We start from the raw sequence: 57,671 nt of genomic DNA on the forward strand, positions 1-57,671 counted from the left end.
GGACCGTCCAGGTAGGCCGCGAGAGCATCCTCGTCACCCGTGCACGAGACCAGTCGGTTCGCGCCTTCTTCAACGTCTGCCGGCACCGCGGAGCAAGGCTCTGCACGGAGGAGAGCGGCGAGGTCAAGCGCGCCTTCCAATGCCCGTACCACGCCTGGACGTACGACCTCACGGGCAAACTCGTCGCGGCGCCCAACCTCACCAGGATGCCCGACGTCAGCCGCACCGAGTACGGCCTGGCAGCCGTGACGACGCGCGAATGGCTCGGCTACGTGTGGGTGTGCCTCGCCGACGATCCGCCCCCCTTCGACGAGGTCGTGCAGGACGTGGTCGCGCGTCTCGGCGACACGGAGTCGATCGAGCGCTACGGCATCGAGGACCTCGAGGTCGGCAGACGGATCGTCTACGACGTCAAGGCGAACTGGAAGCTCATCGTCGAGAACTTCATGGAGTGCTACCACTGCGCGACGATCCACCCCGAACTCACCGAGGTGCTCCCCGAGTTCGCCGACGGCTACGCCGCCCAGTACTACGTGGGACACGGGGCGGAGTTCGGCTCCGACGTCAAGGGCTTCACCGTCGACGGCTCAGAGGGCCTCGACCGCATTCCGGGTGTCACCGAGGGGCAGGACCGCCGCTACTACGCGATCACGGTGCGCCCGCAGGTGTTCATCAACCTCGTGCCCGACCATGTGATCTTCCACCGGATGTACCCGGTCGCCGCGGACCGCACCATCGTCGAGTGCGACTGGCTCTACCTCAAGCACGTCGTCGAGAGCGGCAAGGACGTCAGCCGGTCGGTGGAGCTCTTCGACCGGGTCAACCGGCAGGACTTCGACGCGTGCGAGCGCTGCCAGCCCGCGATGCGCTCGCGGCTGTACACCAAGGGAGGGGTCCTCGTGCCCAGCGAGCATCACATCGGCGAGTTCCACTCCTTCGTCCAGGAGCGTCTGGGCTCGGGGCGGCCGCAGTAGCGGCGGTTCCCGGCGTCCCCGGCCCTTGGTACGCGGGGCGGCCGGCGCAGGCGGCGCGGCGGGGTCAGCCCAGGTAGCCCATCCGATGGCTGATCTCGTCCGCGCCCTTGACCAGCACCGGAGCGAGGTCGTGCATACGGTCCTCGGTGAGCCGGTACGCCGGTCCGGAGGCGCTGATCGCCGCGATGACCTCTCCGTCCCGGTTGCGGATCGGGGCTGCCATGGCGTGCAGCCCCGCCTCGAACTCCTCCAGCGTCCAGGAGTAGCCGCGCTCCAGCGCCTCGGCGAGGTTCTTCTCCAGCTTCGTCTTCGCGGTCAGGGTGCGGGGCGTCATCTTCTTCAGGCCCGCGTCCGACAGCAGCGTGGCACGCTCCCTCGCCGGCATGTGGGCCAGCAGGATCTTGCCGCTCGAGGTGGCGTGCAGCGGCGTCAGCTGGCCGACCCAGTTGAACGCCGTGACGGCACCCGGACCGCGCACCTGGAACAGGTTGATCGCGTACTTCTCCTGCATCACGGCGAGGTTCACGGTCTCGCCGATCTCCTCGGCGAGACGCTCGCACACCGGGCGGGCCTGCTGCGTGATGTCGATGCGTCCGGTGACCGCACCGGCGAGACGGACGATGCCGAAACCGAGGCGGTACTTGCCGCGCTCGCCCGCCTGTTCCACCAGGCCGCGCACCTCCAGGGCGCCCAGCAGCCGGAACGCGGTGGACTTGTGGACGTCGATCTCGGCGGCTACCTCGCTGACGCCGGCCTCGCCGCGCTGGGCCAGGATCTCCAGCACGGTGATGGCCCGGTCGACCGACTGCACCCCACCGGTCGGCGCACTTGTCGTTTCGGTATCTGGATGGTAGTTGCTCACGACGCAACTATACGGGCGATTAACATAGCCGACAGCGTTGCAGGTCAGGGCCTTGGGCCAGAAAAACGGAAGTTGCGTTGTCCGCAACCTGGTGCGCATAGAGATACCGGTACTAGCATGCCGCGCATTCTCTACGGCGCGAGCGAGACGAGGCCTCATGGCTGACTTGCAGTACGACTTCGTCATCGTCGGTGGTGGATCGGCCGGCAGTGCACTGGCCAACCGGCTCTCCGCGGATCCCGACAACCGGGTGCTGGTCCTGGAGGCGGGCAGACCCGACTACCCGTGGGACGTCTTCATCCACATGCCCGCGGCACTGACCTACCCGATCGGCAGCCGCTTCTACGACTGGAAGTACGAGTCCGAACCCGAACCCCACATGGGCGGCCGGCGCGTCTACCACGCGCGCGGCAAGGTCCTGGGCGGTTCCAGCAGCATCAACGGCATGATCTTCCAGCGCGGCAACCCCATGGACTACGAGCGCTGGGCGGCCGACCCCGGGATGGCGAGCTGGGACTACGCGCACTGCCTGCCGTACTTCCGGCGGATGGAGAACTGCCTGGCCGCCGGCCCGGACGACGAGTTCCGCGGCCACGACGGCCCCCTCGTCCTCGAACGGGGTCCCGGGACCAACCCGCTCTTCGAGGCGTTCCTCAAGGCCACCGAGGAGGCAGGGCACCCTCCCACCAGCGACGTGAACGGCTATCGGCAGGAAGGTTTCGCCAGGTTCGACCGCAATGTCCACCGCGGGCGCCGGCTGTCGGCCGCGAAGGCGTACCTCAAGCCCGTGCGGAAGCGGCCCAACCTCACCGTCACCACGCGTGCCCTGGTCACGCGCGTCCTCTTCGAGGGCAAGCGGGCCGTCGGTGTCGAGTACCGGCGCGGCCGCGGCAGACCCCAGCGGGTGCGGGCCGGTGAGGTCATCCTCTGTGGAGGCGCGATCAACTCGCCGCAACTCCTTCAGCTTTCCGGTGTCGGCAACGCCAAGGAGCTGGCGGCGCTCGGCGTGGACGTCGTGCATGATCTGCCGGGCGTCGGCGAGAACCTCCAGGACCATCTGGAGGTGTACATCCAGTACGCCTGCAAGCAGCCCGTCTCGATGCAGCCCTATCTCGCGAAGTGGCGTGCCCCGTTCATCGGCCTGCAGTGGCTCTTCCGTACGGGTCCGGCCGCGACCAACCACTTCGAGGCGGGCGGCTTCGTCCGCGGCAACGACGACGTGGACTACCCCAACCTCATGTTCCACTTCCTGCCCATAGCGGTCCGCTACGACGGCTCCGTGCCGGCCGGGGGGCACGGCTACCAGGTGCACGTCGGACCCATGTACTCCGATGCCATCGGCTCGGTGAAGATCAGGAGCAAGGATCCCGCCGAGCACCCCGCGCTGCGCTTCAACTACCTCTCCACCGAGCAGGACCGCCGCGAGTGGGTCGAGGCCGTCAGGGTCGCGCGGAGGCTGCTCAACCAGCCCGCCATGACCCCGTACAACGCCGGCGAGGTCTCGCCCGGCCCGCCCGTGGAGACCGACGAGGAGATCCTCGCCTGGGTCGCAAAGGACGCCGAGACCGCTCTGCATCCGTCCTGCACCTGCAAGATGGGCACCGACGAGATGGCCGTCGTGGATCCGGCCAGCATGCGGGTGCACGGGGTGGAGGGGCTGCGTGTCGTTGACGCGTCGGTGATGCCGTACATTACCAACGGCAACATCTACGCACCGGTGATGATGATCGCGGAAAAGGCGGCCGACCTCATCCTCGGGAAGGATCCGCTGCCGCCGTCCGCCGCCGCCTATCACCGGCACCGCCCCCTGCCGTAACCAGCGCTTTTCAGACAGCCGACCGGCCCGGAGGCGAGGCGTCCCGGGCCTGCCGGTGCTGCGTCCTCGCGGTCGTCTCCTTGGCCAAACCGTCATCATCAACCCCTTGACGTGGGTTGCAGCCTTACCCAGAGTGTTCCACCACAAGCAATTCGATGCACGATGCGCAACGCGATTCGCTCGAAGGGCCCTCGACGTGGCAGACCTGTACGTGGACGGAAAATGGCGGGATCCCGTGGCCGGCGGCCACCGTGACATCCGCTGCCCCGCCGACGGCTCGCTCTCCGTGACGGTGTCCGAAGGTACCCGCCCCGACGCCGAGGCGGCCGTCGCAGCGGCCCGCCGGGCCTTCGACGAAGGGCCCTGGCCCCGCACCCCCGAGCGCGAGCGCGGCGCCCTCCTCCTGCGCACCGCGGACCTCCTCGAACGCGACGCCGACGCGTTCGCCCGCGCCGAATCGCTGGACACCGGCAAACGGCTCGTGGAGAGCGAGTACGACATCGCCGACGTCGTCTCCTGCCTCCGCTACTACGGAGGGCTCGGAGGCACCGACGCGGGCCGGGTGATCGACACCGGCCGCGACGACGCCGTCAGCCGCGTCGAGTACGGGCCGATCGGCGTGTGCGTACTGATCACCCCCTGGAACTACCCGCTGCTCCAGGCGAGTTGGAAGGTCGCGCCCGCGCTCCTCGCGGGCAATACGATCGTCCTCAAGCCCAGTGAGCTCACCCCCTCGACGTCCGTCCTGCTGATGAAGGCGCTGGCGGAGGCCGGGCTCCCGCCCGGTGCCGCCAACCTCGTCCTGGGGGCCGGGCCCGAGGTGGGCGCACCCCTCGCCGAGGACCCGGCCGTCGATCTGGTCTCCTTCACCGGCGGCCTGGACACCGGCAGGCGCATCATGGCCACCGCCGCGGCGACCGTGAAGAAGGTCGCGCTGGAACTCGGCGGCAAGAATCCCAATGTCGTCTTCGCCGACGCCGACTTCGAGACGGCCGTGGACTTCGCGCTCACGGCCGTCTTCCTGCATTCGGGCCAGGTGTGCTCGGCCGGCGCCCGGCTGATCGTCGAGGACTCGCTGCACGACCGGTTCGTCGACGAGGTGGTCCGCCGCGCCCGGCTGATCCGGCTCGGCGGTCCCTTCGACCCGCAGGCCGAGACCGGCCCGCTGATCTCCGCGCAGCACCTGGCGAAGGTCGAGGCGTACGTCGCGGCCGGCCTCGCGGAGGGCGCCGTCCTGCGCTGCGGCGGCGAACGCCCCGACGACCCGGCCCTGGCCGACGGCCACTACTACCCGCCCACCGTGCTCGACGAGTGCGGTCAACACATGCGGGTGGTGCATGAGGAGTCCTTCGGGCCCGTGCTCACCGTGGAACGCTTCACCGACGAGGACGACGCCGTACGTATCGCCAACGACACCGAGTACGGGCTCGCCGGCGCCGTCTGGACCCAGGACGCCGGCAAGGCCCAGCGGGTCGCCCGCCGACTGCGCCACGGCACGGTGTGGATCAACGACTACCACCCCTATGTGCCCCAGGCGGAATGGGGCGGCTTCGGGCACAGCGGCGTGGGCCGGGAGCTGGGCCCGACCGGCCTGGACGAGTACCGGGAGCCCAAACACATCTGGCAGAACATCCAACCCAGGCCGCAGCACTGGTTCCGCGGCTGAACGCCGAAAGAGGTCGAACATGACCCCAGCAACGACCGAGGTGCCGCAGCGGCGCGGCACACCCCAGGACGCGGCAGGCACGCCGGTCATCTCCGTACGCGAGCTGTGGAAGGTGTTCGGGCCGAAGGCGGCCCAGGTGCCCGGCTCCGAGGAACTGCGCGGGCTCACCCGCCGCGAACTGATGGACCGCACCGGATGCACGGCCGCCGTACGCGACGTGAACTTCGAGGTCGCACCCGGCGAGGTGTTCGTCGTGATGGGCCTGTCCGGCTCCGGCAAGTCCACCCTGGTGCGCTGTCTGACCCGGCTCATCGAACCCACCGCCGGCGAGATCCTCTTCGAGGGCGAGGACATCCGCGACGCGGACGCGAGCCGTCTGCGCGAGCTGCGCCGCAGCAAGTTCTCCATGGTCTTCCAGCACTTCGGGCTGCTGCCGCACCGCCGGGTCGTCGACAACGTGGCCTTCGGCCTGGAGATACGCGGCATGAGCAGAGCCGAGCGCACCAAGCGCGCGCTGGAGGTCGTCGAACTCGTCGGCCTCTCCGGGTACGAGAGCTCCTACCCCGACCAGCTCTCCGGCGGCATGCAGCAGCGCGTGGGTCTCGCCCGCGCCCTGGCCGGTGACCCCGAGGTCCTCCTCTTCGACGAGCCGTTCTCGGCACTCGACCCGCTGATCCGCCGGGACATGCAGAACGAGGTCGTCCGTCTGCACCACGAGGTCGGCAAGACGATGCTGTTCATCACCCACGATCTGTCCGAGGCGCTGCGCCTGGGCGACCGCATCCTCATCATGCGCGACGGCAGGATGGTCCAGTGCGGCACCGGCGACGAACTGGTCGGCGCCCCCGCGGACGACTACGTGCGCGACTTCGTCAGGGACGTGCCCCGCGGTGACGTGCTGACCCTGCGGTGGATCATGCGCCCGGTGGAGCCGGACGACCCCCTGGACGGTCCCGAGCTGGGCCCGGACGTCGTGGTGAAGGAGGCCACGCGGGCGGTGCTGGCGGCCGAGAAGCCGGTCAAGGTCGTCGAGAACGGCACCCTGCTCGGCATCGTCGGCGACGAGGAGATCCTCGCGGTGGTCGCCGGGCAGGAAGGCGACGCCTGATGACCGTCGCCGTGCAGAAGACACAGAGACCGCAGAGGACCGGGACCGAGGAGCCGCCCGCCACCGCCCGGCGCCCGCGCACGGTCAGCCGCCCGGTGATCGTGGCCGCGATCCTGGTCGTCTGGCTCGTCCTCTTCGCCGTGCTGCGCGGCAGGCAGACCCTGTCCCTCGGCGCGGCCGATCTGACCGACCTGCACCGGTGGTTCAACGACGTCAACGACTCCATAGGCGCGAACCGCAACTCCAACCCGCTCTTCCTCTACTTCTTCAACGAGATCCGTCTGGTCATCGACACCCTGGTGACCTTCGTCCAGGAGCTGATCTCCCAGCCGACCGCGGGCCGCCCGGTTCCGCAGATCGGCTGGCTCGGAGTCGTGGGCATCGTCGGCTACGTCTCCTGGGCCGTGGGCAACTGGCGGGTCGCGCTGCTGGCCGTCGCCGGCTTCACCTTCCTCGGCCTGCAGGGGCTCTGGCAGGAAAGCATGGACACGTTGGCGCTGACCCTCTCCGCGGTCTGCGTGGCGCTGCTGTTCGCGCTCCCGCTCGGTGTGTGGGCCGGGCTGTCCGACCGGGTCAGCCGGATCGTGACGCCGTTCCTGGACTTCATGCAGACGATGCCGACCTTCGTCTACCTGGCGCCCCTGACCCTGTTCTTCCTGATCGGCCCGGCCTCCGCGACCATCGCGACGGCGATCTACGCGGCACCGCCCGCGATCCGCATCACCGCCCACGCCATCCGCTCGGTTCCCGAGGCCACCGTCGAGGCGGCGAATTCGATGGGCGCGACGCGGCGCCAAGCGCTGCTGAAGGTCCTGCTGCCGATGTCCAAACGGACCGTGGTGATGGGCGTGAACCAGACCATCATGGCCGCCCTGGCCATGGTGACCATCGCGGCCCTGATCAACGCGCCCGGACTCGGAGCGACCGTCGTCCAGGCCCTGCAGTCACTGGACGTCGGCACGGCGTTCAACGCCGGACTGGCCATCGTCGTCATGGCCATCGTGCTGGACCGGGTCACCACCGCGGCAAGCGCCCGGGCCGACACGGCCCGGGGCTCGGACAGTCCCTTCCTCAAGTGGCGGCGGCAACTGGTGGTGGCCGGGGGAGTGGTTGCCGCGGTCCTGGTGTACCTGTCGCACACGTACCTGTGGGCGGCCGAGTTCCCCGGCGAGGGCAGCACCGGCAGCACCATCGCCAAGGCGGCGACCGACGTGACCACCTGGGCACAGGACAATCTGTCGGGCCTGACCAACGCCTTCCGCGACGTCCTCACCAACGGCCTCCTGAACCCCTTCCAGACCCTGCTGACCGACTCCCCGTGGTGGCTCGTCGGTGCCGCCCTCGTCTCTCTGGGCACGGTGCTCGGCGGATGGCGTGCCGGGGCCACCACCGTCGTGTGCGTGGGCCTGCTCATCGGCACCGGCGTGTGGTCGGACGCCATGACGACCCTGGCGTCCACCGCGGTCGCGACCGTGCTCGTGATGCTGCTCGGCGTCGCCCTGGGCGTGTGGATGGGACGCAGTGCGCTGGTCGACCGGCTGCTCCGGCCTACCCTGGACGCGGCCCAGGTCATGCCGCCGTTCGTCTATCTCGTGCCGTTCCTCGCGCTGTTCGGCGCGACACGGTTCACGGCGATCGTCGCCGCGATCGTCTACGCGGCACCCGTCGCCATCAAGATCATCGCCGACGGGGTGCGGGCCGTGCCCGGGACCACCGTCGAAGCGGCGATGTCCACCGGGTGCAACACCTGGCAGATCATCACCAAGGTGCAGCTGCCGATGTCACGCGGCGCCCTGACCCTCGCCACCAACCAGGGCCTGATCTACGTGCTGTCGATGGTCGTGGTGGGTGGCCTGGTGGGAGCGGGTGCCCTCGGCTACGACGTCGTGGCCGGGTTCTCGCAGGGCCAGCTGTACGGCAAGGGACTGGCGGCCGGACTCGCCATCGTCCTGCTCGGAGTCATGTTCGACCGGATCACTCAGGCAGCGGCTCGCCGCGCCGGAGCATAAGGAGTACCTCACCATGGCACGACACTGGAGAGCCGGCGCGGCCGGCCTGGCCGTCCTCGGCCTCACCCTCACGGCCTGCGGGGGCGCGAAGGTCGGCGACGACAGCGCGGCCGGCTCGGCCGGCTCGGGCAAGTGCGGCACCTTCAACCTCGCCATCAACCCGTGGGTGGGCTACGAGGCGAACGCGGCGGTCCTCGCGTACGTCGCCGAGCACGACCTCGGCTGCAAGGTCGAGCAGAAGGACCTCAAGGAGGAGATCGCCTGGCAGGGCTTCGGGACGGGCGAGGTCGACGCCGTCGTGGAGAACTGGGGCCACGACGACCTGAAGAAGAAGTACATCACCGACCAGAAGACGGCCCTCGACGCCGGTCCGACCGGCAACAAGGGCCTCATCGGCTGGTACGTGCCGCCGTGGCTGGCGAAGGCGCACCCGGACATCCTCGACTGGAAGAACCTCGACAAGTACGCGTCGAAGTTCAAGACGTCGGAATCGGGCGGCAAGGGGCAGCTCCTCGACGGCGACCCGTCGTTCGTCACCAACGACGAGGCGCTGGTGAAGAACCTCAAGCTGGACTTCAAGGTGGTGTACGCAGGCAGCGAGACCGCGCTCATCCAGGCGTACCGCAACGCCGAGAAGAACAAGGAATGGGTGATCGGCTACTTCTACGAGCCGCAGTGGTTCATGTCCGAGGTGCCACTGAAGAAGGTCAGTCTGCCCGAGTACAAGACGGGCTGTGACGCCGACGCCGAGAAGGTCGCCTGCGACTACCCCGTGTACGAACTCGACAAGATCGTCAGTGCGAAGTTCGCCAAGTCGGGCAGCCCGGCCTACGACCTGGTGAAGAACTTCACCTGGACGAACGAGGACCAGAACACCGTGGCCAAGTACATCGCCGTGGACAAGATGGCGCCCGAGGCCGCGGCGAAGAAGTGGGTCGAGGCCAATCGCGACAAGGTCGACGCCTGGATCAAGTAGGGCGCGCAACGCCCGTGTGAGTCCGGCCGGTGAGGCCCGGCAGGCTGTGTCGTCAGCCTGCCGGGCCTCGTCGTTTTCCGGGCATTCCTCCTCCTCGCCTCCGGGTGATTTTCCGGCGTCGTGGACCCCTTGACACGCCGATTCACGACGGGCACATTGAGTTGCGCAACCTGAACCCTGTTGCGCACACAGCAACTGGATCGCTTTCAACGTCGGAGGTGCGGCGATGGCGGGACCCCGGGTGGTCATCATCGGAGCGGGCGTCGTGGGGGCAGCGCTCGCCGACGAGATCTCCGCGCGCGGCTGGACCGAAGTGACCGTGGTCGACCAGGGCCCACTGCCCGCCACCGGGGGCTCGTCGTCGCACGCCCCGGGCCTGGTCTTCCAGACCAACCCCTCCAAGACCATGACCGAGATGGCCCGTTACACCGTCGAGAAGTTCTGCTCCCTCGACGTCGACGGGCAGCCCTGCTTCCTCCAGGTCGGCGGCCTTGAGGTGGCCACCAGCCCGGAGCGGGTCACCGAACTGCAGCGGCGCCACGGCTGGCTCGCCTCCTGGGGCATCGAGTCCCGGCTGCTGAACACCGAGGAGTGCGTCGCACAGCACCCGCTCGTCGACCCGGACAAGGTCCTCGCCGGCCTCCACGTGCCGACGGACGGCCTCGCCAAGGCGGTCCTCGCCGTCGAGGCGCAGATCCGCCGGGCCACCGAGCGCGGCGTCCGCTTCCTCGCCCGCCACGAAGTCCTCGACGTCCGGCAGGCCGAGGGCGAGGTGACCGGCGTCCTGACCGACCGGGGCGAGATCCCCGCCGACATCGTCGTGTGCTGCGCCGGTATCTGGGGTCCGAAGATCGCGCGCATGGTGGGCATGAACCTCCCGCTCACCCCGCTCGCCCACCAGCTCGCCTGGACGGGCCCGGTCCCGGCCCTGGCGGGACAGACGCAGGAGGCGGTCCGCCCGATCCTGCGCCACCAGGACGCCGACCTCTACTACCGCGACCGCTTCGACGGCCTGGGCATCGGCTACTACGGCCACCGCCCGATGCCCATCTCCGCCGACGACATCCTCTCCCTGGACGAGTCCGACGAGATGCCCTCCGTCCTGAAGTTCACCGAGGAGGACTTCGAGAAGGCCTGGACCGAGACGCAGTCACTGCTCCCGGCGACCAAGGACGCCAAGGTCGAGGAAGGCATCAACGGCCTGTTCTCCTTCACCACCGACGGCCTGCCGCTGCTCGGCGAATCCCCGGACGTCAAGGGCTTCTGGGTCGCCGAGGCCGTCTGGGTCACGCACTCCGCCGGCGTCGGACGGGCCATGGCCGAATGGCTGGTCGACGGCTACTGCACCTCGTTCGACCTGCACGAGTGCGACGTCAACCGCTTTGAACCGCACCAGCTCTCGCCGGAGTACGTCCTGGCCCGCGACTGCCAGAACTTCGTCGAGGTCTACGACATCCTCCACCCCCTCCAGCCGTCGGGGGACCCGCGCCCGATCCGCACCAGCCCGTTCCACACCCGCCAGCAGGAGCTGGGCGCCTTCTTCCTGGAGGCGAACGGCTGGGAGCGGCCCCAGTGGTACGAGGCCAACGCGAGCCTGGTCGAGGGCCGTGCCATCGTCACCCCCAACGACTGGGCCGCGCGGTACTGGTCGCCCATCGTCGCCGCCGAGGCCCAGACCACCCGTGAGACCGTCGCCATGTACGACATGACGGCCCTCAAGCGGCTGGAGGTCAGCGGGCGCGGCTCCGGCGAGTTCCTGGAGCGACTGTGCACCGGCAAGGTCGCCAAGTCCGTCGGCTCGGTGACGTACACGCTGCTCCTCGACCACGACGGCGGCATCCGCAGCGACGTCACCGTCGCCCGGCTCGCCCCCGACCTCTTCCAGGTCGGCGCCAACGGCAACCTGGACCTCGACTGGTTCACCCGGCACCTCCCCGCCGACGGCACGGTCCAGGTCCGCGACATCACCCCCGGCACCTGCTGCATCGGCCTGTGGGGGCCGCTCGCCCGCGACGTCCTCCAGCCGCTCACCGACGCCGACTTCTCGGCGGCCGGGCTGAAGTACTTCCGCGCCAAGCGCGCGCACATCGGCTCCGTGCCCGTCACCGCGATGCGCCTGTCGTACGTCGGCGAGCTCGGCTGGGAGCTGTACACCACCGCGGACCTGGGCCAGAAGCTGTGGGACACGCTCTGGCGCGCGGCCGAGCCGCTGGGCGGGATCGTGGCCGGGCGGGGTGCGTTCAACAGTCTCCGTCTGGAGAAGGGCTACCGGTCCTTCGGTACGGACATGACGTACGAACACGACCCGTACGAGGCAGGTGTCGGCTTCGCCGTGAAGCTCGACAAGGACGACTTCGTCGGGAAGGCGGCGTTGGAGCGGCGCAAGGCCGATGTCCGGCGGAAGCTGACCTGCCTCACGATCGACGACCCCGAGGCCGTCGTCTTGGGCAAGGAGCCGGTGTACGACGGGGACTGTGCGGTGGGGTACGTCACCAGCGCGGCGTACGGCTACACGATCGGCAAGGGCATCGCCTATGCGTGGCTGCCGGTGGAGCTGGCCGCTCCGGGGACCGTTCTGAACATCGGGTACTTCGACCAGTCCGTCGAGGCGGTCGTGGCCGAGGAGCCGTTGTTCGATCCGACGATGTCCCGGCTTCGTGGGTGAGTTCTTCGTCTGCAGGTGCGTCGTGGCGTGTCGCGCACCGCGGCGGAGCCGCTGATCGATACGGTCCCGCGCCCCTCAAGCCGTTCCACCACAGCCTCGTTGGAAGGAACACCCCAGGTGACCGCACAACTCCTTGACGGCAAGGCCACCGCCGCCGCGATCCGGCAGGAACTGGCAGAGCGCGTGGGCAAGTTGACCGCCGTCACCGGACGGGCGCCCGGCCTCGGCACCGTCCTGGTCGGTGACGACCCCGGCAGTCGCGCCTACGTCGGTGGCAAGCACCGGGACTGCGCTCAGGTGGGCCTTGCCTCCATCCGGCGGGAGCTGCCCGCCGACGCCTCTCAGCAGCAGGTCGAGGAGACGGTCGACGAGCTCAACGCCGACCCCGACTGCACCGGGTACATCGTCCAGCTCCCGCTGCCCCGCCACCTGGACGCGGGCGCCGTACTGGAGCGCATGGACCCGGCCAAGGACGCCGACGGCCTGCACCCCGTCAACCTCGGCCGGCTCGTCCTCGGCGTCGAAGCACCGCTGCCGTGCACCCCGCGCGGCATCGTCGAACTGCTCCGCCGCCATGACGTGCCGCTCGCCGGAGCCCGGGTGTGCGTGATCGGGCGGGGCATCACGGTCGGACGGCCGATCGGGCTCCTGCTCACCCGCCGCTCCGAGAACGCCACCGTCACCCTCTGCCACACCGGAACCAAGGGCCTGGCCTGGCACGTACGCGAGGCGGACATCGTCGTCGCGGCGGCCGGCTCGCCCGGGCTGATCACCAAGGACATGCTGCGCCCCGGCGCGGCCGTCCTGGACGTCGGCATCACCCGCACCGAACAGGGCCTGGCCGGAGACATCCATCCGGACGCCGCCCAGGTCGCCGGATGGCTGGCGCCCATGCCCGGAGGCGTGGGCCCCATGACCCGTGCCATGTTGCTCGCCAATGTCGTCGAGGCCGCCGAGAGGAACGCGAACGCCGTATGAACGCGCTGAACACCCCCCTGGCGGAGCTGGACCCCGAGGTCCACGCCGCGCTCCGCGCCGAACTGCACCGCCAGCAGTCCACCCTGGAGATGATCGCCTCCGAGAACTTCGCGCCCTCCGCCGTGATGGAGGCCCAGGGCTCGGTCGCGACCAACAAGTACGCCGAGGGCTACCCGGGCCGCCGCTACTACGGCGGCTGCGAACACGTCGACGTCACCGAGCGGCTGGCCATCGAACGCGTCAAGTCCCTCTTCGGCGCCGGCTTCGCCAACGTGCAGCCGCACTCCGGTGCCCAGGCGAACACCGCCGTCTTCTTCGCCCTGCTCCAGCCCGGCGACACGGTCCTCGGCCTCGACCTCGCGCACGGCGGACACCTCACGCACGGCATGCGCATCAACTACAGCGGCAAGATGCTCAACGTCGTGCCGTACCACGTGTCCGAGGCGGACAACCTCGTCGACATGGACGAGGTCGAGCGGCTGGCCAAGGAGCACCGCCCCAAGATGATCATCGCGGGCTGGTCGGCGTATCCCAGGCAGCTGGACTTCGCGGCCTTCCGCGGGATCGCCGACGCGGTGGGCGCCCTCCTCATGGTCGACATGGCGCACTTCGCCGGGCTGGTGGCGGCAGGACTGCACCCGAGCCCCGTACCGCACGCCCACGTCACGACCACGACGACGCACAAGACCCTCGGCGGCCCGCGCGGCGGCGTCATCCTCACCAACGAGGCCGACCTCGCCAAGAAGATCAACTCGGCTGTCTTCCCCGGCATGCAGGGCGGCCCCCTGGAGCACGTCATCGCAGCGAAGGCGGTGTCCTTCAAGGTCGCCGCGACACCGGAGTTCGCCGAACGCCAGGCCCGGACGCTCGCGGGGTCCCGCATCCTGGCCGAACGCCTCACCCGGGCGGACGCGGCGGCCGCCGGAGTCAAGGTGCTGACCGGCGGCACGGACGTCCACCTCGTCCTGGTCGACCTGCGCGACTCCGAGCTGGACGGCCGCCAGGCCGAGGACCTGCTCCACGAGATCGGCATCACCGTCAACCGCAACGCCGTGCCCTTCGATCCGCGTCCGCCCATGGTCACCTCGGGCCTGCGCATCGGCACCCCTGCCCTGGCCACCCGCGGCTTCACCGAGGAGGACTTCGCAGAGGTCGCGGACGTCATCGCGCTCGCCCTCCGGCCGGAGCCGGACGTGGCCGCCCTTCGGGCCCGCACGGAGACCCTGGCCGCCAAGCACCCGCTCTACCCGCACCTGTCCGAAGACGGAGACGCCCGATGAGCCCCCGCACCCCAGGCGCCGAGCTCCCCGAACACCCCGACCGGCTGTGGCGCAACCCCGAGCCCAAGCGCTCCTACGACGTCGTCGTCGTCGGCGGCGGCGGACACGGCCTGGCCACCGCCCACTACCTGGCGAAGAACCACGGCATCACCAACGTCGCCGTGCTGGAGAAGGGCTGGCTGGCGGGCGGCAACATGGCCCGCAACACCACGATCATCCGCTCCAACTACCTGTGGGACGAGAGCGCCGGCATCTACGAGCACGCCCTCAAGCTGTGGGAGGGCCTGGCGGACGAGCTCGACTACCCGATCCTCTTCTCCCAGCGCGGCGTACTGAACCTCGCCCACAGCCTCCAGGACGTCCGCGACAGCATGCGCCGCGTCGAGGCCAACCGCCTCAACGGCGTGGACGCCGAGTGGCTGGACGCCGACGGGGTCAAGGACGTCTGCCCGATCGTCAACATCTCCCCGGACGTGCGCTATCCGGTCCTGGGCGCCACCTACCAGCCCCGTGCGGGCATCGCCAAGCACGACCACGTCGCCTGGGGCCTGGCCCGCTCCGCCGACGCCGCCGGCATCGACATCATCCAGAACTGCGAGGTCACCGGCCTCGACGTGGTCGGCAACCGGGTGGTCGGAGTCCAGACCACCCGGGGCCCCATCGCCGCGGGCAAGGTCGCGCTCTGCTCGGCCGGCCACACCTCGGTCCTGGCGGCCATGGCCGGCATCGACCTCCCCGTGCAGAGCCATCCCTTGCAGGCGCTCGTGTCGGAGCTGCTGGAGCCGGTCCACCCGACGGTCGTCATGTCCAACGCGGTCCATGTGTACGTCAGTCAGGCCCACAAGGGCGAGCTGGTGATGGGCGCGGGCATCGACGCGTACAACTCCTACACCCAGCGCGGTGCCTTCCACATCATCGAGGAGCAGATGGCGGCGGCCCTGGAACTCTTCCCGGTCTTCGCCCGCGCCCATGTCCTGCGCACCTGGGGCGGCATCGTCGACGTCAGTCCCGACGCCTCACCGATCATCGGCCTCAGCCCGGTGGACAACCTCTACCTCAACTGCGGCTGGGGAACCGGCGGTTTCAAGGCCACCCCCGGTGTCGGCTGGGTCTACGCCCACACCATCGCCCACGACACACCGCATCCGCTGAACGCCCCCTTCTCGCTCGACCGTTTCACCACCGGCGCGCTCGTCGACGAGCACGGCGCGGCCGCGGTGGCCCACTAGGACCACTGGAAGCTTTGGGAGCCGATCCATGCTGCTGATCCCCTGCCCGTGGTGCGGACCTCGCGACGAGGCCGAGTTCCACTACGGCGGCCAGGCCCATGTGCCGTACCCGGAGGCCCCGGCGTCCCTCACCGACGAGGAGTGGGCCCGCTACCTCTTCTTCCGCGACAACCCGAGGGGCCCCTTCGCGGAGCGCTGGAGCCACGCCGCGGGTTGCCGCCGCTGGTTCAACGCCGTACGGGACACGTCGACGAACGAGATCCTGACGGTGTACCGGGTGGGGGAGGAGCGCCCGGAGACCGTTGAGGCGCGTTCGGTTGCTCTGCAGCCGCGTCCGGCGATCCCAGCCCGTCCGGCGTGTGAGGACGAGGCCGTTCAGGCCGATACGGGGGTCTGGGGGCAGAGCCCCCAGCGGGGTTCGGGGGCAGAGCCCCTGATTTCGGGAAGGGGCGGGGTGGGGGAGAACACCCAGCCCTTCCGCCACCCCACCCGAGGCCATATCCACCGCGACGAGCCACTCACCTTCACCTTCGACGGCACCGAATACCAGGGCTACAGGGGTGACACCCTCGCCTCCGCCCTCCTCGCCAACGGCGTCATCCAGACCGGCACCAGCATCAAACTGGGCCGCCCCCGCGGCATCTTCTCGGCCGGCGTCGAGGAACCCAACGCGGTCATCCAGATCGAGGAACCGTTCCCCGAGCCCATGCTCCCGGCCACCACCGTCGAGCTCTACGACGGCCTCGTCGCAACCAGCCTCCCGGGCCAGGGCCGTCTCGCCACCGAACCGGACCCGGCCCGCTACGACGCCGTGCACACCCACTGCGACCTCCTGGTCGTCGGCGCGGGCCCGGCCGGCCTCGCCGCAGCGGCGGCCGCCGCCCGATCGGGCGCCCGCGTCATCCTCGCCGACGACCAGCCGGACCCCGGCGGCAGCCTCCTCGGCACCGGCGAACTCCTCGACTGGGTGGCCGAGACGACCGCCCGGCTCGACGCCGCCCCCGACGTACGCGTCCTGCGCCGCACCACGGTCTTCGGCTACTACGACGACAACCACCTGCTCGCCGTGGAGCGCCGCACCAACCACCTCGGCGCCGCAGCCCCCGAGAAGGTCTCCCGGGAACGCGTCCACCGCATTCGGGCCCGCCATGTCGTCCTCGCCACCGGCGCCCATGAACGCTCGCTGGCCTTCGCGGACAACGACCGTCCCGGCGTGATGCTGGCCGCTTCGGCCCGCGCCTACGTCAACCGCCACGGCGTCCTGCCCGGCCGCCACGCGGTCGTCCTCACCACCAACGACAGCGCCTACGCGGTGGCGATGGACCTCGCCGCGGCGGGCGTCGCCGTCGAGGCCGTGGTCGACACCCGTCCAGAGCCGGGGAAGTGGGCCGAGCGCACCCGCCTGGCCGGCATCGAGGTGCTGGCGGGCCACGCCGTCACCGCCACGGAAGGCGCCCCCCGTCTCACCGCCGTGACCGTCGCCCCGTACGGGGAGACGACAGGGCGACGGGAATTCGCCGCCGACCTGCTCCTGGTCTCCGGCGGCTGGAACCCGGTCGCGCACCTGTTCAGCCAGGCGGGCGGCAAGCTCCGCCATGACGAGGAGCTCGGCAGCTTCGTCCCCGACACCTCCCGTCAGGCCGTCGAGGTCGCGGGTGCCGCGAGTGGCGTCCTCGACCTCGCGCGAATCCTGGCGCAGGGGGCGGCCGCGGGAGCCCGCGCCATCGAGGCCGAGGGCTACACCTCACAGGCGCCCCGCCTGCCACACCTGGTGACACAGCCGCAGACCCCGCCCATGCGGGTCTTCACCGTCCCCGGCCGGGAAGGCGCCCCGCGTTTCGTCGACCTCCAGCGCGACGTCACCGTCGACGACCTCACCCGGGCGACCGGCGCCGGAATGCGCTCGGTGGAGCACACCAAGCGCTACACCACGGCCGGCACGGCCAACGACCAGGGCAAGACCTCCGGCGTCCTGGCCAGCGGTGTCGTCGCCGAACTGCTCGGGGTAGACATCTCGGCGCTCGGCACGACCACGTTCCGGCCCCCGTACACCCCGGTCTCCTTCGCCGCCCTCGCCGGCCGTGACCGCGGCGTGCTGAGCGACCCGGTGCGCACGACCGCCCTGCACGAGTGGCATGTCGCGCACGGCGCCCTCTTCGAGAACGTCGGCCAGTGGAAGCGGCCCTGGTACTACCCGCGGGACGGCGAGGACATGGAGACGGCCGTGCTGCGCGAATGCGCCGCCGCCCGCGAGGGCGTCGCCTTCATGGACGCCTCCACCCTCGGCAAGATCGACGTCCAGGGCCCGGACGCCGCCGCCTTCCTCGACCTGCTCTACACCAACATGATGAGCACCCTGAAGGTCGGCATGATCCGCTACGGCGTGATGTGCCGCCCCGACGGGATGGTCTTCGACGACGGCACCGTCATCCGCCTCGACCAGCACCGCTACCTGGTCACCACCACGACCGGCAACGCCGCCACCGTGCTGGACTGGATGGAGGAGTGGCTCCAGACGGAGTGGCCCGAGCTGAAGGTCCACTGCACCTCCGTGACCGAGCAGTGGGCCACCGTCGCCCTGGTCGGTCCGAAGTCCCGCGAGGTGCTCGGCTCACTCGCCCCGCAACTGGCCGTGGCCAACGACGACTTCCCGTTCATGGCCTGGCGGGACACGACCGTCGCGTGCATCGGGGCCCGCGTGTGCCGGATCAGCTTCTCCGGCGAACTTGCCTACGAGATCAACGTGTCGCCGTGGGAGGCCCTCGCCCTGTGGGAGGCGCTGTACGAGGCGGGCGCCCCGCACGGCATCACCCCGTACGGCACCGAGACCATGCACGTCCTGCGCGCGGAGAAGGGCTATCCGATCGTCGGCCAGGACACCGACGGCACGGTGACACCGCAGGATCTCGGCATGAGCTGGGCGGTCTCGAAGAAGAAGCCCGACTTCATCGGCAAGCGTTCCTTCGCCCGTGCCGACACCGTCCGTCCCGACCGCAAGCATCTGGTCGGCCTGCTCCCGGAGGAGCCGGGCACGTTCCTCCCCGAGGGCACCCACCTGGTCGCGGACAGCGTGCTGCCGGCGCCCCCCGTCCCGATGCTCGGCCACGTCACGTCCAGCTACCGCAGCGCGGCCCTCGGCCGGACCTTCGCGCTCGCCCTGGTCAAGGGCGGACGCGAGCGCATCGGTGAGCGCCTCTACGCCCCCGTCGGTGACCGGCTGGTCCCGGTGACCGTCGCGAGCCCCGTCCTCTACGACCCCGAGGGAGCCCGCCGCGATGGCTGACACCGCCCTTACCGCCCCGCTCCGCAGCCCCCTGTCGCACGCCACGGACCGGCTGGCCGCCGCGACCCGCACCTCCGGGGGCGCCATCCGCCTCGCGGAACTCCCCTTCCTGACCCAGATCGACGTCCGCCTCGATCCCAAGGGAGCGGCGGCGGACGCCGTGGGGCTGGCGCTGGGCCTGCAACTGCCCGTCGAGCCCGGCACCGTCGTCCGTGCCGGAGAGCTGACCGCGCTGTGGCTCGGCCCCGACGAGTGGCTCGTGGTGGGTCCGCCGGGCGGTCAGCGCGGGCTGGAGAACCGGATCCGTGAGGCCGCCGGTGACGAGCCCGTGTCCGTCGTCGACGTTTCTGCTCAGCGCACCACGCTCCTCGTCGCCGGCCCCCGCGCCCACGACCTGCTGGCCCATGGCTGCTCGCTCGACCTGCACCCACGCGTCTTCGGCCCGGGCCGCTGCGCCCAGACGACCCTGGGCCGCACCCAGGTCGTCCTGGTGGCCCGTGACGACCCGAGAGCCGGGTTCTGGGTGCTGGTCCGCTCCTCCTTCGCCGGCTATCTGACGGACTGGCTGCTGGACGCCGCCGTGGAGTGGACGGGCTGACACGGACACCACGGAAGCGGGGGGGGGGGGGGGGGGGGGGGGGGGCGCCCGCGGGCGGGGGGGGGGGGGGGGGGGGGGCCCCCCCCCGCCCGGCGGGGGGGGGGCCCCCCGCCCCCCCGGCCCCCCCCCCCCGCCGCTCGGCGTGCGAGTCCTGCCCTGATCAACGACTCCTGTCTTGGTCAACGAGGCAGGCCGGGCCTCAGCCCGTATAGCCGAGACGGCGGCTGAGCTCGTCCGCTCCCGCGACCAGCACCTCTGCCAGTTCCATCATGCGCCCCTCGGTCAGCCGGAAGGCCGGGCCCGACGCGCTGAGCGCGGCGATGACCTCACCCTCATCCGAACGCACGGGCGCTGAGAGGGCGTTGAGGCCCTCCTCGTACTCCTGCATCGTGATGGCGTAGCCCTGCTCACGGGCCTCGGCGAGGTCCGCCTCCAGCTTCTTCCTGGAGGTCACCGTGTGCGGTGTCAGACGGGGCAGGCCCGTCGCGGTGAGGAGCTCGTCGCGGTCCTTGCGGCCGAGGTGGGCGAGGAGGATCTTGCCGCTCGACGTGCAGTGCAGCGGTGTCTGGCGTCCCACCCAGTTCTGCGCGGCGATGGCCGACGTGCTGCGCACCTGGTAGAGGTTGATCGCGTGGTGGGACTCGAGCACGGCGATGTTCATCGTCTCGCCCACGTCGTCGACGAGACGTTCGCAGATGCCCCGGCCGTGCCGGGTGACGGCGATGCGGCCCGTCACCGCGCCGGCCAGGCGTACGACCCCGAAGCCGAGACGGTACTTTCCGCGCTCGCTCTCCTGCTCGACCATCCCGTGCGCTTCCAGCGCGCCGAGCAGACGGAAGGCGGTGGACTTGTGGACGTCGATCGCCGCGGCCACCTCACTCACGCCTGCCTCGCCGTGCTGGGCGAGGATCTCCAGCACCGCGACAGCACGGTCAACGGACTGCACTCCGCCACTCGGAGCGCCTGCGGACTCGGCACCGTGGTTGCTCATGGCGAAACCCTAGGCGAAATGGGCAACAGGTGTGAGGGGGTGGGGGCCATTTTCCTCAGCGGAAGACGACCGTTCGGTTGTCGTTGACCATGATGCGGCTCTGGCTGTGCCATTCCACCGCCCGCGCCAGGACCTGCGCTTCGACGTCGCGCCCCAGGGCGACCAGGCTCTCCGGCCCCTGTGAGTGGCTCACACGGACGACGTCCTGCTCGATGATGGGCCCCTCGTCGAGGTCCGGGGTGACGTAGTGGGCCGTCGCTCCGACGAGCTTGACGCCGCGCTCGTGCGCCTGGACGTAGGGCCGGGCGCCCTTGAAGCTCGGCAGGAACGAGTGGTGGATGTTGATCGCCCGGCCTTCGAGCTGCTTGCACAGGTCGTTCGACAGGATCTGCATGTAGCGGGCGAGGACCACCAGGTCGATGTCCAGCTCCTCGACGAGCTCCAGCAGCCGCGCCTCCGCGTCGGGCTTCGTCTCCCGGGTCACGGGCACGTGGTGGAACGGGATCCCGTAGCTCTCGGCGAGCGGCTCGAAGTCCCGGTGGTTGGAGACGATCGCCGGCACCTCGATGTTCAGCGCGCCGGTACGGCAGCGGAAGAGCAGGTCGTTGAGGCAGTGCCCGAACTTCGACACCATGATCAGCGTGCGCGTCGGGGTCGACGCCTCGTACAGCTGCCAGGAGATCCGGTACGCCTCCGCCACCGGGGCGAAGCCGGACTTCAGGTCCTCCAGCGTCATGCCCGGGTCCGTGACGTCGAAGTGCACCCGCATGAAGAAGCGGTCCTTGAGCCGGTCGTCGAACTGCTGGCTCTCCTGGATGTTGCCGGAATGGCGGACGAGGAAGCCGGTGACGGCGTGGACGAGGCCCGAGCGGTCGGGGCACGACAGGGTGAGGACGAACTCACGGCACGTTGTGGGTCCAAGAGACACTGAGCCCTCCCTGAGGGAAGTGCGTATTGCGCAACAGTGGGACTGATACGCAACATGGTCCCGGCTGTGGCGGTCCGTGGTCAAGGTCTTGACACTGCTTCTGGTGGACTGCACTGTGAGTTGCGTAGCAAGAGGTCCGTTGCGTATGAGGCAACCACTCGCCCGACCGGGGCGCTTCACTCCGAGGTGAACCATGACTACGACCGGCCTGCCGGACAGCCTGATCGCGACCCTTCCCGGCGACCACTACACGGACCCGGAGATCTTCCGCCTGGAGCAGGAGCACATCTTCGAATCCATGTGGTTCTGCGCGGCCCGCTCGTCGGAACTGGCCAAGCCGGGTGCGTTCCGGACCGTTGACGTCGGGCGGGAGAGCGTCCTGCTGACCCGCTCGCGGGACGGCTCCGTCCGGGCCTTCTTCAACGTGTGCCGGCACCGGGGCGCGAAACTCTGCACGCAGGAGTCCGGCGAGGTGAAGCGGGCCTTCCAGTGCCCGTACCACGCCTGGACGTACGACCTGAACGGCAAACTCGTCGCGGCACCGAACCTGACCAGGATGCCGGACGTCGGCCGCACCGAGTACGGCCTGGCGAGCGTGGCCGTACACGAGTGGCTGGGCTACGTGTGGGTGTGCCTGGCCGAGGACCCGCCGCCGTTCGAGGAGTCGGTGATCGCCGACGTGGTCGCGCGCCTGGGCGACGTCGAGTCCATCGAGCGCTACGACGTCGAGAGCCTGGAGGTCGGCCGGCGGATCGTCTACGACGTCCAGGCCAACTGGAAGCTGATCATCGAGAACTTCATGGAGTGCTACCACTGCGCGACCATCCACCCGGAGCTGACCGAGGTGCTGCCGGAGTTCGCCGACGGGTACGCCGCGCAGTTCTACGTGGGGCACGGCGCCGAGTTCGGCGCGGACGTCCAGGGCTTCACCGTGGACGGCTCGGAGGGCCTGGACCGCATCCCGGGCGTCACCGATGACCAGGACCGCCGGTACTACGCGATCACGGTGCGCCCGCAGGTGTTCATCAACCTCGTGCCCGACCATGTGATCTTCCACCGGATGTTCCCGGTCGCGGTCGACCGCACCATCGTGGAGTGTGACTGGCTGTACCTGAAGGGCGTGGTGGAGAGCGGCCGGGACGTCAGCCGGTCCGTGGAGCTGTTCGACCGGGTCAACCGGCAGGACTTCGACGCCTGCGAGCGCTGCCAGCCGGCCATGAGCTCCCGGCTGTACGCCAAGGGCGGCGTCCTGGTGCCCAGCGAGCACCACATCGGCGAGTTCCACGACTGGGTCCAGGACCGCCTCGGCACCCGCTCGAACCTCGCGGAACGCTAGGCCCGCAAAGCCCCGCCCGCCCCGCGGCGGATTGTGGTCCGGCTGGAACCGGTGCGCTGACCGGCCCGCGGTCAGGGTCGTTCCCGCTCGCCCGACTCCGCCGTGTGGGCTGCTCGTCAGCACTCGATGACGTTGACCGCGAGCCCGCCGCGGGCCGTCTCCTTGTACTTGACCTTCATGTCGGCGCCGGTCTCCTTCATGGTCTTGATGACCTTGTCCAGGGAGACGTGGTGGCGGCCGTCGCCCCGCAGGGCCATCCGAGCCGCGGTGACGGCCTTGACCGCTGCCATGCCGTTCCGCTCGATACACGGGATCTGGACCAGGCCGCCGACCGGGTCGCACGTCAGACCCAGGTTGTGCTCCATGCCGATCTCGGCGGCGTTCTCCACCTGTTCCGGTGAACCGCCGAGGACCTCGGCGAGGCCCCCCGCGGCCATGGAACAGGCGGCACCGACCTCGCCCTGGCAGCCGACCTCGGCGCCGGAGATGGAGGCGTTCTCCTTGAACAGCAGGCCGATGGCACCGGCCGCCAGCAGGAACCGGACGACTGCGTCGTCGTCGGCTCCATGGACGAAATTGACGTAGTAGTGCAGGACGGCGGGGATGATGCCGGCGGCCCCGTTGGTCGGGGCGGTGACCACGCGGCCGCCGGCCGCGTTCTCCTCGTTGACCGCCATGGCGTAGAGGGTCACCCACTCCAGCGCCCGCCCGGCCGGATCGCCGTCGGCCCGCAGCGCCTTGGCCACGGCGGTGGCCCGGCGGCGGACCTTCAGTCCGCCGGGCAGAATCCCCTCGCAGGCCAGTCCGCTCGCGACGCATTCCCGCATCACCCGCCAGATCTCCAGCAGGCCGGTACGGATCTCCCGTTCGCTGCGCCAGGCCAGTTCGTTCTCCAGCATCAGCGCCGAGATCGACAGGCCCGTCTCCCGGGTCAGCCGCAGCAGCTCGTCACCGCTGGTGAACGGGTACTTGAGCACGGTGTCGTCGAGCTTGACCCGGTCCGCGCCCGCCGCGTCCTCGTCGACGACGAACCCACCGCCGACCGAGTAGTACGTCTTCTCCAGCAGCGGTGTGCCCTCGGCGTCGTACGCGAACAACGTCATGCCGTTGGCGTGGTACGGCAGCGAACGGCGGCGGTGCAGCACCAACTGCCTGTCCGGGTCGAAGCCGATCTCGTGGGCATCGCCCAGGTCGCGGCCCAGCAGTCGCAGCCGCCCCGTCGATGTGATCCGCTCGACGTCCCGCCCGGCTTCGGCCACGTCCACCGTGTGCGGCTCGTTGCCCTCCAGGCCGAGCAGTACTGCCTTGGGGCTGCCGTGGCCGTGTCCGGTGGCGCCGAGGGAGCCGAAGAGCTCGGCCCGCACCGCTGCCGTGCGGACGAGGAGCCCTTCCTCCTCCAGTCGTCCGGCGAACATGCCGGCGGCGCGCAGGGGGCCGACGGTGTGTGAACTGGACGGCCCTATGCCGATGGAGAAGAGGTCGAAGACGGAGATGGCCACGAGCGGGCTCCCGTTTCCTATTGAGCAACTGGACTCTCTATGTGCAACAGCCTTTCCCGTGGGTTCGGAGGTTGTCAAGACGGCGGCCGGCGCCGATCAGGTAGTTGGGCGCACTGCCCGACGCCGGGCGCACCGTCGCCCGGCGCTGCTGTCTTCGGTCAGGATCGGTGACGTCGCACCCGACCGGTGGCTCGGGCCCGCCTGCGGACCGGACGGGCCGGTCGGCGGCCACGTCGGCGCCCGCCTGCAGCCGCCTGCCGGAGAGGTGCCTGCGCCCCGTCCTCGGCGGCCTGGCTGCAGGCCTGGGCATCCTCTATGTCGCGCAGGCCCTGGCCTGAGGCGCCGAGGCCGCCGCGGCGCGGTCGAGGGCCGGACGCACTGTCAGTTGTCCGTGCCCTTGGGCTGCGCCTCGGTCTCGGGCGCAGCCGCCGACTCCGAGGCGGGGGCGGTGTAGAAGACGGACCTGCCCTGCTTGGAGCGCTCGGCCTGGCTCTTGGCCACGAGTCCTTCGAGCGTGATGCGCACGACCTTGGCGGCGATGCCGCGGTGGGGGTGGGCTTCGGCGAGCGCGGTGGAGATCTCCGCCGCGGAGCGCGGTTCCTTCTGCTCGATGAGATGGCGGCGGATGAGCTCGACCAGGGTGGGCTCCGGCGCCTTGGCGCTGTCCGCCGTCTTACCCTCGGGCTTCTTTGCCGCAGGCTTCCTGGCTGCCTTCTTCGCCGGCGTGGCAGTGGCCTTACGTGTCTTCTGCTTCTCGCCGGCCGCCGGACCGGCCTTCTTCCGGCGCGGGGAAGGCAGCACGGCACTCTCGGGCTCGGCTGCGGACCCGTTCGACGGTGTGGTGAGGCCGAGTGCCTGCTGCATGCTCACCAGCACGCCGTGGTCGTGCTGAAGAGCGGCGAGCTGCTCCTGCAAGGTGGTGATTTCCGCACCGATACGTTCTTGCTCCTTGAGGTTGGCTTCGAGATCTCCGGTCACCTGTGCGATGTACTGCGATGCCAGTTCGGTTGCGGGAGTCGTTGTCTCGGGCATGGCGCTGACCTTTCCTCGGCGTCACCGGCATGCTGCCGGTGATGCCTGTCCTGGGGCGGGGCTTCGGCGGCCCGGCGGGGGAGTTGCGCGTCCCGCGAGCTGCCTTGGTGAGAGATGGTACGGACATGAGAGGCCAGTTGTTCCCGCTGTGTGGTGTCCTCTTTGCCGGCGCAGCCCTCGTGACTGCGACCTTCGGAGTCAACGCACAGAGCACAGGCGCGAGTTGCTGTAGGACCCTGCCTGGCTGGTGCGGGCCGAACGCCTGCACGGCGCCCGTGGCCCGCCAGACAGGGCCGGGAGCGTTGCTATGTCGCGAGTGGAGCGGCTGCCACCACGGGCTGCGGGAAGGGCCTGGTGAGGGCTTCGGGGCGCAGGATCGCGTCCAGTTCGTCAGCGGTGAGCAGGCCGGCTTCCGCGGCGAGGTCCTTGATGGTGCGGCCTGTGGCAAGAGCTCGACGGGCAAGGGCCGTGGAGGCGGCGTAGCCGATGTGTGGAGCGAGCGCGGTCACCAGGCCGATGGAACGGTGAACCGTGTCGTGGAGGTGCTCGCGATTGGCCGTGATACCGGGCACGCAACGGGTCGCGAGGGTGTCACAGGCTGCGCGCAGGTGGGCCAGGGAGCGCAGCAGACTGTAGGCGATGACGGGCTCGAAGGCGTTGAGCTGTAGCTGGCCCGCCTCGGCGGCCATCGTCACTGTCAAGTCGTTGCCGATGACCTCGAAGGCGACCTGGTTCACCACCTCCGGGATCACCGGGTTGACCTTGCCGGGCATGATCGAGGAACCGGCCTGCACCGGCGGCAGGTTGATCTCACCCAAGCCGGCCGTGGGGCCGGAGGACATCAGGCGCAGGTCGTTGCACGTCTTGGAGATCTTCACCGCGACGCGCTTGAGGACGCCGGACAGCTGGACGAAGGCGCCGCAGTCCTGGGTGGCTTCGATGAAGTCGCCCGCGGGCCGGACGGGTTCACCGCTCATGCCGGCGAGGTACGAACAGGCGAGTTCGGCATAGCGGGGGTGTCCGTTGATGCCGGTGCCGATCGCGGTCCCGCCGAGGTTGGACTCGAGCAGCAGGGCGGCTGCCTCCGTGAGGCGTTGACGATCTTCCTCGATCATGACGGCATAGGTCGTGAACTCCTGGCCGAGTGTCATGGGAACAGCGTCCTGGAGCTGGGTTCGCCCCACCTTGAGGATGTCGCCGAACTCCTCCGCCTTCACGCCGAACGCATCGGACAGTGCCTTCATCGAGTCGCCCAGCTTGCGCAGCGAGCCGACCATGGCCAGGCGAATGGCGGTGGGGTAGACGTCGTTGGTGCTCTGGCCGAGGTTGACGTCGTCAAGGGGATGGATCACGTAGTAGTGGCCGCGCGGATGGCCAAGGATTTCCAGGGCCCGGTTCGCGATGACTTCGTTGGCGTTCATGTTCGTGGAGGTGCCGGCCCCGCCCTGGAGAGGGTCGACGACGAACTGCTCGTGCAACTGCCCGGAGCGGATCTCCTCGCATGCGCTGATGATCGCTTCGGCGATGTCCGGTGGAAGCAGCCCCAGGTCCCGATTGGCCTGTGCGGCCGCTTGCTTGACCGCTGCCAGTGATGCGATCAGGTCGGGGAACCGGGCGATGGTCGACCCGGTGATCGCGAAGTTGTGCACCGCTCGCACCGTGTGCACGCCGTAGTAGGCGTCGGCAGGGACCTCCATGTCTCCCACGAGGTCGTGTTCCACCCGTGTGTCGTGCGCCATCCGCGTCTCCTCGTTCGTGCCGGGTTCCGTCGGCGAGGCCGGTGCGAGACCCCCTTGACAGGCCACCGCTCTGGAGCCCAGTCTTACCGCCCAATACGCAGAGCGCAATATATTGGAGAAGTGGGAGGCTTCCATGAACACCCCGAACACGCCCGCCACCAGCGCGGACACCAGCACGGACACCAGCAAAACGAAACCCGCGGGACTGCTGCGGCGATGCCTGAGGATGCCGATCGGCGTGCAGTCGATCATCGCCGTAGGACTCGGAGCCACCCTCGGCACCTTCGCGCCCGCCACCGGCGAGCAGATGAAGCTCCTCGGCGACGTCTTCCTCAACCTGGTCCAGGTGGTCGTCCTGCCCCTGGTCTTCCCACTCATCGTGCTGGGCATCGCCCGCATGGAGTCGGTCAAGAAGGTCGGCCGGATCGCCGGCAAGGCGATCCTCTACTTCGAGCTCGTCACCACCGTGATCCTGCTGATCGCGGTGGGCCTCGCCAAGTTCATCGGCATCGGCAAGAACGCACCCGTCGTGGGGGCCGACGCCAAGGACCTGGAGGGCATGAGCCAGGGCATCGACTTCCACGAACTGATCCTGCACGCCGTGCCGAAGAACATCTTCGCCGCGTTCGGGGAGGGCAACCTGCTCGGCGCCATCACGTTCGCCCTGCTGGTCGGCGTGGCCATGGCCGCGATCGGGGAGAAGTCCAAGCCCTTCGCCGACGTCCTGGAGTCGGTCTCGACGGTGATGTTCAAGGTGGTCGGCTACGTCATCCGCGTCGCCCCGCTGGGCGTGCTCGGCTTCATCTCCTACGACGTCGCCCACTACGGCTTCGGCAACCTGCGCAGCCTCGCGGGCTTCGTCGCGGTGGTCTACGCGGGCCTGGCCATCGTGGTCGGCGGGCTCTTCCCGCTCATCGCCGCGTTCTACCGCATCCGCTACGTCGCGCTGCTGAAGTCGATCGCCAACCTGGCGGGCATCGCCTTCGTCACCCGTAGCTCCGAGTCCGTCCTGGCCCCGCTGATGAGCAGGCTGGAGGCCTTCGGGCTCAGCCGGTCGACGACCTCGTTCGTCGTCCCCCTCGGCTACTCCTTCAACACCGACGGCTCGGTCCTCTACCAGGCGGCCGCGCTGGTGTTCCTCGCCAACGCCTACGGCGCCGACACCTCGTTGCCCGCCCTTCTCCTGATGGTGGGCGTGCTGGTGATCCTCTCCAAGGGCATGGCCGGTGTGGCGTCCGCCTCCATCGTCGTCCTCATAGCGGCGGGCAACAGCGTCGGACTGCCCGCCGAGGGCGTCGCCCTGCTCCTGGGAGTCGACTTCATCGTCGACATGGCCCGCACCGGCGTGAACGTCATCGGCAACTCCCTCGCCGCCGCGGTCGTCGACAGTTCCGAGAAACGACGCGAAGCCAAGCGCGGCAGCGACACCTCCCACGCGCGGGTCGGCGCGGAGGCAACCGACCTCCAGAAGGAGACCGTCCAGTGAGCGTGCCCGCCCGTACGAGCGAGGTCATCGGCATCCTGGGCGGCATGGGCCCGGCGGCCACCGCCGACTTCTACGCCAAACTCGTCTCGATCACCCCCGGCACCAGCGACCAGGACCACCTCAGGACGGTCATCTGGTCCGACCCCACCATTCCCGACCGCTCCGAGGCTCTCCTCGGCGACGGCCCCGATCCCACGCCGTGGCTGCTCGACGGTGGCCGGGTGCTGCGCGAGGCAGGCGCCACGGTCATCGCCATCCCCTGCAACACGGCACATGCCTTCGTTCCCCATATCGCCGGCCACGTCGGCCTGCCCATCGTCCACATGATCGGCGAAGTCGCCCGGCACCTGACCACGCTGAGCCCGCGGATCCACACCGTCGGTCTGCTGGCCACGGCCGGCACCGTACGCGCGGGGCTCTACCAGGAGTGGCTGGACCGCTCCGGCATCCGCCTCCTGCTGCCCGGCGCCGCAAGTCAGGACCAGGAGGTCACGACCGCGGTCCACGCGGTGAAGGCAGGTACGCACGATGACAGGACGGCCGCACTGCTGGCCCGCGCCGCGCAGCGCCTGACCGCACGAGGGGCCCAGGCGGTCATCGCGGGCTGCACCGAGATTCCGCTGGGCCTGCGCGCCGACGCTGTGGACGTCCCCCTCGTCGACCCGGCGCTCATACTGGCCCAAGCCCTGGTCCGCCGTGCCGGAGCCGCTCACACGACCCGGTAGACGAGCGCCGGGCGATGTACTGTACGCAATATGTCACTTGACCGTCCCGTATCCCGCCGCCTCCTCAGCGACGAGGTCTTCGACCGCTTGCGCGACTCCATCGTGCGCGGGGAACTCGTGCCCGGGGAGAAGGTCAAGGACAGCGAACTCGCCGAGCGCCTCGGTCTCAGCCGCACCCCGGTGCGCGAGGCGCTCGCCCGGCTCGTCGACATCGGCTTGGTGGAGGCCAAGCCCGGCGTGTACACCCGCATCACCACCCTCAACCGCCATGACGTCGAGAAGACCCTCTCCGTGCTGCGCGCTCTGGACCAGCTGGCCATCGAAACGGCCGTGCCGGTCATGACCGAGATGGACCTGCGGCACATGCGCCAGGCCAACCGCGACTTCGAACGGGCCGTGGCCGCCAATGACACCGCGGCTGCCCTGGCCGCGGACGACCGCTACCACGCGGTCCCCATCGCTGCCGCAGACAACCCCGTGCTCAGCCGGATCGTCGAGCAGCTGCACCCGCAGATCCACCGCATTCTCCACCGCAAGTTCTCCACTCTCCTAGGTGGCCGCAACACCATCGAACACCACGACCGACTCATCGATGTCTGTACCGCCGGGGATGCCCGCGCCGCGGCCGAACTCTCCGGACAGCACTGGTCCGAGCTCGGCGGGCACATCAACCGGCTCTTCGACACCAACCAGTTCGCCGAGCCGCCGGCCGCCGGCTGACCCGCCTTCGAGCGCCCGTCCCGGTCGAGCGCACCAGGCCCGCCTCGCGCAGGTCCACAGAACACAGGTGACCTGCGGTTCGCTGGAGCCGAGGCGGGCGGCGACCTCCGACGTCGGGACGGGCTCGCGCCCGGTCGGCGCCCCACAGCGCTGCCGGGACCACCTCCCGGTGAGGTCGGACGGCCCGGCTGAGGGAGTCACCAATGGGGGCTGCCCACCAGGTAGGCGATGCCCGCGAGGACGGCCAGGACCAGCGCAGGGATCGCCAGCCCTTTCGCGATCGAGGTCAGCGTGTGCGTAATGCTCGCCGCCTGCCTCGTGTACTGCTCCTGCCGTGCCCCCAGATCGTGCCGGGCTGCCATGCCGACGAACAGCGTCACCACACCGGTGATCAGGCACACGATGAGAGGCGTGAGCGCTCCCTGCTCGCGGATATCGTCCTCGACGTTGCCGTACAGCCCCGCCTCGCCCCGTTCCATGAGGGCCGCCACCGCCCTCTGCATGGCCAGTACGAGTGTGCCGATGGCTGCGACGGCCAGGGCGAGAGCCGCACCGGCCAGGGCGGGAGCGCGTCTGTCCGTTCGGTTGGCCTGTGGAGTGGTCCCGGGCGGTGTCTTGGGACGGGCCGGGATACGCCGGGGCTCGATGACCACCGTCTCCCGCTTGCCGTCCGTTCCATGTGGCGGCGTTGCGGAGTCCTTCGCGGCGCCCGCTTCAGGCTCGGTGGGACCGGGCCCGTGTGCCGAGGTCACCTCCGCCTCGACATGGATCACCGTCTCGTCGGCCACACCCTTCAGCACGATGTCACCCGACAGGCGCCCCTCGGCGGCCGTGTCGACGTGGACCTCCAGACCGGTGCCGGTGGGGTCGACCCGAAGCCACGACTGCTTGGGCTGGGCCACGCAGTGCCGGGCCAGCGGCGGGCCGTGCATGGTCACGGCCTGCTTGCGAGGAGCGGAACCCTTCTGCACCACGCCGAAGTCCAGGTGGTCCGGGGACGGTGCCAACCGGATCATGCCCAAGGCGTCGGACGCCATGACGGCGATCTGCTGGATGTCGTTGCCCGCGACCTCCTCCAGATGCTGGCGCGCCCCTTCCGCCAGGGGGAGCTTCGTGTGCTGCAGTCGTTTCTGCAACTCCAGCACGGCGCCTTGCCGGGTGAGGACGTCGTCGCTGTTCAGAGCAGTCTGAAGGGGCGGCGGCGAGGGAATGGCAACGATCTTGATGCGGCCGCGCCGGCTGTGTGCCAGGTGCAGCTCCCCATGCAGCTCCGCCGCCTTCTTCGGCGTCTGATGGGGGTTCTGCTCCCGCACCTGTCTGTAGACATACTCGTACAGGTCGTCGAGGGAGACCTTGCCGTCCGCGTCGAGGTCGGCCTCGCCGGTCTCCAGGCCCTCGACCACCGCGTGGGTGAACACCGAAGGCCGCGGACCGGAGGAGTCGTCGGCGAGTTCGTCACCCTCGAAGGCGTACTCCATGGAGTCGGACGCGGTGATGACGGCCCAGCCCCGCCCGCTGACCGGCTCGTCCTTCGCGAAGGACTCGAGGACGTTGACGTCTCCCGATGCGCGCACCGAGGACGAGCCGCGGGAGAAGGCCCCGCCGTAGCAGCAGTCGAGGAACAGGACGGTGCGGCCCGCCCGCGTGACGGACATGCAGCTGCGGACGAACTGGGAAGGGACCGCAGTGGCGGCCAGCAGCGGGGGCTCGGTGTCGCTCGCGGCGAAGTACAGCTCGCCGGACTCGCTCTTGAGGCCGTGGCAGGAGAAGTGCAGCAGGAGCGTGTCGGCGCGACGGCGGTCGTTGAAGAAGCGCTGGATCCGCCTGCGCATGTGGTCGGCCGACGCGTTGTGCACGACCTCCACCTCGAAGGCGCCGATCTGCGGGTCGTGCAGCACCTTCTCGAGGGCCGCGGCGTCCTGGGCCGGCGCCTTGAGCTTCTTGAGCCCCTGGTCGGTGTACCGGTCGTTGGCGATGATCAGCGCGTGTCTGGCATCCGTCATGGCTCGGCTCCGGCCGGGGAGTGGCGCTGGACGAAGATCTTGAACGCCTCCGCGACCTGGTCGTCGGTCGCCTCGGACACCTCCAGTACGTCGTCGCCCATTCGCAGGTGCAAGGAGGGGTGTGTGTCATGACGACGGCCCATCCACGACCGGATGACGGTCATCACCTGGTTCAGGGCGGTTGCCGAGCTGCCCAGAGTCACCAGCAGGGCACCGATCTGAGTGACGTCCACGGCCCGGGCTCCGGCAGGGACCTCCTCGCCGGGGAGCGCTGAGACATCGTCCACGTCGAGATCGAGCAGTTCCTCACGCAGGTAGCCGGTCAGTTCAGCTACGCGTTCTGCTTCCGCGTCCTCTTCCGTGAGGAGGATGTGCAGTTCGTTCTCCACCGTGTCAGCCCCTTTGTTCGTGCTCTTCGGGGCGGCGCAGAGGTCGACGGAATCGGTGGGCTCTACGTCATCATCTACAGTTTCCGCTGCTCAGGGCCGGGCGGCAAGTCGCCCCCAGGGGAATGAGTTTCACGGTTCAACCATACGGTTCCGCCTTCACCTTGGAATGGCTCACCGTCGGCCGGGTTGGTCCGGTGACGCGGCGCGCCGAAGAGGGGGCGATGCCACGCAACGGACCGATAAACCGCATCCAACTGATTGTCACTGCTTCGAGGTAAGCATCTCGTCTCCCTGGTGGATGCGGCCTACCCAGCGGCTAACTTTCTGCAGGTGGAGGGATCCCCGTGATCCTTCCCGCTCGTTGCCCACTCCTCCCTGTCTCCCGGTCGGCGTACCCGTGTGCGCCGGACGCCCCGTCGTGCAAGGAGAGACGCCCTCCCGATGACCGTCGACAGCATCCCGCACACCCAGACCGCAACCGACGCGGCACAGCAGTCCCTGAGTACCGCCGCCGCCCGCAACCTCGCCAGCACCACCAAGTCCGCTCCGCAGATGCAGGAGATCACCTCCCGCTGGCTGCTGCGGATGCTGCCCTGGGTCGAGGCCGAGGGAGGCGCCTACCGGGTCAACCGGCGGCTGCGCCATACCCTCGGCGACGGGCGAATCGAGTTCGTCCAGGAGGGCGCGACGGTCCGGGTGATCCCCCGGGAACTCGGTGAACTGGCCCTGCTGCGCGGATTCGAGGACGCCGACGTCCTCACCGCTCTCGCCGGCCGCTGCACGCAGCGCGACTTCGCGGCGGGCGACGTCCTCGTCGAGCGTGGCAGTCCCGCAGACCGGATCCACCTGATCGCCCACGGCCGGGTCAGCCAGACCTCCGCGGGCAAGTACGGCGGAGAGATCGCCATCGCGGTCCTCGCGGACGGCGACCACTTCGGTGAGAACGCCCTGCTGGACTCCGACGCCCGCCACGACAGCACGGTCACCGCCGAGACCTCCGGCACCCTCCTCACCCTCTCCCGCGCCGACTTCGCCGCCGTCCAGGCCTCGGCGCCCGCCCTCCAGGCTCACATCGAGGCGTTCGGTTCCCGCTCACGGCTGCGGCAGAACAAGCACGGCGAGGCCGAGATCTCCCTGTCGGCCGGCCACGTCGGCGAGGCCGAGCTGCCAGGCACCTTCGTCGACTACGAAGAGCGGCCGCGCGAGTACGAACTCTCCGTCGCACAGACCGTCCTGAGGATCCACACCCGGGTCGCCGACCTCTACAACGGCCCGATGAACCAGAGCGAGGAGCAGCTCCGGCTCACCGTCGAGGCCTTGCGGGAGCGTCAGGAACACGAACTCATCAACAACCGCGAGTTCGGGCTGCTGCACAACGCCGACTTCAAGCAGCGCATCCAGCCCCGTTCCGGCCCGCCCACACCGGACGACATGGACGACCTGCTCTGCCGCAGGCGTGGCACCAAACTGTTCCTCGCCCACCCCAGGACCATCGCCGCCATCGGACGGGGCTTCAACGCCTGCGGTCTCTATCCCGACCACGTCGACCTCGGCGGCCAGTCCGTGCCCGCCTGGCGCGGGGTCCCCATCCTCCCGTGCAACAAGATCCCGATCAGCAAGGAGCAGACCAGCTCCATCATCGCGATGCGCACCGGCGAGGAGAACCAGGGCGTCATCGGCCTGCGGCAGACCGGACTGCCGGACGAGTACGAACCGGGACTCTCGGTGCGGTTCATGGGCATCAACGAACAGGCGATCAACTCGTACCTGGTCAGCACCTACTACTCCGCCGCGGTGCTCCTCCCCGACGCCCTCGGCGTGATGGAGAACGTGCAGATCGCCCCCCGGCCGCGCTGAACCCTGATCCGCGGCAGGTCCACCCCTGACACCCTGCATGACGGAGCGCCCATCCCACCGCATGACGGAGCGCCCACCCCACCGCAGCAAGGAGCCGCCGATGCCCGACTCCGGGACCCTCGGATCACCCCCGCCGGAACAGCGGCCGACGCCGCCCACAGCAGTGCCGGACGCCCCCGCGCCGGTGGCCCCGGGTCTTGCGGTCTCGCCGACCGCCCGGCACTTTCTCGCCGCACTGCATCCGCCGGTCACGCTCCCCGACCGGTCACCGACCCCGACGGCCGCCCCCGTACGGGACACGCCTGCCGAGGCCGAGGCCGAGGCCGATGTCGATGTCGGCTCCGCGATCCGGCGGATCCTGCGCCGACCCACCGGACCGGGCACGACTTCGCTCTCCTCGGCCGAGAGGTACCAACCCCCGCTCCCGGATCCGGAACCCCCGGTCCCCGCCCCGCCCGCCGAGGGGCGAGCCGTCCCGGGCCTCTACTACCACCCCGTCCCGGAACCCGACCCCGTCCGCGTCGAGGAGGTGAGCCGCCGGATCAAGCGCTGGGCCGAGGACGAGGTCCAGCTCTACCCCGAGGAATGGGAGGGGCAGTTCGACGGATTCTCCGTCGGCCGCTACATGGTCGCCTGCCATCCCGACGCCCCGACGGTCGATCACCTGATGCTCGCCACACGGCTGATGGTCGCGGAGAACGCGGTGGACGACTGCTACTGCGAGGACCACGGCGGATCACCCGTCGGTCTGGGCGGGCGCCTCCTCCTCGCGCACACGGCCATCGACCACTTCCACACGACCGCGGAATACGCGCCGGCGTGGCAGGAGTCGCTCGGCTCGGACGCCCCGCGCCGGGCGTACCGCAGCGCGATGGACTACTTCGTCCGCGCGGCCACGCCCTCCCAGTCCGACCGCTACCGGCACGACATGGCCCGGCTGCACATGGGCTACCTCGCCGACACCTCCTGGGCCCAGACCGGTCACGTCCCGGAGGTGTGGGAGTACCTGGCGATGCGCCAGTTCAACAACTTCCGCCCCTGCCCCACGATCACCGACACCGTCGGCGGCTACGAACTGCCCGCGGATCTGCACGCCCGGCCGGACATGCAACGGGTCATCGCCCTCGCCGGCAACGCGACCACCATCGTCAACGACCTCTACTCGTACACCAAGGAACTCGACAGCCCAGGCCGCCACCTGAACCTGCCGGTGGTGATCGCGGAACGCGAGCAACTCTCCGAGCGCGACGCCTATCTCAAGGCCGTCGAGGTCCACAACGAACTCCAGCCGTAGCGGCGGTGGGCCATGACCATGGAGCCGCCGCGCCTCCACTCCCGCGTGTGCAACATGCTCGACACGCCCTTCGAGAAGGGCAGCATCGCCGCCTCCTGGAACAACGAGTCGAGCATGTACGTCGACCTCGACGACCTGTTCGCCGAGCACTCCCGCTTCCTGCGGGTGGGCGGCCGGTACGTGACGATCACCGGCTGCTGGAACCCCCGCTACGGCCAGCCGTCGAAGTGGGTCTCCCAGATCAACGCCCACTTCGAGTGCAACATCCACTCCCGCCGTGAGTACCTGCGCGCCATGGCCGACAACCGGCTCGTGCCGCAGACCATCGTCGACCTCACCCCGGACACCCTGCCCTACTGGGAGTTGCGGGCCACGTCCTCCCTGGTCACCGGCATCGAGAAGGCGTTCATCGAGTCCTATCGGGACGGCTCCTTCCAGTACGTCCTGATCGCGGCCGACCGCGTGTGACCCGGCCTCGCGGAGCCGGGGCCGTCACCGTGGGCCCCGGCTCCGCGAGTTGGATGCCGAACGCCCTCCACCCCCACCGCGAGGATGAGGATTCGGACGGTGCCGTTCGGTCGATGAGGCCCGTGCGAGAATGTCGCCCGTGACCGGATCGTCTACGTCGCCCGTCGTCGAGAGCACGCCCCATCACGGTCTGGGCCCCCGTGCCGCCGCGATACTGGTGTTCGGATCCTCGGCGGCGGTTCTGGTGGTCGAGATCGTCGCCCTGCGACTGCTGGCTCCCTACCTCGGCCTGACCCTCGAGACCAGCACCATGGTGATCGGCATCGCGCTCACGGCCATCGCCTTCGGCTCCTGGCTGGGCGGGCACATCGCCGACCAGGTCGATCCGCGTCGCCTCATCGGCCCTTCGCTGGGGGTGTCCGGCGCGGTGGTGGCGCTCACCCCTGCCGTGCTGCGGAGCACTGCGGAGTGGGCACCGGCGGTGCTCCTGGTCATCGCGGCGCTGACCATCCTGGTGCCGGGTGCGCTGCTCTCCGCGGTGACGCCGTTCGTGACGAAGTTGCGCCTCACCAGCCTGGCGGAGACCGGTACGGTGGTCGGCCGGCTGTCGGGCATCGGAACGGTAGGCGCCATCGTCGGCACCGTGCTCACCGGCTTCGTCCTCGTATCGAGGTTGCCGGTCAGCGGCATACTGCTCGGCCTCGGAGCACTGCTGGTGGTCGGCTCGGCGTGGGCCGAGTGGCGAACGCGCGGGTGGACCGGCGCCCCTGCCCTGGCACTCGTCGTCGCGGCCGGCGGCCTCGCCGCCACGGTCGCGCCCGGCGGCTGCGACGTGGAGACCAAGTACCACTGCGCACGGGTCGTCGCGGACCCCGGCGGGGGCGACGGTCGCACGCTCCTTCTGGACGGCCTGCGGCACTCCTACGTCGACATCGACGACCCGACCCATCTGAAGTTCGAGTACGTGCGCGCCGTCGCGTCTGTGGTCGACGCCGGCTTCCCGCAGGATGAGCCACTTGTCGCCCACCACCTGGGCGGTGGCGGACTCACCCTTCCCCGCTACCTCGCCGCTACGCGGCCCGGAACACGAAGCCTCGTCTCCGAGATCGACGGCGGGGTCGTGCGCGTCAACCACGACCGGCTCGGTCTGCCGTCACAAGCCGGTATCGACGTACGCGTGGAGGACGGCAGGCTCGGCCTGCGGCGACTCGACACCGACAGTCGTGATCTCGTCGTCGGGGACGCCTTCGGTGGCGTCAGCGTGCCGTGGCACCTCACCACCGTGGAAGCGATGACCGATGTCCGGCGGGTGCTCAACGACGACGGCCTGTATGTGGCCAACCTCATCGATCACGGTGGCATGGACTTCGCGCGCGCCGAAGTGGCCACGCTCGGCGAGACCTTCGCGCACGTCGCGCTTCTCGGCGAACCCGCGGACATCGGTCTGGGCCCGGCCGCCGCATCCGAGGGCGGAAATCTGGTGGTGCTCGCCTCCGACCGGCCGGTCGACCTCCAGGCGGTCCAACGAGCGCTCGACGCCCGGCACACCGGCTGGAAGATCGCCACCGGCGAGGAGCTCAGCTCCTGGACCGGCGCTGCCCGGCTCCTCACCGACGATCACGCCCCCGTGGACCAGCTCCTGCAGCCCTACAGTCCGCAGAGCGGCCAGTAGGGGCGGGCGAGACCGGAACCCCGGCGTCTTCACCGGGTTCAGCGGCCCATCCGAGCAGCCCCGGGCGCGCGCGACGCTCTCAGCTGCCCGTGCCGAGGGTTTCGCCGACCAGCCCGCGCGCGGCGTTCAGCGCCTCGGCCCGGTCCGCCGGGACCAGTCCGATGCGCGTGCGACGGTCGAGCAGGTCGGCTTCGTCCAGGGCGCCCTCGTGCCGCAGCGCCCACAGCAGTTCGGCGCCGGTGACGGCATGGCCGGGCACGACAGGGTCGCCCAGCCGCGGATCCTGCTCAGCCAGGGCGTGTACCGCCGGCGCCTCGGTGCCGTAGCGCCGGACGAGGCGGCGGGGCGCGCGCAGCGCGGCGAGCATCCGGGGGGCCGCGGCGCCCACCAGCGGGAGCGTGGCGGTGGGGGAGGGGCCGGCGGCCAGGCCGCGTGCGCCGACCACGGCGTTCACGGCGTCCTCGGCCATCCGGCGATAGGTGGTGAGCTTGCCACCGACCACACTGACCACGCCGTCCGGTGAGGTCAGTACCGCGTGCCGGCGGGAGATGTCGGCCGTGCGCGAGGCGGCGCCCGGCTGTTCGGCGGGTGTGGTGTCCAACAGGGGGCGCAACCCGGCGAACGCGCCGACGACGTCGCTGCGACGGACGGGGACGTCGAGTACGGAGCCGAGGACATCGAGCAGGAAGCCGATGTCCGTCTCCGGCACCTCGGGGACGTCCGGGACGGGCCCGTCCAGCGGTTCGTCGGTGAGTCCGACGTAGACCCGGCCGTCGTCCTGGGGCAGAACGAGGACGAAGCGGTTGGTCTCGCCGGGGACGGGGATGTGCAGACCGGCGGGGAGCGGTCCGATGTCCTGCGAGCGCAGGACGAGATGGGTGCCGCGTGAGGGCCGGACCCTGATGCCCTCCACGAGGTCACCGGCCCACACACCGGATGCGTTGATCACCGCACGGGCTCGTATCTCGCCCTCCGCGCCGGTGAGTTCGTCGCGTATGCGAGCCCCGGACGCGGAGAGTTCCAGGGCCCGGACACGGGTCAGGACGCGGGCGCCCCGTGCGGCGGCGGTACGGGCGAGGGCGGTCACCAGGCGGGCGTCGTCGGTGAGCCTTCCGTCCCAGGACAGCAGGCCGCCGCGCAGCTCCGCCGGGCGCAACGCCGGGGCCAGGTGCCGGGTCTCGACCGGAGAGAGCCGGCGCGGGGCGGGCAGTGTGGCGCGAGCCGTGCGGGCCGACAGCCGCAGCGCGTCGCCGGCCCGGAAACCGGCCCAGGCGAGAGCGGCCTGGCCGCGTGAGACGAGTCCGGTCAGGGGCAGCACGAACGGCTGGGCGCGTACCAGGTGGGGCGCCGTCCGCTCCATCAGGACGCCGCGTTCGACCGCGCTCTCGTGGGCGACGTCGAACTGCGCCGAGGCCAGGTAGCGCAACCCGCCGTGGATGAGCTTGGAGCTCCAGCGTGACGTGCCGAACGCGAGGTCGTGGGCGTCGACGGCGACGACGTCGAGACCGCGGGCGGCGGCGTCGAGGGCCGCTCCGGCGCCGGTCGCACCGAGGCCGACGACCAGCACGTCCACCACGCGGCCGTCGGCCGCCTCGGTCAGGTCGCGGCTGCGCCGCGCGGCGGACAGGGAGGCCCCGGCGGCGGGGATGCCGGTCAGGCTCATGGGGTGAGGGTCCTCTCCAGAACGGTGCGCAGTTCGGCGAGGAAGGCCCCGCTCGTGAGCTCGGGGTCGTCCTCGTCGGTCATGGTGCGCAGGGACAGGGCGAAGGACTGCAGTACCAGCAGCACGGTCCGGGCCTGGCGTTCGGCGGGTGCCACACGCACCGAGCCGTCCGCGTGTCCCTCCCGCAGCGCCCCGGCGAGCAGCTCCAGCAGGGCCTCCTGGCTCGCGCCGCGGCGGTCCAGCACGTAGGGCAGCAGCAGTTCGGGGTCCACGTCGACGATCTTCTGGAAGAGCGGGTGGGCGCGGAAGGCCTCCACGCCCGCCACCAGGCCGTCGATCAGCGGCGGGCGCGTGCCCACCTCGGGCCGGCGCTCGGGCATGGCTCCGGTCGCGACGGCGATCCACTCGCGCGTCATGAGATCACCGACCAGGGAACGGACGTCGGGCCAGCGGCGGTAGAGCGTCATCCGCGAGACGCCGGCGCGGCGGGCCACGTCGGTCATGGTCGTGCGGCGGACACCGACGGCGAGGACGCAGTCCCGGACGGCGTCGAGCACCACGTCGTTGTCGGAGGACTTGTGCTGGGCCAAGCTGTTGTGACGATTAGGCGTCATGTGTAACAGTGTAACGCCCGAGGCCGCTCCAGCGGCAACCCCCGACGACCGGTGAGGACAACAGGCATGGACATGCTGTGGAACGGCTGGGGCGACCCGGCCAGGGCGACGCCGCTGCCCGACACCGTCACCGGGCTGCTGCGCGACTGGCTCGGCGTCAAGCCGCAGCCCACGGCGTCCGCCCGGCTGGACGAGATCACGCTCTCCACGCCCGACCTGGAGAGCGCCGCGCTCCAAGCGCTGCACGCCGCACTCGGCGATCGCGCGGAGAGCCTCCGCACGGACACGGAGAGCCGCATCCGGCACACCCGCGGCAAGTCCACCCCGGACCTGCTGCGCATCCGCGCCGCCGACACCACCGACGCCCCGGCGGCGGTCGCTCTCCCCCTGAGCCACGACGAAGTGCTCGCCGTGCTCCGCGTCTGTGCCCAACACCGCCTCCCGCTCGTCCCGTTCGGCGGCGGAACCTCCGTCGTCGGCGGACTCGCCCCCTCCGGCAGGGCACCCTTCGTCGCCCTGGACCTGCGGCACATGAACCGCATGCTCGACCTCGACCCCGTCTCCCGGACCGCCACCCTCCAGCCCGGCCTGCGCGCACCAGAGGCCGAGGCGCTCCTGGCCGAACACGGCTTCACCCTCGGCCACTTCCCCCAGTCCTACGAGTGGGCCACCATCGGCGGCTTCGCCGCGACCCGTTCCAGCGGGCAGGCCTCCGCGGGCTACGGACGCTTCGACGAGATGGTCCTGGGCCTCACCCTCGCCACACCCGAGGGCACCCTCGACACCGGCCGGGCACCCCGTTCGGCAGCCGGACCCGATCTGCGGCAGCTGATGCTCGGCTCGGAGGGCGCCTTCGGCGTCATCACCTCCGTGACCGTCCGCATCCGCCCGGTCCCGCGGACGCGCCGCTACGAAGGGTGGCGCTTCGCCTCCTTCGACAAGGGCACCGCCGCGCTGCGCCGGCTCGCCCAGGACGGCCCCCGCCCCACCGTCCTCAGGCTGTCCGACGAGACCGAGACCCTGATCGGTCTCGCCCAGCCCGAGGCCGTCGGCTCCGCCGTCGAGCAGCACAGCGCCGGATGCCTCGCCGTCGTCGGCTTCGAGGGCACCGAGCAGGACACCGCGCGACGTCGGGCGGCCGCGGCGGCCGTACTCACCGACTGCGGCGGCGAGTACGCGGGGGACGAGCCGGGGGAGCGCTGGGCACACGGCCGCTATGCGGCACCGTACCTGCGGGACGCACTCCTCGAAGCGGGTGCGTTCGCCGAGACGCTGGAGACCGCCGCCTACTGGTCGCGACTGCCCGCCCTGTACGCGGCCGTCCGCGACGCGCTCACCGCCACGCTCACCGAGAACGGCACCCCGCCGCTGGTCATGTGTCACATCTCGCACGTCTACGAGAACGGCGCCTCGCTGTACTTCACGATCGTCTCCGCCCAGGGCCCCGACCCGGTCGAGCACTGGACGCGCGCCAAGCACGCCGCGAACGAGGCGATCCTCGCCGCGGGCGGCACGATCACCCACCACCACGCGGTCGGCACCGACCACCGCGACTGGTACGTGCGGGAGGCCGGAGACCTCGGTGTCGCGGCGCTGCGGGCCGTCAAACGACGGCTGGACCCGGACGGCCTGCTGAACCCGGGCGTGCTGCTTCCGGCCGACTGACCACACCCCGCTCTCAGCCCGAGCCCGCACCACCCCTGACCAGACGTCAGCCCGGCACCACCCGTCAGCCCGGAGGCACATCGATGCGACAGTTCACCGCCGTCGTCAACCCCACCGCGGGCGGAGCCACCAGCGCCGCGGCGCTGCACAAGGTGGCCCGTCTGCTCCGGGAGGCGGGCGCCGAGCTGGAGACCGAGTACAGCCGCAGCCTCGCCCACGCCCGCGAACTCGCCCGGCACGCCGGGGAACGCGGCCGGGTGGTGCTCGCCGTCGGCGGCGACGGGATCACCGGAAGCATCGGCGGAGCCCTCAGCGGCACCGGCGCCCTGTTCGGCATGGTCCCGGCCGGCCGCGGCAACGACTTCGCCCGGGCCCTGGGCCTGCCCGGCGACCCCGACGGCGTGGCCCGGGTGCTGCTCCGAGGCACGCCGCGCGCCGTGGACACCATCGAGGTCACGTCGTCCGTCCACGCCGCCACCGTCGTGCTCGGCAGCGTCTACGCAGGCGTGGACGCACTGGCCAACCTCCACGCCAACCGCTCCCGGATGCTGCGCGGTTCGGCCTCCTACTACGCCGGTGCCCTGCGCGCGATCAGCACCTGGCGCCCCGTCCGCTACCGGATCACCGTCGACGGCCGGGACCACGCGTACAGCGGCTACACCGTGGTGGCCGCGAACTCCAGCTACTACGGCTCCGCGCGCCGCATCGCTCCCGAGGCCCGTCTCGACGACGGTCTGCTCGACGTCGTGATGATCCGCGACGCACCGCGCCGGCTGTTCTTCACCCTGATGAAGGAACTCGACACCGGCGCCCACATCCAGCGCCCCCAGGTGCAGGTGGTGCGCGGCCGGGAGATACGCATCGAGGCCGACAGAGACGTTCCCTACGGCGCGGACGGCGAGATCGAGGCCGTCCTCCCGGTGACGGTCAGGGTGCTGCCCGGCGCCCTGCGAGTCCTGTGCTGAGACGCCGTTGAGGCGGGCTGATTCCCCACGTGCAGCGGTGGCGGTCCAAATCGATCCGCAGGATCGGTACGGCACTGATCGCCGAACCCGCCGAATAGGTCGTCCCTTGCGTTCTGGGGCTGCACCTGAGAGGCGCAGCGTTCTGGCTCTGCACCGGAGGGCCGCACCGGGTCGCGCAAGAGAGGGGTGAAGGTCACAGAGGCATATCGGGCGATTTGCGACTTCGATCTTCACGGAAGACTCACAAGTTGGCTAAGTTGGTTACAGCATGCACGACTTCCACCAATAGGCAGGTGGCTCCGTGCGCTCTCGGACTGAAGGGGTGCCCTTTCCATGGCGCTGGATCGAACCTCGCGCCTCGGAGTGACCGACTTCCCGGGCAAGGCCAACTCCCTTGCCGCGGAGGCCCTCACTGCCGAGGCCCGGCTCTCGCAGTTGGCTGGTGCCCGTGTTGGCGCATGACGGCGAGGGGCCGAGCCCTGATGAGGTCCGGCGGCGGATCGACAGCCTCTACGACCGGGCCGAGAGCGACACCGGCACCTTCAACGCCACCCGCGCGGCCGCGATCCCGCGTCAGCGAGGCACGGTCGCTCGCGGCCGGTCCGAGAAGAACACGGAGCCGGCGGTCGGAGGCCTTGCCCGGCAGTGGTTCGACGTCGCCCGCGCCAAGCTGGGCCCGTCCGTGCCGGCGTGGCAGTCGGACCGGAACCCGCCGGCCCGGCCCGACCGCGCACCCCAGGCAGCGCGGCCCGTGCGCCCGGCGGAACGTCCCGCGGAACTCCGCGCTCTCGAAGCGCCCCCGGCGCCCACCGGTGTCGCGTTGGAGCTGACCGGCGGATCAGCTCAGGCAGCGATCACCGAGATCCTCCCGGATCTCTCCGGCCGGCGTGCCGCACCGGCTGCGGCAGATGAATCCCGGCGGGGCGACAGTGCCTCGCCGGCCGATGCGCAGCCGGGGCTCGGCGGCGACGCGGCGGCGTGGCCGCTGTACGAGCCCGCATCAGCGCCCGCACCGGAGTCCGGCCCACCGTCCCTCGCGGCGCTGCCCGCCGTCCAGGACCCTGACGCGGGCGCTTACCGGGTGGGTCCTCCAACTGACGGGCCGCAGGCGTACGGTGCCGGTCCGGCGACCGGCGCGACCGCACCGTACGCCACGCCTCTGTCAGCGGATCTCGCCATGTACCACGCTCCCGGTCCATCCGCCGAAGCGACCACCACGACCCGTGGCGCCGGTCTGCCCGACATCCCTGCGTCTGCCCTGGCGGCTCATGCTCCAGCGGTGCCCATGGAACCGGCCACCGCATCCGCTCCCGCCGAGCCGGCGGTGACCACCTCCCCGACCGCCCCGGATGCCCTCAGCGCACGCGAAACTCCCGCCACCGCCTACACACCCGGTGCCTACGGTGGAGCCTGGCCGACGCCGCTCGCCGGCCCCGGCAGTCAGGCCCAACGGGTGATCGATTTCGCCCGCGCGCAGATCGGTCTGCCGTGCGTCTGGGGCGCGGTCGGGCCGGGATCGTACGACGCCGCCGGTCTCACCCAGGCCGCGTGGAGGACAGTCGGTGTCACGCTTCCCCGGACCATCCAGGGCCAGTGGAGAGCGGGAGTGCAGGTCCCGCTCGCTGATGTCCAGGTCGGGGACCTGGTCTTCTTCCACGACGACCTCGGCCATGTCGGCATCTGGAGCGGCGACGGCATGATGATCCACGCTTCCGGGCCGGGAGCGCTCATCCGTGAGGAGTCGGTGTTCTTCGCCGGCCAGTCGGCGATCAAGGGCGCGATCCGCCCGGCTTGACGCCCTCACCGGCCGGTTGCTCACCGGCCGTTGCTCGGCGGCCGGTTGCTCAGCGCAAGGCGGAGAGCAGGCGAACGAGCGCGGGCACGAGGCGAGGCGGCCGGTGACGCCGACCGGCCTCACACCATGATCGCGGCGGCTGGGGGCTCACCTGGTCAGATGAGTGACCACCGAGCGCATCGCCCGGTGCAGGGCGGGGATCGTCTCCTCCGGCGCGTCGAGGGTTTCGAACCCGTGGTGGCCGTTGGGGACTTCGACCAGTTCGAGTCGCGCAGCGCTGTCGTGCGCCGCGCTCACGAACGCATCGACGGTCGCGGCGATCTCGGGAGCCTCGCGCCCGGCGCGGAGAAGGACGATGGGCAGGGGGCCGGCTTGTTCGACCGCCTTGGCGGGGTGGAAGCGGCTGCCGGCCATGCCCCAGGCGGGAAGGGGCGCCAGGACGGGGTAGGACGCGGCCAGGCAGCGCAGCCAGGCGGGGGGCCGTGTCAGCCAGTCCGTGGTGAGGAGGCCGCCGCCGGAGAAGAACCACAGGGCGATCCGGTCGGCGTCCACTCGGGCGTCGGACCGCACCAGTTCCACCCCGGCGGCGACGTCCGCGGCGGCGCGGGCATAGTCCGCGACGTCGTGGAGGCGGTGGTCGAGCGTCGCGCCGACCATTCCCCGGGCGGCGGCCAAGCGGGCGTAGGCCACCAGCGTCGGCCACTCGCGCGGGCGCGGCCGTGCTCCCGCGGGCACGGGTCCGCCGTGCACGAAGACCACGGCCGGTCGCGGACCCTCGCCGTCGGGGACGTACAGATCGACATGACCTCGGCGGTCGCGGGGCAGCTCGGGGACGTCCAGTGGGAACGGGCGCAGGTGGGCAGGCGCCGGTGCCTCGTCGCCGGCCGGCCGCAGGCGGTGTCCCTCACCGGCCGCGGCCCGCAGCAGGACGTCGGCCAGCGCGTCCGGGCAGGACAGCATCGGCCAGTGCCCGGTGGGAAGTTCGAAGAAGGTGACCTGAGGTTCGGCCAGGGCGGCCAGTGCGGGGTCGCCGAAGTCGACGAGCCTCTGCACCTGGTCGATACCGGCGCCGTTCCGAGCGCACAGCACGCCGGTGACGGGAACCGCGGCCACCGCTCCGGTCAGCCGCAGCGGCTCGAGCAGAGTGCCCAGCGGCTGTGGCGCTGCCAGTGCCGTCAACCGCTCAAGGGCCGCCTCGCCCACGTCGGCGGTGCTGCCCCAGCGCTCCCACTCGTCATGCCGCGGTGGCGCCAGCACGCCCTCGCGCTCACCGGCCTCGGCGCGTTCGGCCAGCTGTGCGCGCAGCGCCTGGTCCGGCACGGCGGCCAGCGCCGGAAGACCGTTCTGCGGCATCCCGCAGTCCAGGTACACGACGCGCGCTATGCGCTCCGCCCGCCGGTCAGCGGCGCCGAGCACCGGGTGGATCCCGTAGTCGTGACCGACGAGCACGATCTCCCGCCCGGACGTCACATCCACCGCGTCGATCGCCGCGAGCACGTCCTGGATGTGCGTCTCCAGACCGACGTGCGCCGGCCTGGCGGGCCGGTCCGGGTCGGTGCCCGTCAGCGGGACGGCGTGCGCCGTGCTGCCCGACGCGCTCAGCCGCGCGGCCGTCTCCTCCCAGACGTGGGTCCCGGTGAACACACCCGCGACCATGATGAACACGTGCACAAAGTCCTCCCCGGACTCTTCGGAATCGTAGGACCCATAGGACCCGTAGGGCTCGTAGGACCCGTCGGGCTCTTCGGGTTCGCCTCAAGGCGCCGCGGCCGTCGCGTACGCCGTCGTCAGCGGGCCACCGTGTCTGCCTCGCCAGCGCACCGGTACCGTAGGAACTCCCCTTGAGGGAGGTTCAACTGTCGACGTCGAACGAGCTGTTGTGGAGCATCGGCGAACTCGCCGAGCGCGCCGGTGCCACGGTGAAGACCGTCCGCTTCTACTCCGACCGGGGTCTGCTCCCGGAAGCGGCCCGCAGCAGTGGCGGGCACCGCCGCTACGGCCCCCAGGCACTGGAACGACTGCAGCTGATCCGCTCCCTGCGCACCCTCGACCTGCCCCTGCCGGAGATACGCCGCATCCTCGAGGACGAAGAGGCAGCCGGCCATGTGATGGAGAACGCCCTCGACAGCCGCCTGCGCGGACTCGGCAATGAGCTGAAGACCCTGCGTTGGCGGGAAGCGGCACTCCAGCTGGTGCGAGACTGTCCGCCCGCTCAGCGCGCCGGCCGGCTGAGGCTGCTCAGCGCGCTGAGCACCCCGCCGAGCACCGCACCACTGGCCAGATTCTGGCGCGCCTGGCTGCCGCCACGGATGCCGCGCCCGGCAACGGCGGCATTCCTGGAGGTGGCCGTCCCCCAGCCGCCCGACGAACCGCACCCGTCCCAGGTGCTCGCCTTCGCCCGGCTGCACGCGATGACGACGGCGCCCTGCCCGGACGGTCGGCAGCCCCAACCTGAGGTGCACCGAGCAGCAGGGGCCGATGGTGCCGTCCTGCTGTACGCGGGCCTCGCCGAAGCATTCGAACTCGCGGCTCCACACCTGCGCCGGGCACACGACCCCCGTCCGGGTGAGGCCCTGGACGCCTACGTCGCTGCATACGCGAGCGCTTATCGCAGCCGCGACACCCCTGAGTTCCGCCGCTTGCTGGCCGCCCGGCTGTCGGCCGAGGCGCGCCTGAACCAGTACTGGGAACTCGCCGCCGTCGTCGTGACTCCGCCTGGCAGCCGCCCCCGGCCGACCCCGGGCTCCGCTGACGACTGGCTGCGTGAGGCACTGCAGCTGCACAACGCCAGAGCCGGTTGAGTTGCGGAGGGCCCGCAGTCGGTGAAGTGCACGGGTGCGCGTACCAGGGGCCGGGCACCAGCGGGCCACGTACCTGGAGGAGTTGACCACGGCCGGCACGGTCGCCTCGCGCTACACCGATCCGTCCCCGGCACCGATTCGTCTTCTAACGGGCATTCTCAGCAGAGGCGTTCCCTGTGACGATTGCTGCGTAGCCGCCCGCCTCTCGCAGAGCCTGTGGGGATCCGAGGAAGACCTTGCGGGATGCGCAGAGCACGATGGCGCTGTCGCAGCAGGCGTGCACGTCCTCCATGAGGTGGGTGGCGAGCACCACGGTCGTGGTGGCGCTCAGCTGCCGGAGCAGGGCGTGGAGGCGGTCCCGCTCGGCCGGGTCGAGGCCCGCGGTGGGTTCGTCCAGCAGGAGCAGTCGAGGCTTGTTCACCAGGGCTTGGGCGATCCCGACCCGGCGTCGCATTCCGCCGGAGAGGGTGCGGTACTTGGCGTCCATTTGTGAGGTCAAGCCGACATCGTCCACGGCGCGTTCCACCGCGTCGGTGGCACCGCGGTGGGGCATGTCCTTCAGCCAGGCGGCATAGCTGACGCACTCCCGTACCGTGAAGCCCCGGAACATGCCGAACGTCTGGGGCAGGTAGCCGAGTCGGCGTCGGATCTCCAGGCGTTCGGCGGGACGCCGGGGATCGCGCCCCAGCAGCTTCAGCTCGCCCTCCACCGCTGCTGCGGCCGTGGCCAGGACGCGCAACAGGGAGCTCTTACCGGCTCCGTTGGGGCCGAGCAGGGCATGGACACCGTGTCTCAGATCCAGATCGAGGCTGTCCACAGCGGTGGTGCGCCGGTGCCGAACGGTCAATCGGGTGGCGCTGATCACCGGGACCTCAGATCGTTGAAGGAGTGCCGCCGAACGACGAGAAGGGCACCCAGCACGCCGGACGCGACTCCCCACACGAACTGGGAGCCGCCGTCCAACAGGTTCTTGAGTACATGGAGCAGCACGGCCCTGTAGGAGCTGATCCTGCCGTCCTGGCGCAGGGAGAGGCGGGCGATGGCGGCGATCACCAGCAGCCACGTACCGCTGGTCACGACCGCACCGAGCGTGCAGCCGATATAGGAACCCAGGATCAGCGTGACGAGCGTCAGCGCCAGGCTGGGCACCAGCCAGGCGGCAGCCCATGGCGACACGCCGACGCCCGCCGTCGCGGCGATGAGGAGCAGGGGAAGGCAGAGGGCGAGTACGACACCTGTGCGCAGCATCAGCAGACGCAGTCCGCCGGCCGGAGTGCTGCGGATCACCGGTGCGAAGGGATCGGCTCTGCCTCCGTAACTGGCCGCCACCCAGACGAGAGGCAGAAGCGGTGCGAGCAGCAGCAGGAAGGCGAGGGAGTCCTCCTCCCCGGCCGCCGCGGCGAGCCAGGCGGCTGCCGTGCAGGTCCCGGTGACGGCGAGCAGCCACGGCCAGCGCAGTCCGGGTACGGCTCGCAGCCACGGTGGGGGCTGGGGGAGGGGCATCATCTCGGTCGTTCTCCGTCGGGGTCAGGGAGGCGGGGCGGGCGGCCGCCGTGTTGTACGGCTGCCAGATACCGGCCGATCCATGTCGCGCGCTGGGGCGCGGCAAGACGGGCCAGCCGGTCGGCGGCGGACGGCGCGTGGGCCGTTGCGCCGGGCGAGGGCGTTTCCCGTGTGAGCCATCGGTACAGAGCACGGGCCTCTGCGGGCGCGGTCTCAAGCACGGCAGAGAATGCGGTGAAGCAAGAGGCGAGGTTGTGCAGCCCGATCTCCTCTCGGGCCGAGACGCCGACCGTCCACGCGGAGTCGGTTTCGTCGCCGTCCCGGCACGTGTGCCGACTGTCCTCGGTCAGGAGGTAGTGGGTGGGGCCTGCGCCCTCCATCCGTCGGGACAGCTGTACGGCGACCTGTTCCAGTTGCCGTCGTCGTGGCTCGTAGGCGGACGAGACACAGACAGCCGGATCGTGTCCCGTGCAGCGCAGTTCTCTCGTGTTGAGCACGGAACCCGAGCCATGGGCCTGCGGCGTGAGGGCCAGGAGCGGGAGGGCCGCGCTCAGCATGACGATCAGGGCACCCGATGACTTCCACCGGCGGGCGCACAACAGGACGGCGCTCGCCGCCACAGCGGCGAGCAGCGCGGCCTTGCACCAGGGCAGCCAGAGGACCGGACCGGGTGGCGCCCCCAGCTCGGCACCTCCCGGGACCGGGTCCCCGCGGTACGTGAATCGCAGGTCGGTGAGAGGACCCAACAGCGGTTCGCACCACGGGGAGAGGGACAGCCACACGGCGACTGCCGCGAGGGGCACGGACACTCCTCGCAGCGGTACCGTCCACCCCACCAGATAGGCCATACAGGAGAAGGCCGTGAGCATCACCGCGTCGAGCGCCATCATGTCGAGTGGCGCACGGCCCACCGGGTCCTGCGGATACGGCGACGCCACCATGACGGCCATGGCCAGCGCATAGCCGGCCAACGGCCACACGATTGCCGAGGCCAGACCCATCAGCTGGTAGGTCACCGCGCCTCGGGCCGATGTCGTCGCGGCCCAACCGGCGCCGTTGCGTGCCTCCGACCCGCCCTGCCACCCGGCCAGCAGCACCGCGAAGCCCACTCCGACGGTTCGCGCCGCCAGTCCGCACACCTCACCGATGTAGACCCAGCCGGTGTCCCTCCACATGCCCCGGGCGTACAGCCCGTCCCAGACCACGGCCACGAGCACGCCGGCCATCACAAGCGAGGCCAGAGGGCCGGCCTGCCGCCGCAGGTTCGCCCGGAGCACGATGACGAACGGTGTCCGCCGCCTCAGGAACATGCCTGTAGGAAGGCGTGCGCAGGCTTACGGTTCCTGATGCCCCCGGGTGTGAAGGCGCGCCGGGGAGCGCGTGGGGCGCACATGAAGTGTCGACCGGCCCAGGAACGGTGGCGATCCCTAGAGGCGCAGGACCGCACCCCGGCTGTTCGGAGTGGGGTCGAGCGGCCACGTGCGCCACACTCACCCTCGGCGGTGGCGCCTGGTTCGCGGCTCTGCTGCAGCGCTGCTGAGGCACGATCCACACTTTTCGGAGCTGGGCGGTCCGAGGATGTCGAGAACGTGCCATCGGCTCCGTCCCAGGGACATCAGCGGCCACCACCGGCCGCACGAGGAAGAAGGAGACAGCAGCATGGCGATTCAGCGGATGGACAACGTCGGCATCGTCGTCGAGGACATGGATGCCGCGATTGCGTTCTTCGTGGAGCTCGGTATGGAGCTGGAGGGCAGGGCGCAGGTCGAGGGCCGCGTCGCCGACCAGTGCACCGGACTCGACGGCGTCCGTTGTGACATCGCGATGGTCCGGACTCCGGACGGTCGCAGCCGGCTTGAGCTGGCGAAGTACCGCAGCCCCGCGGTGATCAGCGCCGGGCCGCGCAACCGGCCGCACAACATTCTGGGCACGCACCGCGTCATGTTCACCGTCGACGATCTTGAGGACACGGTTGTCCGCCTGCGGCCCCACGGCGCCGAACTCGTCGGCGAGATCGCCCGGTTCGAGGACAGCCATCTGCTCTGCTACGTCCGTGGCCCGGAGGGCATCATCGTCGGACTGGCCCAGGAACTACGCCACACCGGGTGACCAAGGGCGCTCGCGTCAACACGAAAGACGGCATGGAAGGCAGGCGCCATGAAGGAAGTCCGCAACCCACAGTGACACTTCAGCAACGACCGCACAGACGAATCGCGGTCTCTGATCGAGGTGATAGAGAAAACGTGATGTCCGACGACGTGATGTCCGAACTGGACTTCTACGCCCACGTCGCCACTCGCAAAGACGTGCTGGGCGTGGGCATCGGCGCGCAACCCGCCGAGTGGGAGGCCACGCTCGGTGACGACTGCCTCGACACAGAGGACGGGAGCCTTCTGCGCAGGGACTACGGGCTGGTGGAGCTGTCGTTCCAGGAGGAGGGCGGCGCCTGGCCCTGCTTCGGGCTGAGCGTGCAAGTGCACCGTCTGCGGCGGGACACCGAGTCGTCCGTACCGGCAGCCTTGCGCGGTGCGTACGGCGACTTCTCTCCCTCGACGCGCTTCGGGGACCTGGCCGCCGCGATCGCCGGGCTCGGCTGCTCGGTCGAACCAGAACCGGACGAGGACGGCACGGCCGGGGGCATCCGCCGCTACCGGGTGACCGAGTCCGGCGTGAGGGTCTTCGTCCGCGCAGACGAAAATGCCCGGGGACAGGCGGGTGTGATCTGGAGCCTCAGCGTGTCTCCCACGTGGTGGAGCGAGGCGGGCTGACCGGACCCTCGGGGTCGAGTGCTTCCGATGTGGCACCGGTTGGGGTGTTGACTGCCGTGGGTCGTCGTACGAGCAGGTGGCTCACCTCGTATGACATCTCAGTCGTTCCCGATTGAGGTGCGGGGTGATATCGACCGGCGCACACGGAGAGGTTGACGATGAGGTAGGCGTGCCAGGCCCGGCCCACGCCTCGTCCGTCGGTGAAGACCGGCGCCCCGTTGAGCCACCAGTCCACGGAGCGGGTGCCGAAGACGGTACGCAGGTCCACCCATGCGCCAGGACGGATCGCCGGGTCGTGGTGGTAGCGGTTGGTGCCGCGCACGTGGTTGGTGAATTCGAGGAGGTCGGGGTTGTCCGGGTGATACTCGAACACGTCGATTTCCTGGTCGCCGTCGCGCCAGGTCCACAATGCGGGCCAGGCGCCGATCTCTTCAGGCAGACGCACCCGGGCTTCCAGAACATCACCGGCACGGACGGTGAAGCCTTCCTGGCTTCCCTCGGTGGTGAGCAACCCGGTGTTCCACCGGCCGTCCTGTCGCCGTCTGGCGCGGAAGACGCCGGAGCGGCTGAATGCGGCGTCGGCCACCAGGTGGTCGAGCTTGTCATCGCGTGGGTTGACCGGGCCTCCACCGGGATAGGCCCAGGAACGGCCCGCGACCCATTGGGTGGTGGAGGTGAAGTCGGCGGTGAAGACGACCGGCGTGGATGGTGGGAGGCCGGGATCCGGAAGTGAGCCGGCCGGTGAGGGTTCGGTCATGGCGAATGGCTCACCGACTGGTCGCCGGATATGCGCCTAGCCCCCTCTCCAGTCCAGATTTTGATCCTTTCGGGTGAACGGCCGGGGGCAGGAACGCGGGTCGTTCATCTCGCGCGGGGCACTCCGCCCATTCCGGTGATGCCACAGAGATGAACCTGCCGCCACTCGCCCCGGGTCGGGACCGAGGTGTCGATGTCCGCCCGCGGCGCCATGAGCACCGCACGATCGAGCACGGCGAGTGAAGGGCTGCCCGTCTCGTCGCGCTCCCCGACACCTCGTGGTGCGTGCGGAGTTGAGGGTCCCGCGGGTTCACGGGTTCCGCGGGCTACGCCCGGTGCCTCTTCGCTCCGGGCACCGCACACGCCGCCGTCCCTCCGGGCAGGCGCCCGCGATGGTCGGCCACGAGACGGTAGACGCCGTGAGCCGCCCAGCGCACGGGTGGGAGGGCGAGGAGGGCTCCAACGACGGACCACAGGCCGCCGGCGCTCAGCAGTGTCTTCGCCACGGCCTGCACTCCGCCGTACACCCGCCCGTCGGGTGTCACCCACAGGGCCTCGTACCGGGCACGCTCCGCGGTGACGCCGAGCGATGCGAGGTCCGCGTGCTGCCATGCCACGGCCTCGCACCGTGACCGCACCAGACGCCGGACGACGCCCACCGACGTGGTGCAGAAGCCGCAGTCCCCGTCGAAGATCAGCACTGGTCGCCTTCGCACACCCCCATCGTGCCGCACCGGCGGGTCTCCGGTCGATCGAGATGCTTTCACCGCCGACTCGTTGGTTACCCGCAGAAACCCTTTCCCCATGGCTTCTCTTCCTCCACTATGAGCCGTCATACCCGCCGGTAAGTCAGGTCTCCGCGCGGGTCGCAAGGCTGCGAGGAGGCGGCGGGATGGCTCGGGCCGACGACAATGATCGTGACGGTGCGGAGCCCGGTCACGGGATCCACACGGGCGCGCCCGACGCGCGGCTCACCGAGCTGTTGCGCGCCGACACGGTCACGGCGTACCCGGCGCTTCAGGAACTGCGCGCCCGCCACCATCCGCACGTCCTCGCTTACGCCCGGCTGTGCAGCCCCAACGAGTCCATGGCACGGCAGCTGGCCGCCCAGGCGTTCACATTGGCCGCCCGTCAGGCCGCCCGCGGTATCGACCCCGGACTGCCCTGGCGCCACCGACTCCTCCTGCTGGTCGCCCGGTCGGCCGGGACCTGGGCCGTGGACGGGCGGGCGGCCGGTCTGGACGCGGGGCTGCTGCTCGTCCTGAACACAACCGGCCCCTCCGGCCCGCTGCCTTCCATGCTGACGGCGTTCCAGTCCTTGCCCTCCCGCACTCAGGGCCTGATCTGGTACGGGATCGTGGAACAGGAGCCCGCGGAAAGGACGGCAGCCCTCCTCGGTCTGACCCGGGCGGACGTCACCTACGGAACAGACCCGGCGCTCCAGCAGCTGGCCCGTGCCTGCCTGCGCACCCGCCTCGCCGCATCCGAGGACCCGGACTGCTCCGACTTCGGCCGCCTCATCGAGGAGTCCGTACGACCCGACAACCCCCGCGGCAGCGCCGATCTGCACGCCCACACGGCGCGTTGCCCGCACTGCACGACGGCCTACGAGGAGCTGTCGGTCCTGCGGGACGCACCGCGCACGGCGCTGGCGGAGGGGCTGCTGCCGTGGGGCGGCACGGCGTACGCGGCGAGCGAGCGGGAGATCAGGGGCACCGCCGTGGGGCGGACCCTGCCCGGCCGCGCCGGATCCGGGCGCAATCCGGAGGAGGGGGAGGGGGGCCTGGATCGCCGACGTACCGTGCTGGTGTCGGCGGCGCTCGGGGTGGCCTTGCTGCCGCTGGTGATGCTGCTGATGGCGCAGGGCGGATCGCCGTCGCAGGACCCGGCGGGCGAGGCGAGATCACCGGTGAGCGTGCCGCCGGTGGCGGTCGCGGTGACGGTGACGGCCACCGTGCCGGCGAAGCCGAAGTCGCCCTCGCCGTCCTCGCCCTCGCCGTCGCGGAGCCCGAAGGCCCCGACAGGAAGCCCGTCACCGGCGAAGACGACGAGCCCGAAACCTCCGCCCTCCTCCGCGCACCCGCCCGCCGGCTCGTTCGCGCAGGTCGTGAACATCGGGTCGGGGCTGTGCCTGGACGTGGGCGGCGCCTTCTCCGACGGGACCGATGTGATCACGGCTGCCTGCTCCACGTCGCGCACACAACGCTGGCGCGTCGACGACGACCGTGGGGTGCTCCAGTCGGCCGCAGATCCCGACTTCTGCCTGGACAGTCGAGGGGCGACGCACCGGGGCGTCGGGATCTGGAGCTGTGACTCGGTGGACGGCCACAACGGCCGCAACCTGATGTTCGTGGTGGACGAGGACGGGCTGATCCGCCCCGCCATCGCCTTCGGGACGGCCGTCACCCCGGACGGTGGCACTGGGGACGGTCTGTCGCTGGAGTCGGCGGGCGGGGGCACCGGGCAGCGGTGGCGGGCAGGGGCTGCCTGACCAGACGTCGCGCACCCTGCGCTGCTGGTGAGGACGCAGTGTTCCCCTGCTGCGCCCTTCATCAGCGGTTGCTGACCGGCGCGTCGGGGCGCAGGGCAGCGGACGCGGTTCGTCGCAGGGGTGGAGCAACGGCGGGCGGTCCACTGTGGGAGGTGTCAGTGGCTGGCGGCCAGTTCACCGGTGAGCTTGCCGTGGAGGTCGGCGCTGGCGTCGTTCAGGCCGGTGATCTCGACGGTCTTGCCGCGCTGGGCGTACTTCGCTTCGATCCCGTCAAGTGCGGCGACGGAGGACGCGTCCCAGATGTGGGCCGCGCTCAAGTCGATGACGACCTTCTTCGGATCGGTGGCGTAGGCGAACTGGCCGACGAGGTCGTTGGAGGAGGCGAAGAACAGTGCGCCGGTGACCCGGTAGACGACCGTGCTGCCGTCGGGACCGGTGACGGCGGTGACCTCGGCCAGGTGGGCGACGCGCTTGGCGAAGACGACCATGGCGGTGACGGAGCCGACGACGACACCGATGGCGAGATTGTGGGTGGCGACCACGCAGACGACGGTGATCACCATGACGGTGATCTCTCCGGCGGGCAGCCGCTGGAGCGTCTTGGGGGCTACGGAGTGCCAGTCGAAGGTCGCGAACGACACCATGATCATGACGGCGACGAGCGCGGCCATGGGGATGTCGGAGACGACGGGGCCGAAGGCCATGCACAGGACCATCAGGAACGCGCCCGCGAGGAAGGTCGAGAGCCGGGTGCGCGCACCGGACACCTTCACGTTGATCATCGTCTGGCCGATCATGGCGCAACCGCCCATGCCGCCGAAGAAGCCGGTGACGACGTTGGCGATGCCCTGGCCGATGGATTCGCGGGTCTTGTCGGAGTGGGTGTCGGTGATCTCGTCGACGAGCTTCGCGGTCATCAGCGACTCCATCAGCCCGACCAGGGCCATGGCGAACGCGTACGGCGCGACGGTCGTCAGCGTGTCCAGGGTGAAGGGCACGTCGGGCAGGCCCGGCACCGGCAGGGACGACGGCAGCTCGCCCTTGTCACCGACTGTCGGGACGGCGATGCCGGCCGCCACCGTGACGACGGTGAGGATGACGATCGAGACGAGCGGCGCGGGGATCACGGTGGTGAGCCTCGGGAAGAACACCATGAGTGCGAGAGCGCCGACGATCATCGGGTAGACCGGCCAGGGGACGCCTCGCATCTCCGGGATCTGGGCCATGAAGATCAAGATGGCGAGCGAGTTGACGAAGCCGACCATCACCGATCGGGGGATGAACCGCATCAGCTTCGCCACGCCCAGTGCCCCGAGGGTGATCTGGAAGACGCCGGCCAGGATGACGGCGGCGACGAGGTAGCCGAAGCCGTGCTCCCGGTTCAAGGGGGCTATCACCAGGGCCACGGCGCCGGTGGCGGCGGAGATCATCGCCCGTCGGCCGCCGACGATAGCGATGGTCACGGCCATGGTGAAGGAGGCGAACAGGCCGATGGCCGGGTCCACACCGGCGATGATCGAGAACGAGATCGCCTCGGGGATCAATGCGAGCGCGACGACCAGGCCACCGAGGACCTCGGTGCGCCAGACCTTCGGGTCGGAGATCCAGTCGGGCTTCAGACCGCGCAGGCGCGCGGTCGGGGACACAGTATCGGCGGCAGCAGACAAGAGGGAAAGACCTGTCGGGCTCGGGCGCACCCCTGCGGCAGACCGGGGCGTGCGGGGGATACGGAGGGGCCGGGTCGGCGCCGCGTGGAGCGGCTCCGCGAGGTGCCCGGCCTCAGGTCGAAAGGGGAGGGGAGTCGCGCTTGCCCGGAGGTGCGGCCGGGCTCACGTCCGGGGGCGAAGCATCACGGCGGGCAGGCGGCGGCGTCGGGCGTCATCGGCTCGCGCACGCTTCCCTCCTGACAGAACCGGATCTTCGACGGAGCGGCATCGGCCCCGACACGACAATGGCGAGGCGGCGGCAACCCGCCTCTCACCACCGGCAACTCTACCCTAACGTTAGGGTAGGGATCGGCGGCGCCCACTCGGGCCGAGACCGCCGGGACGAGAAGGGGCAGAGGATCACGGGCGTGGACGGCAAGCACATGCAGATCGGCGAGGTCGCCTCGCGCACGGAGCTGTCCCTGCGCACCATCAGGCATTACGAGGAGACCGGCCTGGTCGTCCCCTCCGCCCGCTCACAGGGTGGCTTCCGCCTCTACACCGAAGCCGACGTCGCCCGGCTCATGGTCATCCGCCGCATGAAGCCGCTCGGCTTCACCCTGGACCAGATGCGCGACCTGCTGGATGTCACCGACCGCCTCGACGCCGGTACCGCTCTGGCAGCCGACGAGCGCGAGGCCCTCCTGGAACGCCTACGGTCCTACCGGCAAGCCGCCACCCAGCAGATGGAAAAGCTGCGGGTCCAGTTGATCCGCGCCGAGGACTTCGCCACCACCCTGGACGCACGCCTGGAGCAGAACGCCCCTGGCGAGCTGGACAATCCCCGGTAGACCGGGTTCGGCACCACCATCATGTCGACGGGGGCCATCAGCATGCCGGTGAACTCGCGCAGCGCCCGCCGATGCGAAGCCGGAGCGCGCGGTCGGCCGACCCGGCGCAAATCGTTCCGCCGGATCGGCCGATTCATCAGGTGTGGGTGGTGCCGCGGTGAGGGGGCAGCAGCTCATGGCCCACCTGTGGGAGTCACCCCGGTCGTTGGCGACGCCGTTCCAGTTGACCTCCTGGCCGGGCGCGAGGCAGATGGTCATGTCACCGCGCTGCCCGGCGTCCTCGAACACCTGGACATGGCTCGGGATGCCCGGGCCCTCGATTCCGTGGTTGGCCCAGGAGGAGTCGGTGTCGGCGATGTAGCTCTCCCACCAGCCGTCGTCCCCCGACCAGTTGGCGCGCTGCCCCTGGAAGTCGACGTTCTCCCATGCGCAGAAGTGGCCGTTGGGGCAGTCTGCGGCCGATGCCGTGGTGGCGGTGGTGAGGGAGCTACCGGCGGCGAGGAGCAGCGCGGCGGCGAGGAGGGCGGGCTTCTTCATCGGTTGGTGCCTTTCTCATGGGCGGACCGGAGG

The 57,671-nt window shown here is 70.3% G+C and carries 44 protein-coding genes and 3 pseudogenes (2 of these 47 cut by a window edge); 28 read left to right on the plus strand and 19 right to left on the minus strand.

The genetic code is table 11. From position 1 onward, the window contains the following. A protein-coding gene (locus ACFY9S_RS30720; protein WP_391134661.1) for an SRPBCC family protein crosses the window boundary here: on the plus strand, positions 1 to 974 show its 3' portion. It extends 157 nt beyond the left edge of the window; the window shows 974 of its 1,131 coding nt (coding positions 158-1,131); the start codon falls outside the window, past its left edge; it ends in the stop codon at positions 972 to 974. Between the two features lie 64 nt (positions 975 to 1,038). On the opposite strand, the gene ACFY9S_RS30725 is transcribed toward ACFY9S_RS30720, so the two are convergent. Further along, a complete protein-coding gene (locus tag ACFY9S_RS30725; protein ID WP_391134862.1) occupies positions 1,039 to 1,785 on the minus strand; it encodes an IclR family transcriptional regulator C-terminal domain-containing protein in 747 nt (248 codons plus the stop codon). Positions 1,786 to 1,993: 208 nt separating this feature from the next. On the opposite strand from ACFY9S_RS30725, the gene betA reads away from it, so the two are divergent. From betA to ACFY9S_RS30780, 11 genes are all read left to right on the plus strand, one after another. Next, positions 1,994 to 3,652, plus strand: a complete 1,659-nt coding sequence (gene betA, locus ACFY9S_RS30730) for a choline dehydrogenase (protein ID WP_391134664.1) — start codon at positions 1,994 to 1,996, stop codon at positions 3,650 to 3,652. A gap of 196 nt (positions 3,653 to 3,848) precedes the next feature. Continuing rightward, complete coding sequence (locus tag ACFY9S_RS30735; RefSeq protein WP_391134667.1) at positions 3,849 to 5,318, plus strand: aldehyde dehydrogenase family protein; 1,470 nt, start codon at positions 3,849 to 3,851, stop codon at positions 5,316 to 5,318. A 19-nt stretch (positions 5,319 to 5,337) separates the two neighbouring features. After that, positions 5,338 to 6,426: a glycine betaine/L-proline ABC transporter ATP-binding protein gene (locus ACFY9S_RS30740; protein WP_102910339.1), complete on the plus strand. Its 1,089-nt coding sequence runs from the start codon at positions 5,338 to 5,340 to the stop codon at positions 6,424 to 6,426. Continuing rightward, positions 6,426 to 8,435: an ABC transporter permease subunit gene (locus tag ACFY9S_RS30745; RefSeq protein WP_391134670.1), complete on the plus strand. Its 2,010-nt coding sequence runs from the start codon at positions 6,426 to 6,428 to the stop codon at positions 8,433 to 8,435. The genes ACFY9S_RS30740 and ACFY9S_RS30745 overlap by 1 nt, the downstream gene beginning before the upstream one ends. Positions 8,436 to 8,448: 13 nt before the next feature. Further along, complete coding sequence (locus tag ACFY9S_RS30750) at positions 8,449 to 9,411, plus strand: glycine betaine ABC transporter substrate-binding protein (RefSeq protein WP_391134673.1); 963 nt, start codon at positions 8,449 to 8,451, stop codon at positions 9,409 to 9,411. Positions 9,412 to 9,637: 226 nt separating this feature from the next. Continuing rightward, on the plus strand, positions 9,638 to 12,076 hold the full coding sequence (locus ACFY9S_RS30755) for an FAD-dependent oxidoreductase (protein ID WP_391134676.1): 2,439 nt from the start codon (positions 9,638 to 9,640) through the stop codon (positions 12,074 to 12,076). 117 nt (positions 12,077 to 12,193) lie between these two features. Continuing rightward, positions 12,194 to 13,054 (plus strand): bifunctional methylenetetrahydrofolate dehydrogenase/methenyltetrahydrofolate cyclohydrolase, encoded by an 861-nt coding sequence (locus tag ACFY9S_RS30760; RefSeq protein ID WP_391134679.1) that lies wholly within the window; start codon positions 12,194 to 12,196, stop codon positions 13,052 to 13,054. Beyond that, a complete protein-coding gene (glyA, locus tag ACFY9S_RS30765; RefSeq protein WP_391134682.1) occupies positions 13,051 to 14,334 on the plus strand; it encodes a serine hydroxymethyltransferase in 1,284 nt (427 codons plus the stop codon). Before ACFY9S_RS30760 ends, glyA begins: the two co-directional genes overlap by 4 nt. Then, positions 14,331 to 15,563, plus strand: a complete 1,233-nt coding sequence (locus ACFY9S_RS30770) for a sarcosine oxidase subunit beta family protein (protein WP_391134685.1) — start codon at positions 14,331 to 14,333, stop codon at positions 15,561 to 15,563. Before glyA ends, ACFY9S_RS30770 begins: the two co-directional genes overlap by 4 nt. A gap of 28 nt (positions 15,564 to 15,591) precedes the next feature. After that, complete coding sequence (locus ACFY9S_RS30775) at positions 15,592 to 18,846, plus strand: sarcosine oxidase subunit alpha family protein (RefSeq protein ID WP_391134688.1); 3,255 nt, start codon at positions 15,592 to 15,594, stop codon at positions 18,844 to 18,846. Continuing rightward, positions 18,839 to 19,444, plus strand: coding sequence for a sarcosine oxidase subunit gamma family protein (locus ACFY9S_RS30780; RefSeq protein WP_391134691.1), 606 nt, complete (start codon positions 18,839 to 18,841; stop codon positions 19,442 to 19,444). Before ACFY9S_RS30775 ends, ACFY9S_RS30780 begins: the two co-directional genes overlap by 8 nt. Positions 19,445 to 19,643: 199 nt before the next feature. Here ACFY9S_RS30780 and ACFY9S_RS30785 read toward each other — a convergent pair whose 3' ends face one another. Both ACFY9S_RS30785 and purU read right to left on the minus strand, forming a co-directional pair. Further along, on the minus strand, positions 19,644 to 20,435 hold the full coding sequence (locus tag ACFY9S_RS30785) for an IclR family transcriptional regulator C-terminal domain-containing protein (RefSeq protein WP_391134694.1): 792 nt from the start codon (positions 20,433 to 20,435) through the stop codon (positions 19,644 to 19,646). A gap of 55 nt (positions 20,436 to 20,490) precedes the next feature. Then, positions 20,491 to 21,363, minus strand: coding sequence for a formyltetrahydrofolate deformylase (gene purU / locus ACFY9S_RS30790; RefSeq protein WP_102911021.1), 873 nt, complete (start codon positions 21,361 to 21,363; stop codon positions 20,491 to 20,493). Between the two features lie 193 nt (positions 21,364 to 21,556). Between purU and ACFY9S_RS30795 the strand changes: the two genes are divergently transcribed. Further along, entirely contained in the window at positions 21,557 to 22,699 is a 1,143-nt protein-coding gene (locus tag ACFY9S_RS30795; RefSeq protein ID WP_391134697.1) for an SRPBCC family protein, read from the plus strand. 116 nt (positions 22,700 to 22,815) lie between these two features. Here the strand turns inward: ACFY9S_RS30795 and ACFY9S_RS30800 are convergent, their stop codons facing one another. From ACFY9S_RS30800 to ACFY9S_RS30810, 3 genes are all read right to left on the minus strand, one after another. Next, positions 22,816 to 24,198, minus strand: coding sequence for an L-serine ammonia-lyase (locus tag ACFY9S_RS30800; RefSeq protein WP_391134700.1), 1,383 nt, complete (start codon positions 24,196 to 24,198; stop codon positions 22,816 to 22,818). Positions 24,199 to 24,579: 381 nt separating this feature from the next. Beyond that, positions 24,580 to 25,230 (minus strand): hypothetical protein, encoded by a 651-nt coding sequence (locus ACFY9S_RS30805; protein ID WP_391134703.1) that lies wholly within the window; start codon positions 25,228 to 25,230, stop codon positions 24,580 to 24,582. A 305-nt stretch (positions 25,231 to 25,535) separates the two neighbouring features. Then, the gene (locus tag ACFY9S_RS30810) at positions 25,536 to 26,969 is read right to left on the minus strand and encodes an aspartate ammonia-lyase (RefSeq protein ID WP_391134865.1); all 1,434 of its coding nucleotides are present in this window, start codon (positions 26,967 to 26,969) and stop codon (positions 25,536 to 25,538) included. A gap of 238 nt (positions 26,970 to 27,207) precedes the next feature. Between ACFY9S_RS30810 and ACFY9S_RS30815 the strand changes: the two genes are divergently transcribed. The 3 genes from ACFY9S_RS30815 to ACFY9S_RS30825 are packed head-to-tail and all read left to right on the plus strand — an operon-like array spanning position 27,208 to position 29,900. Next, the gene (locus tag ACFY9S_RS30815; RefSeq protein WP_391134706.1) at positions 27,208 to 28,455 is read left to right on the plus strand and encodes a cation:dicarboxylate symporter family transporter; all 1,248 of its coding nucleotides are present in this window, start codon (positions 27,208 to 27,210) and stop codon (positions 28,453 to 28,455) included. After that, a complete protein-coding gene (locus ACFY9S_RS30820) occupies positions 28,452 to 29,180 on the plus strand; it encodes an amino acid racemase (RefSeq protein ID WP_391134709.1) in 729 nt (242 codons plus the stop codon). The genes ACFY9S_RS30815 and ACFY9S_RS30820 overlap by 4 nt, the downstream gene beginning before the upstream one ends. Positions 29,181 to 29,210: 30 nt before the next feature. Beyond that, complete coding sequence (locus ACFY9S_RS30825; protein ID WP_391134712.1) at positions 29,211 to 29,900, plus strand: FCD domain-containing protein; 690 nt, start codon at positions 29,211 to 29,213, stop codon at positions 29,898 to 29,900. A 197-nt stretch (positions 29,901 to 30,097) separates the two neighbouring features. Here ACFY9S_RS30825 and ACFY9S_RS30830 read toward each other — a convergent pair whose 3' ends face one another. Both ACFY9S_RS30830 and ACFY9S_RS30835 read right to left on the minus strand, forming a co-directional pair. Next, complete coding sequence (locus ACFY9S_RS30830) at positions 30,098 to 31,903, minus strand: caspase family protein (protein ID WP_391134715.1); 1,806 nt, start codon at positions 31,901 to 31,903, stop codon at positions 30,098 to 30,100. Continuing rightward, on the minus strand, positions 31,900 to 32,292 hold the full coding sequence (locus ACFY9S_RS30835; protein WP_391134717.1) for a hypothetical protein: 393 nt from the start codon (positions 32,290 to 32,292) through the stop codon (positions 31,900 to 31,902). Before ACFY9S_RS30835 ends, ACFY9S_RS30830 begins: the two co-directional genes overlap by 4 nt. 441 nt (positions 32,293 to 32,733) lie before the next feature. On the opposite strand from ACFY9S_RS30835, the gene ACFY9S_RS30840 reads away from it, so the two are divergent. The 4 genes and pseudogenes from ACFY9S_RS30840 to ACFY9S_RS30855 all read left to right on the plus strand — a co-directional run bounded on the left by ACFY9S_RS30840 (position 32,734) and on the right by ACFY9S_RS30855 (position 37,583). After that, positions 32,734 to 34,149, plus strand: a complete 1,416-nt coding sequence (locus ACFY9S_RS30840; RefSeq protein WP_391134719.1) for a family 2B encapsulin nanocompartment shell protein — start codon at positions 32,734 to 32,736, stop codon at positions 34,147 to 34,149. Positions 34,150 to 34,249: 100 nt separating this feature from the next. Then, a pseudogene (locus ACFY9S_RS30845) lies at positions 34,250 to 35,437 on the plus strand (family 2 encapsulin nanocompartment cargo protein terpene cyclase); the annotation flags it as partial. Positions 35,438 to 35,476: 39 nt separating this feature from the next. After that, a pseudogene (locus tag ACFY9S_RS30850) lies at positions 35,477 to 35,911 on the plus strand (SAM-dependent methyltransferase); the annotation flags it as partial. 139 nt (positions 35,912 to 36,050) lie between these two features. Then, positions 36,051 to 37,583, plus strand: coding sequence for a fused MFS/spermidine synthase (locus tag ACFY9S_RS30855; protein WP_391134722.1), 1,533 nt, complete (start codon positions 36,051 to 36,053; stop codon positions 37,581 to 37,583). 79 nt (positions 37,584 to 37,662) lie between these two features. On the opposite strand, the gene ACFY9S_RS30860 is transcribed toward ACFY9S_RS30855, so the two are convergent. Further along, the gene (locus ACFY9S_RS30860; protein WP_391134725.1) at positions 37,663 to 39,246 is read right to left on the minus strand and encodes an FAD-dependent oxidoreductase; all 1,584 of its coding nucleotides are present in this window, start codon (positions 39,244 to 39,246) and stop codon (positions 37,663 to 37,665) included. After that, entirely contained in the window at positions 39,243 to 39,860 is a 618-nt protein-coding gene (locus ACFY9S_RS30865; RefSeq protein WP_391134728.1) for a TetR family transcriptional regulator, read from the minus strand. Before ACFY9S_RS30865 ends, ACFY9S_RS30860 begins: the two co-directional genes overlap by 4 nt. A gap of 66 nt (positions 39,861 to 39,926) precedes the next feature. Between ACFY9S_RS30865 and ACFY9S_RS30870 the strand changes: the two genes are divergently transcribed. The 3 genes from ACFY9S_RS30870 (at position 39,927) to ACFY9S_RS30880 (ending at position 44,285) form a co-directional block, all read left to right on the plus strand. Then, complete coding sequence (locus ACFY9S_RS30870; protein ID WP_391134731.1) at positions 39,927 to 41,525, plus strand: FAD-linked oxidase C-terminal domain-containing protein; 1,599 nt, start codon at positions 39,927 to 39,929, stop codon at positions 41,523 to 41,525. A gap of 83 nt (positions 41,526 to 41,608) precedes the next feature. Next, complete coding sequence (locus tag ACFY9S_RS30875) at positions 41,609 to 42,490, plus strand: YegS/Rv2252/BmrU family lipid kinase (protein ID WP_391134734.1); 882 nt, start codon at positions 41,609 to 41,611, stop codon at positions 42,488 to 42,490. 448 nt (positions 42,491 to 42,938) lie between these two features. Beyond that, complete coding sequence (locus tag ACFY9S_RS30880; RefSeq protein WP_391134737.1) at positions 42,939 to 44,285, plus strand: NlpC/P60 family protein; 1,347 nt, start codon at positions 42,939 to 42,941, stop codon at positions 44,283 to 44,285. A 147-nt stretch (positions 44,286 to 44,432) separates the two neighbouring features. Here the strand turns inward: ACFY9S_RS30880 and ACFY9S_RS30885 are convergent, their stop codons facing one another. Then, complete coding sequence (locus ACFY9S_RS30885) at positions 44,433 to 45,956, minus strand: alpha/beta fold hydrolase (RefSeq protein WP_391134739.1); 1,524 nt, start codon at positions 45,954 to 45,956, stop codon at positions 44,433 to 44,435. Between the two features lie 170 nt (positions 45,957 to 46,126). Between ACFY9S_RS30885 and ACFY9S_RS30890 the strand changes: the two genes are divergently transcribed. Next, positions 46,127 to 47,086 (plus strand): MerR family transcriptional regulator, encoded by a 960-nt coding sequence (locus tag ACFY9S_RS30890; protein WP_391134742.1) that lies wholly within the window; start codon positions 46,127 to 46,129, stop codon positions 47,084 to 47,086. Positions 47,087 to 47,231: 145 nt separating this feature from the next. On the opposite strand, the gene ACFY9S_RS30895 is transcribed toward ACFY9S_RS30890, so the two are convergent. From ACFY9S_RS30895 to ACFY9S_RS30905, 3 genes are read right to left on the minus strand one after another with little or no spacing between them, the layout of a single operon-like run. Further along, complete coding sequence (locus ACFY9S_RS30895) at positions 47,232 to 47,933, minus strand: ATP-binding cassette domain-containing protein (protein ID WP_391134745.1); 702 nt, start codon at positions 47,931 to 47,933, stop codon at positions 47,232 to 47,234. Positions 47,934 to 47,947: 14 nt separating this feature from the next. Continuing rightward, entirely contained in the window at positions 47,948 to 48,592 is a 645-nt protein-coding gene (locus ACFY9S_RS30900) for a hypothetical protein (protein WP_391134748.1), read from the minus strand. After that, a complete protein-coding gene (locus tag ACFY9S_RS30905; protein ID WP_391134751.1) occupies positions 48,589 to 49,899 on the minus strand; it encodes a hypothetical protein in 1,311 nt (436 codons plus the stop codon). Before ACFY9S_RS30905 ends, ACFY9S_RS30900 begins: the two co-directional genes overlap by 4 nt. 349 nt (positions 49,900 to 50,248) lie before the next feature. On the opposite strand from ACFY9S_RS30905, the gene ACFY9S_RS30910 reads away from it, so the two are divergent. After that, positions 50,249 to 50,698, plus strand: coding sequence for a VOC family protein (locus tag ACFY9S_RS30910; RefSeq protein WP_391134754.1), 450 nt, complete (start codon positions 50,249 to 50,251; stop codon positions 50,696 to 50,698). Positions 50,699 to 50,835: 137 nt separating this feature from the next. Beyond that, positions 50,836 to 51,357 carry a hypothetical protein gene (locus ACFY9S_RS30915; RefSeq protein WP_391134757.1) on the plus strand — a complete coding sequence of 174 codons (522 nt, stop codon included), beginning with the start codon at positions 50,836 to 50,838 and terminating at the stop codon, positions 51,355 to 51,357. On the opposite strand, the gene ACFY9S_RS30920 is transcribed toward ACFY9S_RS30915, so the two are convergent. Both ACFY9S_RS30920 and ACFY9S_RS30925 read right to left on the minus strand, forming a co-directional pair. Beyond that, complete coding sequence (locus ACFY9S_RS30920; protein ID WP_391134760.1) at positions 51,320 to 52,114, minus strand: beta-glucanase; 795 nt, start codon at positions 52,112 to 52,114, stop codon at positions 51,320 to 51,322. The genes ACFY9S_RS30915 and ACFY9S_RS30920 overlap by 38 nt on opposite strands. Positions 52,115 to 52,439: 325 nt before the next feature. Next, entirely contained in the window at positions 52,440 to 52,829 is a 390-nt protein-coding gene (locus ACFY9S_RS30925; protein WP_391134762.1) for a DCC1-like thiol-disulfide oxidoreductase family protein, read from the minus strand. Positions 52,830 to 53,005: 176 nt separating this feature from the next. Here ACFY9S_RS30925 and ACFY9S_RS30930 point away from each other — a divergent pair, with 176 nt between their 5' ends. After that, positions 53,006 to 54,604, plus strand: coding sequence for a ricin-type beta-trefoil lectin domain protein (locus ACFY9S_RS30930; protein WP_391134765.1), 1,599 nt, complete (start codon positions 53,006 to 53,008; stop codon positions 54,602 to 54,604). Positions 54,605 to 54,759: 155 nt separating this feature from the next. Here ACFY9S_RS30930 and ACFY9S_RS30935 read toward each other — a convergent pair whose 3' ends face one another. Beyond that, the gene (locus ACFY9S_RS30935; RefSeq protein WP_391134768.1) at positions 54,760 to 56,250 is read right to left on the minus strand and encodes a SulP family inorganic anion transporter; all 1,491 of its coding nucleotides are present in this window, start codon (positions 56,248 to 56,250) and stop codon (positions 54,760 to 54,762) included. A 428-nt stretch (positions 56,251 to 56,678) separates the two neighbouring features. Here ACFY9S_RS30935 and ACFY9S_RS30940 point away from each other — a divergent pair, with 428 nt between their 5' ends. Continuing rightward, positions 56,679 to 57,101 carry a MerR family transcriptional regulator gene (locus tag ACFY9S_RS30940; protein WP_391134770.1) on the plus strand — a complete coding sequence of 141 codons (423 nt, stop codon included), beginning with the start codon at positions 56,679 to 56,681 and terminating at the stop codon, positions 57,099 to 57,101. A gap of 168 nt (positions 57,102 to 57,269) precedes the next feature. On the opposite strand, the pseudogene ACFY9S_RS30945 reads toward ACFY9S_RS30940, so the two are convergent. After that, positions 57,270 to 57,638: pseudogene (locus ACFY9S_RS30945) on the minus strand (peptidase inhibitor family I36 protein); the annotation flags it as partial. Further along, positions 57,635 to 57,671 carry the 3' end of a hypothetical protein gene (locus tag ACFY9S_RS30950; protein WP_391134773.1) on the minus strand. 455 nt of this gene lie beyond the right edge of the window, so the window shows 37 of its 492 coding nt (coding positions 456-492); the start codon falls outside the window, past its right edge — the gene reads right to left on this strand; it ends in the stop codon at positions 57,635 to 57,637. The gene ACFY9S_RS30950 and the pseudogene ACFY9S_RS30945, both read right to left, overlap by 4 nt.

The organism is Streptomyces sp. NPDC012474, from assembly GCF_042955185.1.
Classification (GTDB): Bacteria; Actinomycetota; Actinomycetes; order Streptomycetales; family Streptomycetaceae; genus Streptomyces; species Streptomyces cahuitamycinicus.

Excerpts from the sequence above, each read along its gene's own strand:
- ACFY9S_RS30795 (WP_391134697.1), top strand. The coding sequence starts at position 21,557 with ATGACTACGACCGGCCTGCCGGACAGCCTGATCGCGACCCTTCCCGGC.
- glyA (WP_391134682.1), top strand. The coding sequence starts at position 13,051 with ATGAACGCGCTGAACACCCCCCTGGCGGAGCTGGACCCCGAGGTCCAC.
- ACFY9S_RS30865 (WP_391134728.1), bottom strand. The coding sequence starts at position 39,860 with ATGACGCCTAATCGTCACAACAGCTTGGCCCAGCACAAGTCCTCCGAC.
- ACFY9S_RS30930 (WP_391134765.1), top strand. The coding sequence starts at position 53,006 with ATGGCTCGGGCCGACGACAATGATCGTGACGGTGCGGAGCCCGGTCAC.
- ACFY9S_RS30840 (WP_391134719.1), top strand. The coding sequence starts at position 32,734 with ATGACCGTCGACAGCATCCCGCACACCCAGACCGCAACCGACGCGGCA.
- ACFY9S_RS30870 (WP_391134731.1), top strand. The coding sequence starts at position 39,927 with ATGGACATGCTGTGGAACGGCTGGGGCGACCCGGCCAGGGCGACGCCG.
- ACFY9S_RS30805 (WP_391134703.1), bottom strand. The coding sequence starts at position 25,230 with ATGCCCGAGACAACGACTCCCGCAACCGAACTGGCATCGCAGTACATC.
- ACFY9S_RS30775 (WP_391134688.1), top strand. The coding sequence starts at position 15,592 with ATGCTGCTGATCCCCTGCCCGTGGTGCGGACCTCGCGACGAGGCCGAG.
- ACFY9S_RS30810 (WP_391134865.1), bottom strand. The coding sequence starts at position 26,969 with ATGGCGCACGACACACGGGTGGAACACGACCTCGTGGGAGACATGGAG.
- betA (WP_391134664.1), top strand. The coding sequence starts at position 1,994 with ATGGCTGACTTGCAGTACGACTTCGTCATCGTCGGTGGTGGATCGGCC.
- ACFY9S_RS30780 (WP_391134691.1), top strand. The coding sequence starts at position 18,839 with ATGGCTGACACCGCCCTTACCGCCCCGCTCCGCAGCCCCCTGTCGCAC.
- ACFY9S_RS30745 (WP_391134670.1), top strand. The coding sequence starts at position 6,426 with ATGACCGTCGCCGTGCAGAAGACACAGAGACCGCAGAGGACCGGGACC.
- ACFY9S_RS30910 (WP_391134754.1), top strand. The coding sequence starts at position 50,249 with ATGGCGATTCAGCGGATGGACAACGTCGGCATCGTCGTCGAGGACATG.
- ACFY9S_RS30830 (WP_391134715.1), bottom strand. The coding sequence starts at position 31,903 with ATGACGGATGCCAGACACGCGCTGATCATCGCCAACGACCGGTACACC.
- ACFY9S_RS30900 (WP_391134748.1), bottom strand. The coding sequence starts at position 48,592 with ATGATGCCCCTCCCCCAGCCCCCACCGTGGCTGCGAGCCGTACCCGGA.
- ACFY9S_RS30740 (WP_102910339.1), top strand. The coding sequence starts at position 5,338 with ATGACCCCAGCAACGACCGAGGTGCCGCAGCGGCGCGGCACACCCCAG.
- ACFY9S_RS30860 (WP_391134725.1), bottom strand. The coding sequence starts at position 39,246 with ATGAGCCTGACCGGCATCCCCGCCGCCGGGGCCTCCCTGTCCGCCGCG.
- ACFY9S_RS30905 (WP_391134751.1), bottom strand. The coding sequence starts at position 49,899 with ATGTTCCTGAGGCGGCGGACACCGTTCGTCATCGTGCTCCGGGCGAAC.
- ACFY9S_RS30825 (WP_391134712.1), top strand. The coding sequence starts at position 29,211 with ATGTCACTTGACCGTCCCGTATCCCGCCGCCTCCTCAGCGACGAGGTC.
- ACFY9S_RS30770 (WP_391134685.1), top strand. The coding sequence starts at position 14,331 with ATGAGCCCCCGCACCCCAGGCGCCGAGCTCCCCGAACACCCCGACCGG.
- ACFY9S_RS30920 (WP_391134760.1), bottom strand. The coding sequence starts at position 52,114 with ATGACCGAACCCTCACCGGCCGGCTCACTTCCGGATCCCGGCCTCCCA.
- ACFY9S_RS30755 (WP_391134676.1), top strand. The coding sequence starts at position 9,638 with ATGGCGGGACCCCGGGTGGTCATCATCGGAGCGGGCGTCGTGGGGGCA.
- ACFY9S_RS30915 (WP_391134757.1), top strand. The coding sequence starts at position 50,836 with ATGTCCGACGACGTGATGTCCGAACTGGACTTCTACGCCCACGTCGCC.
- ACFY9S_RS30875 (WP_391134734.1), top strand. The coding sequence starts at position 41,609 with ATGCGACAGTTCACCGCCGTCGTCAACCCCACCGCGGGCGGAGCCACC.
- ACFY9S_RS30750 (WP_391134673.1), top strand. The coding sequence starts at position 8,449 with ATGGCACGACACTGGAGAGCCGGCGCGGCCGGCCTGGCCGTCCTCGGC.
- ACFY9S_RS30785 (WP_391134694.1), bottom strand. The coding sequence starts at position 20,435 with ATGAGCAACCACGGTGCCGAGTCCGCAGGCGCTCCGAGTGGCGGAGTG.